The sequence below is a fragment of the Ruegeria sp. BE3 genome (assembly GCF_056538865.1).
On the sequence record NZ_JBQFTW010000001.1, the window covers coordinates 1,352,120 to 1,408,391 of the forward strand.

Below are 56,272 nucleotides of genomic sequence, written 5' to 3' on the forward strand. Positions count from 1 at the left end.
CGCGGCCAATTTGCGTTTGCCACCATAGACCGGATCGCCAACCAACCCATGGCCGGCATGGGCCATGTGAACACGGATTTGGTGCGTCCGCCCTGTCTCAAGCCAGCATTCAATCAGTGACAAGCCACCGGGTTTGCCAAAAACCTCAACAATCCGCGCCCGGGTCACAGCGTGGCGGCCACCGTGAAACAGCACGGCTTGCCGTTGCCGGTCGGTCTTGTGCCGCGCCAGTTGCGTCGTCAGTCGCATGATGTTGCCCGGCTCAAAGCTCACGCCCTTTATCCCACGCAAGCGCGGATCGTTCGCATCGGGAACACCATAGCAAACCGCGCGATAGTAACGTTCAACGCTGTGCGCCTCGAACTGAGCTGCCAGCCCGTGATGTGCCGCGTCCGACTTAGCCACGACCAGCAGGCCGCTGGTTTCCTTGTCGATCCGATGCACGATGCCCGGGCGCTTCACGCCTCCTACACCCGATAAATCATCGCCGCAGTGATGCAGCAAAGCATTGACCAGAGTCCCGTTCGGAGAGCCCGGCGCCGGATGCACTACTATCCCCGCAGGTTTATTGATGACGATCAGGTCGTCATCCTCATAGACAACTTCCAGCGGGATATCTTCGGGGCCAATATGGCTGCCTTCAGCCTCGGCCACGGTGATCCCGACCTGCGCGCCTTCGGCAATTCGGGCTTTTGGATCATCGACAACCGCTCCATCGACCGTCACCGCCCCGTCACCGATCAGGCGGGTCAGGCGGGTGCGCGACAGGTTCTCTTCCGCTGGCACATCCCGCGCAAGCGCCTTATCAAGGCGGGGCGGCGGCGCGGCCGCGATGTGAAACTCTATCAGGCGGGTGCCCATGACTGTCCCTTCCGAACCTCAGGAACCGCAGGAAACACCGCAGCTTCGGTTGCTACGGCGCATGGTCATGCTGTTGACCGCGGTAATGATTGGCGGGGTTCTAGTGACATTCGCCCTGATTGTCATCCGCCTATCGGATCGCACCCCGACGCTGCCGGATCAGATCGAATTGCCCGATGGCGCGCGCGCGCAGGCGCTGACCATTGGCAGCAACTGGTATGCTGTTGTCACCGACGACAATCGCATCCTGATCTTCGACAAGACGACAGGGAAACAGCGGCAGGAAATCACGCTGGATTAAACCGGGTTCGCTTTGCTCAAGTCTGAGGTAATCCGAATTGTGCCGCTGAGCGTCAATGGTGTCGGACCCGCGTTGATCAGTTGAGCGGGAATGCGTGTGGCCGCAGCCAATGCATCGGCCAATGAGATACCCACCTCACCCGTCAGGACCCGAATTGCGGTCGTCAGATCGAGATCGGCCCCCGCCAGAGTACCGTCCTCTAAAGTCAGCCTACCCTGCTCTCTCCGGATGAGCCGACCTTCCAATTGGAACTCGGGAAGGTCAGTGCCCGCGACGGCCATCGCGTCACTCACCAGAAAGATCTTCCCTGGACCGCGTTTAGCGGCAAAAGCGGCGCGCATCGTTTCAGGATGCACGTGCACGGTATCCGCGATCAATCCAGCTGACAGATCCCCGTTGGACAGCGCCGCACCCACTAAGCCGGGTTCCCGGCTGCCAAACTGGCTCATCGCGTTGAACAGATGTGTCACGCAGCGCGCGCCAGCTTTCACATATTCCGTGCAGGTGTCGAACGGCGCATCGGTGTGGCCTAGCGAAACGATGACGCCTGCGCGGCTCAGAGCATCAACCTGATCAGTCGTCACGTTTTCCGGTGCCAAAGTGACCATCAACGCAGGCAATGCACGCGCCGCTGCCAGATATTGGCTTAGGTCGTTGTTGTCCATCGGACGTATCAGAGCACCGTCATGCGCCCCTTTACGTTTAACTGACAAATGCGGCCCTTCAAGGTGCAGACCCGCAATGCCCGAAACCCCACGCTGAACAGCCTGTATCGCGGCCTCAATAGCAGCTGAAGTCTTCTCAGGCGTGTCCGTAATCAGCGTCGGCAAGATCGATACCGCCCCAAGCCCACGATGCGCCTCAGCGATTCTCTGCAGGGTGTCGACCGAGGGATCGTCGTTGAACATCACCCCGCCCCCGCCGTTCACCTGCAGATCGACGTAGCCGGGGCTGAGGATATCTCCGGAAAGTTCCTGGATCTCGGTATCAGACGGCAGGTCGGCTCTTGGCACAATCGCATCGAGCGTCCCATCGACGAACCCGGCGGCGTGGTCGGTGAACAAAGTCTCTCCGTCAAAGATCGGGCCGCCTGCAAAGGTGATGGTCGACGTGTTCATACCGTTTCCGTCACTTTCCGCAGATGGCGCGGGGTATCGGGGTTGATGCCGCGTCCGGTCGCGACGGTTTCCACCATGCCATAAAACGACGCAATCGCTGCGACGGGGTCCGTCATCCAATGCGCCGTCCGAACATGTGGCAGCGAGACCGCATCCTTTACCCGGTCGGTCGTGGCGAAAACCTGAGCGCCTTTTGCGGCCAAGGCATCGGCAACCTCAGCAATGTTGGCCTCAGCAGCATCGCCGGATGAGAACGCAAGCACTGGGAAACCCTGATCCACGATGGATACGGGCCCATGCAGCACCTCGGCTGAAGAGTAGCTTTCCGCGTGGATCTGGCAGGTCTCTTTGAATTTCAACGCGGCTTCGTTCGAGATCGCCCAGGAGGTCCCGCGCCCCAAAGTGAACAGGGATTGGCCATTGATCGCCTCTATCACACTACCCCAATCACAGGTGATGGCCCGCGCCAGATCCTCGGGCAGTTTGCGGATCGCCGACAGCAACGCGGCGTCGCCCTTGACCTCGGCCAGCAGCCATAGCCCGGTGACCAGCGAGGTCACGAAGGTCTTGGTCGCCGCCACGCTCAGTTCCGGCCCCGCATGGATAGGTAGTGCCGCCGAGGCCGCATCCGCGAGCGCTGAATTGGTGTTGTTGGTGATGGCGACCGAATAGGCGCCACCTTGCGTAAGTGATCGAGTCAGGCGCACGATATCGGGGCTCTGACCCGACTGCGAGACCGAGATACACAATGCGCCAGGGCAACGCATATCCACGCCATAGATCGATTTGACGCTTGGCCCCACCGAGGCCATCGGCAGCCCCAAAAGCAGCTCGGAGGCGTATTTTAGGTAGCTACAGGCATGATCGGATGACCCCCGCGCGACCGAGATCAGAAAGCTCGGATCATGATCACGAACCGCCTGCGCCGCACCCTCAATGGCCACTGCACCGTCGGTCAAAAGCCGATCAACAGCGCACGGTATCTCATTGATTTCTTGCCTCATTTGCGTGGTTTTGGTGGACATTGTGCCCGGCCTTTCAGTTTGACAGACGCAGCTCTGCCACGAAATCGTAGGCATCGCCGTGATAGATGGATCGGGTGAGTTCCGCGACGCGCCCGCTTTCAAGATAGGATGTGCGCTGGATGCGAAGACCAGCCGTGCCTTCGGCAACGTCCAAAAGGCGCGCCTCGGGGGCTTCGAGATTGATGGCCGAGATTTTCTGGATCGCGCGCACAGGGCGATAGCCTGATTGCTCCAGAAACGCATAAAGCGACCCGGTGACCTCGGTCGGGTTGGGCAGGATATCCAGCGGCAGCGCCGCGCGTTCCAGAGCCATTGGTCGCCCTCCGGCGGCGCGCAAGCGGTGGATGCGGGCGACCTGATCATTGGCCGACAGGCCCAACGCCAGCATCTCATCCGGCGACGGCAGGAATATCCCCCGCTCCAGCCAGGTCGAGGTGGTTTCAAACCCGCGACGTTCCATATCCTCGGTGAACGAGGTGAGATGCGATAGCGATTGTTCAACCCGCGCAACCGGCTCGCGCACGAATGAGCCCGACCCCTGACGCTGCTCGATTGTTCCCTTACGCACCAGTTCCTGAATGGCCTTGCGCACAGTGACACGCGACAGATCAGTGAGTTCCGCGATCTCGCGTTCTGGCGGGAGGGAACTGTTCGGCGGCAGGATGCCTTCCGCAATCCCTTGCTCAAGCCTTTGACGTAACTGCACATAACGTGGACCGGCAGTATGGCCCAGCCAGCCCTCTGGCCTCAGGAAATCAGCAACGCTCATGTTCGATCTCCTTCCTGAAAGCGTGGGCCAGCGCGATTGCGCCCGATAGCGGATCACCCAACGGCTTCATTAAATCCTGCTGCATGGGTTCTGGAAGATAGGCAGCGTATTGCGGCCCAATGCCCCCGGTCAGACAGATTGGAAGGCCCGCGGCCCAGCCCATTTTCTCCAACCGTTCCCGCAGATACTCAGCGCCTGCCTGCATGATCGACTGCGCGAACGGATCCCCCTGCCCGGCATATTGAGTGACGACAGGAGCCAGAGCGCCAAACTCGGTGGGCGACATGTCAGATGCGGCTTTGACGATACCTGCCGTCCCTTTGAATCGTGACAAGAGCTGCGCAGACAGCTCGGACGGCTCACACACCGCATCAACACAATCCAGCACCTGGGACAACGCCCGCCGCCCAACCCATTGGGCCGAGGCCTGATCCCCCAGAACCGGCCCCCATCCTCCGGCGAAGCGCGGCTTGCCTTCAAGTTGCGCAGCCAGGAAAGACCCTGTGCCACAATGGGCTACAAAGCCATCACCCGGCCCGAGCGCCCCACGCAGGGCCGACGGTCGGTCATCCTCTATGCGTACATCTGAAAAAGGCAGCGCCCCGGCCAAGCGATCCGCGATAGATTGACCGGTAATCCCTGCCAACCCCAGATAAGCCGGCGCATCTGCGACCTCGGTCAGGTCAATGCCCGCCTGCTGACTCACCGCAGTTAAACCCCGCTTAAGCTCAGCACAGGATGCGTCAAAATCAGTAGATACATTCGCCGCCCCAACCTCGACCTGCCAGATCCGATCACCATCGGACAAGGCAACACGGCACCGCGTGCCACCGCCATCGGCGGCCAGAACAATGGTATCAGAGGCGCGAGTCATGTTGAGACCTTTATAATACCTTTAAAGGAATTTGAAGGCCAAAAAGCGACCTAATAGGCAAAATAACGCGATTTCAGTCACCTCAAACAAAATGGTAGACTAATGGTATCTAAAAGGTATGATATCGAAGAACTGGGGGGAGAATCACTTGCGCACACCTGTGACGGAACAGTTGCATCAGAAGGCCATTGGGCTCGACACACGTCCGCTGATGGATGTCGCTGCCCTATTGGCTCAGTCGCAGGCCACTGCAGCCTCTGCCCCGCTGGCAGCGACTGACCCGATCTGCGCAGGTGCGCGCGCCATGGCAACCACGATCCGAGCGGGTGGCAGCCTGTGTTACCTTGCTGCTGGATCCTCGGGCCTGATGGCCGCCGCCGACGCGTTGGAGCTTGGGGGCACGTTCTCGATCCCGACAGATCAGATCCGAATACACATGGCAGGCGGTCTGCCTTCCGGCGCGGAAATGCCCGGAGATGTCGAGGATATCTCTGCCACTCTCACAGATGAACTTGCCGATCTATCCCCTCAGGACACCCTGATCGCCGTCTCGGCCAGTGGAACAACCCCTTACACTGTCGCAGCGGCCCAAATCGCACGCGGCATAGGTACGACGGTCATCGGCATCGCCAACAACGCGGATACCGAGCTTCTGCGGTTGTCGGATCACGCGATCCATTTGCCGACACCGCCCGAACTGGTTTCCGGCTCGACCCGGATGGGTGCAGGTACGGCGCAGAAGATTGCTCTGAACATGCTGTCAACGCTGATGGCGATGGAGTTGGGGCATATTCAGGACGGCATGATGATCAACCTGCGCGCAGATAACGACAAGCTACGCGCCCGCGCCAACGTAATCGTGTGCCAATTGACGGGCGCCGACCCCGAACAGGCAGCGTCTGCGCTCACGACGGCGCAAGGCAATCTCAAATGCGCAGCCTTGCTGGCGGCGGGCGCTGCGTCGCTGGATGTGGCGCAGGCGATGTTGCGTGAGACCAACGATCACCTCCGCCCCGCTTTGAAGCGGCTGAAACAAAACCAAGAAACCACCAACCTGGGAGACACGAAATGAAACGCAAAGTTCTAAGCCTTGCCTTGATGAGCACGGCGCTGGTCACAAGCGCTTATGCGCAAGACGCCACGCTGACGATTGAAAGCTGGCGCAATGACGATCTGGCCTTGTGGCAGGAAAAAATCATACCGGCGTTCGAAGCTGAGCATCCCGGTATCAAGGTGATTTTCTCACCTTCTGCCCCAGCGGAATATAACGCTGTGCTGAATTCCAAGCTTGAGGCCGGATCAGCTGGCGACCTGATCACCTGCCGCCCGTTCGATGCCTCGCTGGCACTCTATGAGGCAGGCCACCTGACAGACCTTTCCGATCTGGAGGCGATGGGCAATTTCTCGGACGTCGCCAAATCCGCCTGGCAGACCGATGACGCATCAGCCAGCTTCTGCGTACCGATGGCATCGGTGATCCACGGCTTCATCTACAACAAAGACGCGTTCAATGAGTTGGGCATCGAGGTTCCAACCACTGAGGCCGAGTTCTTTGCCGCTCTCGACAAGATCAAGGAAGACGGCACTTATATCCCGATGGCGATGGGCACCAACGACCAGTGGGAAGCCGCCACAATGGGCTATAACAACATCGGCCCGAACTACTGGAAAGGTGAAGAAGGCCGTCAAGCGCTGATCAAGGGCGAGCAGAAGCTGACCGATCCACAGTGGGTTGCCCCTTATGCGACGCTGGCCAAATGGGCGGACTATCTGGGTGACGGATATGAAGCGCAAACCTATCCCGACAGCCAGAACCTGTTCACGCTGGGTCGTGCGGCGGTCTATCCAGCAGGAAGCTGGGAGATTTCGGGCTTCAACACGCAGGCCGATTTCGAGATGGGCGCCTTTAAGCCACCGGTCCAGAACGCGGGCGATACCTGCTATATTTCGGACCACACCGATATCGGCATCGGCATGAACGCGGCGAGCGAAAACCAAGAAGCCGCGCGCACCTTCCTGGCTTGGGTCGCAAGCCCCGAGTTTGCCAGCATATTCGGTAACGCCCTACCTGGTTTCTTCCCGCTATCCAGCACTCCGGTCGAGCTGGAAGATCCACTGGCCAAAGAAATCGTCGGCTGGCGTGAAGAGTGCGAAAGCACGATCCGCTCGACCTACCAGATCCTGTCGCGCGGCACGCCGAACCTGGAAAACGAGACCTGGGGTGCATCCGTTGCAGCCATCAAGGGTGCCGAGACACCCGAAGCGCTGGGTCAGCAACTGCAAGACGGTCTGGCCAGCTGGTACGCACCGCATCAGTAACACCTAGGCCACTCACACCGGACGCGGCCACCGCGTCGCGTCCGGACCTTTTCCCCGGAGATTCCCATGCAGACCCGCCGCACACGCTGGCACATCGCCGTTTTCCTCGCCCCTGCGGTGCTGGTTTACACGGCGGTGATGATCTTCCCCTTGTTCAATACACTGCGCCTCGCACTGTTCACCGAGGTCGATCAGACACGCATCTACGTAGGCCTGCAGAATTTCCGCACCCTGTTCTTCGATCCGATCTGGTCCGAGCAGTTCTGGAATGCTTTGGGTAACAACTTCTGGTTCTTCCTGATCCACATGCTGGTTCAGAACCCCATCGGTATCGCTTTGGCTGCGCTTCTCTCACATCCACGCCTACGCTTTGCCGCGCTCTATCGGTCCGCGATCTTCATTCCCACCATTCTGAGCTTTGTTATCGTCGGTTTCGCGTGGAAACTGATATTGTCCCCGCTTTGGGGCATCGCACCTTCGATGCTTGACGCCGTCGGCCTCAAGTCGCTGTTTGCACCATGGCTAGGCAAAGAAGAGTACGCGCTGACGACACTGGCACTTGTCTCGGTCTGGCAGTTCGTCGGCATCCCAATGATGTTGATCTATGCCGCCCTGCTGTCAATCCCCGAAGAAATCCTTGAGGCCGGAGAAATAGACGGCATCACCGGAGCCTCGGCTTTCTGGAAGATCAAACTGCCGTTGATCATTCCTTCAATCGGGATCATCTCAATCCTGACTTTTGTAGGCAATTTCAACGCCTTCGACCTGATCTACGTCTCGCAAGGCGCGCTGGCAGGGCCGGATTTCTCAACCGATATCCTAGGCACCTTCATGTACCGCACCTTCTTTGGCTTCCAGCTGCAACTGGGCGACCCGCATATGGGCTCCGCCATCGCTGGCGCCATGTTTGCCATCATCCTTGTCGGCGTCTGCATCTATCTCTTCGGCATCCAGACCCGGATGCGCCGGTATCAACTGTGAGGGTGAACGCATGAACAAAGCACGCCAGAACCCGCTGAACACGGCCGCCATGCATGGGGCGCTGATCCTCTACACATTGATCGCCCTCTTCCCGGTCTTCGTGATCATCATCAACAGCTTCAAAACCCGACGCTCGATTTTCCGCGAGCCACTCGCCCTGCCCGATGCCGAAAGCTTCTCGCTGATCGGTTATCAGACGGTGATGAAACAAGGGGATTTCTTCCTTTATTTTCAGAACTCGCTGATCGTGACCGTGGTATCGCTGGCTTTTGTTCTGTTGTTCGGCGCAATGGCTGCTTTTGCGCTGAGCGAGTACAAGTTCAAGGGCAACACCCTGATGGGCCTCTATCTGGCGCTTGGGATTATGATCCCGATCCGCATCGGCACCGTGGCGATACTTGAGATGATGGTGGCAACCGGGTTGGTGAACACCTTGTGGGCACTAATCCTTGTCTATACCGCACAAGGCCTGCCGCTAGCCGTGTTCATCCTGTCAGAATTCATGCGGCAGGTCTCGGATGATCTGAAGAACGCTGGCCGCGTCGATGGGCTGTCCGAGTACACCATCTTCTTCCGGTTGGTCCTGCCGCTGGTCCGCCCCGCCATGGCGACCGTGGCCGTATTCAACATGATCCCCATCTGGAACGACCTCTGGTTCCCGCTGATCCTCGCACCCGCTGAGGAGACTAAAACCCTGACACTAGGCAGCCAAGTTTTCATCGGCCAGTTCGTCACCGACTGGAACGCGGTTCTGTCGGCGCTCAGCATGGCGATCCTGCCGGTGCTGGTGCTCTACGTTATCTTCTCACGCCAGTTGATCCGCGGCATCACTTCAGGAGCTGTCAAATGACCAAAGTTCTGATCGCCGGCCTTGGCAATATGGGGCTGAGCCACGCTTTGGTCCACCATCACCACCCGGACGCGCAGATCGTAGGGCTGGTGAACCGATCCGGTCGCGTCGACCATCCTGACCTGTCAGGCTATCCGGCTTATTCAGATTTTCAGGCAGCTCTGACTGAAACCAACCCGGATCTGGTGGTCGTGGCGACCTACTCCGACAGCCACGCCGATTTCGCCTGCGCGGCGATGGAAGCTGGCGCGCATGTATTTGTCGAAAAGCCACTGGCGACCACTGTGGCGGACGCCAAGTGTGTTGTCGCAAAGGCCGTTGAGACCAACCGCAAACTGGTCATCGGCTATATCCTGCGCCACCACCCTTCTTGGATGCGCCTGATTTCCGAGGCGCGCGATCTCGGCGGACCCTATGTCTTCCGCCTGAACCTCAACCAGCAAAGCAGCGGGGCCGAGTGGGAGACGCACAAGGCCCTGATGCAGACCACCTCGCCCATCGTCGATTGTGGTGTGCATTATGTCGATGTGATGTGTCAGATCACTGATTCTGACCCCGTGCGCGTCCACGGCATGGGCCTGCGCTTAAGCGATGAGATCGCCGAAGACATGTACAATTACGGCCAGTTTCAGGTGGTCTTCGAGGACGGCTCGATCGGCTGGTACGAGGCCGGTTGGGGCCCGATGATGTCCGAGACTGCGTTCTTCGTGAAAGACATCGTGTCACCCAACGGCTCGGTCTCGATCACCGATGGCAACAAAGGTGCGTCAGCCGATATCGACGGCCACACGAAGGTCGGTGGCCTTCTGGTTCATCGCCCTGACGGCGACCAGACAATCGACATGCCCGATGAACCCGGCCATCAGGAGCTCTGCGACGCCGAACAAGCCTATATGTTGCGTGCCATCGCCGAGGATATCGACCTGACCCGCCACATGAACGATGCCGTGCAATCGCTCGCCATCTGCCTAGCTGCCGATGAAAGCATCCGCACCGGCCAACCCATTTCGCTGAAAGAGGCACGCACATGACCGCCCTGACGCTTACAAACGTGAACAAGTCCTTCGGCACCGTCGAAGTCCTTAAGGATATCAACATCGAAGTCGAAGACGGAGAATTCGTCGTCTTCGTCGGCCCCTCGGGTTGTGGCAAATCCACCCTGTTGCGTGTGATCGCAGGGCTTGAGGATGTGACTTCGGGCGAAGTGCGCATCGGTGGAGATCTGATGAACCTCACACCGCCCTCTAAGCGCGGCATTGCGATGGTGTTCCAGAGCTATGCGCTCTATCCGCATCTGAATGTGCGCAAGAACATGTCACTGGCGCTGAAACAGGAAGGTCAGAGCAAGCAGGTCATCGAAGAGCGCGTCACCAAGGCCAGCAAGATGCTGAATCTTGAGCCATACATCGACCGCTACCCTTCTGAATTGTCCGGTGGCCAACGCCAACGTGTCGCCATCGGTCGCGCCATCGTGCGTGAACCCAAACTGTTCCTGTTCGACGAGCCTTTGTCCAATTTGGACGCCGCCCTGCGCATGAACACGCGGCTGGAAATCGCAAACCTGCATCAGCAGCTTGATGCTTCGATGATTTACGTCACCCACGACCAGACCGAAGCGATGACACTGGCCGACAAGATCGTCGTGCTACGCGACGGTCGGGTCGAACAGGTCGGCAGCCCGATGGAGTTATATAACAACCCCGCCAACCAGTTCGTTGCAGGCTTCCTCGGCGCGCCCTCGATGAATTTCTTCCCCGCCAGCGTAATCGGCGACAGCGCGGACACAACGTTGGGCATCCGCCCAGAGGACTTGTACTTATCCGACGAAGGCCCTCTGACCGCGAACGTGACCCATGTCGAGCATCTGGGCGGAGACACCAACGTGATCGCGATGATGCAAGACCACCAGATCACTGCGCGTCTGTTCGGTCAGCATCAGGTCAACGCTGGTGAATCCGTCCATTTCGGCTATGCCCAGGATCGAACCTATCGCTTCGACCAACAGGGCGCACGTCTAAACTGACGAAAATCTCTGTTGTTTTTGGGATGTTGGCGTGTCGAGGAACATCCGGCACATCGAATAAAAGCTGATAAACCATTGCTTTATAAATATAATCACCTTGCGTAGCGCTATCGCTTCTCCAGATGCGTGCTGTTTCGGTGAGTATTGTGTCTCGTTGTTGTTGTTAAACAGCCATGGCTTCATGGGCTTTTCAGCTACTAGGGCATTTGGCAGAGATGCTCTTGGTTCCGGCGCAAGTCCGTGAGGATGCGTCAATCGTTCCCACTGAAAACTACTTTCGGGCATTCGCGCGTGATATGACCATTCCGTGCTTCATTGATGCGGTTAATCCAGGTTCAGGACGCATTGATATTCAGAGCGCGAATGGCATCATTTGTTCAGCGACTATTCGCCTGCTGTCGCCAACCAAGGCCGATCTGACCACTTGATGCCATAACCGATCAACAATACAACCCCGATGAGAAATTTTTAGATGGGGATTAACTTATGGGCTTGAGAAGACAGTGGCGAAAATTCAAAGCGAGAAGGCTAAATAAACAGTTTCAACATGCCCTCAGCGCCAAAAGATCATTTGCCGATATGTTGGAGCCCGCCATACGCATGCATGAAGTCGCCAGGATTCAGCCGTCGACCGAAATCGTTTTCCAATTCGGCGTCGACAAGTCGATCGCAGACCTTCCCCATCTGAAGTCCCCAGTCCAACGAGCGTATGCAGCAGACTGTATTTTTCGAGCTATCCACTCGGTAGATCCGGCCCTGAGCTTGAGCGTACAGAGGCCATATTTTTTTGATAAAAGTGATCTTGTAAAGCTTCGCATGGCAAGAACTCTTAGGCGAGCGCAGAAGTATCAGTCTGCCCGTTATTGGTTGGACCGAATCAAATCGGATTCCCCGCAGAAACCCGCCGCAGATTTATTAATGATCGAAATCCTAGCTGAGTCGAACGAGTTCGATCACCTCATCAAATTTCTTGAGGTGAGCGAAAGCTTATCTGAAGCTATGCGTGCAAGCTCACTTATTGAAATTGGTGTAAGGTTTGAAGATAAAGAGTTGATCTCACGAGGGATCAGAATACTGAGAAATCCTCCACAAGGGTCAAAGCATCGCCAGAACCAAAAGTTGTTCGACTGGTTACGAGCGTTAGTCAATCGCAGTGGGCGTATACCGGAAATTCTTGATAAAGAAACTATATCGCAAATACTCGAAGTTTCGAGATCTATTGAGAAACGGTTGGAAAACGCAAAGCTAGAAGCCGTTTTGAAACAGCAACCGGTAAGCAGCCGGCGCAATCAATTCGATCAACTTAAGCGATTGGAGACGGTTATTTTTTCCGGCGACTGGGCGCAAGCCGCCCGCATTGCAGATGAAAAGATGCCATCAGCCGGTATTTTGCAGCGCGCAGAGATTCTTCACTACCATGATAGATGCCTCCTTGCAAAGGCAGCAGTCGGGGAAGATATATCTGGTCTAATTGAAGATGCCGTGGACGCCGCTATTGAAGCGCGTGACAACGACATGGTGGCATCTCTGTTCAGGAACTCCCTTTCCCGACTGCCGCATTCAACAAGGCTTCTGACGAGCTTCCAATCCTGGGCCGCGATGATCGGTTGGGCTGAATTAGAAGAATTGTGCCGAAACTGGAATGAAGCTTATTGTGGTGAAAAACCTTGGCCCTGCCCTCGCAGCAACCGTTGTTTTGTCGTCGCAAATGGTCCCTCTCTTAAAAAGATGCCACTTCACCTTCTTAATGGCGAGGACATAATTGTTGTAAATCGCGGCTTCAAAGCAATGTCTTTGGGGCTACCGAAGCCTCGCTTTCTAATAGTCAGCGATGCTGCCGTTTATCGGGATTATAAGAGTGAAATAGATGCGTTTCCTGCAGAAGCGACTTTTTTAAGCGGTACTGCAATAGCCTCTGCGCCTAGGCCGCTGCCAACAAACACATATGTCTTTGGCGATGGGCCGTTTAACTTGACGCACGGTCCCATCACCCCTGGTAAAAATATGTTCTTTCGGGGGGGATCCGTTGTACTGCAAGCCTGTCAGTTAGGCCATTTCATGGGTTACAAAGAGATCAATCTTCTCGGAGTCGACTTGGATTATTCCGGCCCGGTTACACACTTCTATGGCGGTGGGAAAAAAGAAGCACGCAGGCTGAACGCGTTCCGCTCAGGAGATAGCGGAGCCAAAGGAATAAATACCGCGATAAAGAACCTAGCGTCCGTTTTGAACAAGCAAGGCTGCGAAATCAATAACGTTGGCTATGGTGGCCAGTTGCATGTCCTCCCACGGAAGGGTTTTGAAGAAATTCTTCGATAGCTTTCTTATTGTGACGTTTGAAAACGCCTTAGAACATCCGGATCGCTACGATTCACTGATGTAGGCTCCTGCCTCTTCATCATAGGAAAGCTTCACGAGAATCCAGACATACCCACGCAGATCCATACTCTCAAGCTTAGCCTCGATGGACTCTTTGATATCGTCGGCCTCTCTCAACCACTGATTGGATGTATCTCCGACCGTGGTTCCCTCTTGAGAGTTATGTCGCGCAACCTGTTTTACTATCGGTTCGGGCGTTGAGCCCTCGCCAACTGACGCAAGTATTTCTGGTAATACTTCCTCTTGTCGAACCAAAGCCTCAGCCAAGTCCTGCGTTCCGAGACCCCGCACGATCTCTTTCCTACCGATGATAGCTTGGTATTCGTTGAGTACTGCGACTCTGACCGCGTGCCCCTTGCCTCTCATAAAGAGACCCTTTGGCACCCGTACATCCATCTCAAAAGGCTCCATTTGCCATTATATTCAGCGAAGAAACCTGTTGAAAATCAAGTACTTGGTGCGGTCGAGAAGACTCGAACTTCCACGGGTGTTACCCCACAGCGACCTCAACGCTGCGCGTCTACCAATTCCGCCACGACCGCACTGCCAATGACTTGGTAGGGGGCGTATAGACGCTGGACCGCGCGATGTGAAGAGGCAAAAACACACGTGATTGAATTCACTCGCTTTGGCCATATCTAAACGCAAAAGGAAGCATTCTGGAGCAGCAAATGGCCTCGCCCGATCCCCGCCCCACCGTACAGATTGATGTTGTATCTGATGTGGTCTGTCCTTGGTGTATTGTTGGCTTTCGCCAGCTCGATGCAGCCCTGAAGCAAGAGAATGTGTTGGCCCGGCTGCGCTGGCATCCGTTCGAACTGAACCCTGCCATGGGTTCCGAAGGACAGAACTTGCGGGAGCATATTGCCGAGAAATATGGCTCTACACCTGAGCAGAGCCAGCAAGCGCGCGAGCAGCTGACCGCTTTGGGGGCCGAACTCGGCTTTACTTTCAATTTCACCGATGAAAGCCGGATCGTGAATACCTTCGCCGCGCATCAGTTGCTGGATTGGGCGGAAATGCAGGGGTGTCAGCATCCGTTGAAACTTGCCCTGTTCGAGGCCTATTTCACCAATCAACAGGATGTTTCCAAAACAGAGGTGTTGCTGGACGCGGTCGTGACAGCCGGGCTCGACCCGAATGCGGCACGCGCGGCGCTTGAGTCGGGTGCACATGTCCAGCCAGTGCGTGAGAAACAACAATTCTGGACCAGCCGGGGTATTTCTGGTGTGCCCTCGATGGTATTCGGCGGGAAATACCTGCTGACCGGCGCGCGAGGCTCCGACACCTATGCGCAGGTTCTGCAACGCTGTCTGGCCGAGGCTGCCTGACCCCTTCACCCTACCCCGCGGACGGTTTAAGAGACGGCTATGGAATGGAAGACTACTGACGGCCTCGTTGATTACGAAGATGCCACCGCCTTCATGGAGGCGCGTGCCGCTGCGATTGCAGCGGGAGAGGCGGATGAATGCATCTGGCTGCTCGAGCACCCGCCGCTTTACACAGCCGGGACATCTGCGAAGCGTGAAGATCTGACCGACCCGGATCGTTTTCCGGTCTATGAGAGCAAACGTGGCGGTCAATATACCTATCACGGCCCTGGACAGCGGGTGGTCTATGTCATGCTTGATGTAGGCAATCGCGGACATGACGTGCGCCGCTTTGTGCAGCAGCTTGAGGAATGGGTGATCGCGGCCCTTGCCGAATTCAATGTTACTGGCGAGATACGCGAAGGTCGCGTGGGTGTCTGGGTACAGCGGCAAGACAAACCTCTGACGGTGACGGGACAGCTGGCCGAGGACAAGATCGCTGCCATAGGAATCCGCCTACGGAAGTGGATCAGCTTCCACGGCATTTCGATCAATGTCGAACCAGACCTGTCTCATTTCGCAGGTATCGTACCTTGTGGGATTCAAGAGCACGGGGTTACGTCTTTGGTAGATTTGGGGTTGCCGGTGACGATGGATGACGTCGACGTGGCGCTCAAAAAGACCTTCCATGAAGTGTTCGCGACTGAAGCTGTCTGACATATACGTGATTCCACGTACTGGGAATGATCAGGGTCAAAATCCCGGACAACAATGTCGATTTTCCGGGCATTCTGTTTCGCAAACCATGCGGGTGTTTCCTTTGAATCGCCCCAATTCGCCTTAAATTCAGGGATTCTTCACATCCCCTCCTTACAAACGCCATCTAACCACATAGTATGTAATGGCCGTTCATGAGTGAGTGGTGTGTTAACCGGTGATCGCAGGGCTGCCCAGCGAAATCCGAGAAGTGTTTGGTTACGAGTCTGCCGTTCCGACCCCATATCGGAACGGCAATTCTCGTTTTAGGGGCTTGTTTTCCAGAACATCCGAAACGAGGCAGGCTCGCACGCCACTACCGTTGCTTAGAACTCAATCGCTAAGGGTAGCGGTTAGCTCAGGCCAATGCAGCACGGATCTTATCGGCATGTTCAGCGATCAGGTCGAAATCACCCATCTTGCCCGGCGGACGCATCGACACACCTTCGTGTCGCGGCAAAACATGGACATGCAGATGAAACACTTCCTGCCCGCCCGCGGCCTCGTTGAACTGCTGAATGGTAACACCATCCGCATCAAAGGCGTCTTTCACGGCATGCGCCATTTTCTGCACCGTTGTCATCACCGCCATCAGTTGCTCGGGTGTAGCGTCAAGCATGTTACGGCACGCGGTTTTGGGGATGACCAGCAGGTGCCCATCCGCTCGAGGCATGATATCCATCAGAGCCACCGTTTGATCATCTTCGTAGACGCGGTTCGACGGGATTTCCCCGCGCAGGATCTTGGCAAAGACGTTTTCGGGATCATATGCGGTCATCTCGGGCCTCCGATATTGCACTTCTGTGCTGTTCTGAGCCGCTGTCCGATGCGGGTCAAGCAGGTTTCCCCGATCACCACTTGAAATGACGGGCGGAATTCCCAAATCCTTCGCATCTGAGGCCGGATCGTCGCGCAGCACAGCCTGCCCGCGACAATTAATCTTGATCCAGATCAAACTCGACCATTGAAGGTCGCCCCTTCGCATTCTAAAACCAGCAGGAATCCCGCGCGTTGGAGAGGTCCGACTGCGCGGTGTAGTTGCAACAGGAGGCACCTAATGGCAGACGCAGCCATTCATGGTCACGACCATGAAGACCAGCGCAGCTTTTTCACGCGCTGGTTCATGTCGACCAACCACAAGGATATCGGGATTCTCTACCTGATTTTCTCGGCGATTGCCGGGTTCATCTCGGTGGCGATGACCGTCTATATGCGGCTCGAACTGATGCACCCCGGTGTGCAGTACATGTGCCTTGAAGGCTTCATGGCCGATCCTTGTACACCCAATGGACACCTGTGGAACGTGATGATCACCTATCACGGTGTTCTGATGATGTTCTTCGTGGTCATTCCCGCCCTGTTCGGCGGATTTGGCAACTATTTCATGCCGTTGCAGATCGGCGCGCCTGATATGGCGTTCCCGCGGATGAACAACCTGTCCTTCTGGCTGTATGTCGCTGGTACCTCGCTGGGCGTGGCCTCTCTGCTGAGCCCCGGTGGTAACGACCAGCTTGGTTCGGGCGTCGGATGGGTCCTCTACCCACCGCTGTCGACGACCGAGGGCGGCATGTCCATGGACCTTGCGATCTTCGCCGTACACGTATCGGGCGCCTCCTCGATCCTCGGCGCGATCAACATGATCACCACCTTCCTGAACATGCGTGCGCCGGGCATGACCCTGTTCAAGGTGCCGCTGTTCAGCTGGTCGATCTTCGTCACCTCGTGGCTGATTCTGCTGTCACTGCCGGTTCTGGCGGGCGCTATCACCATGCTGCTGATGGACCGCAACTTCGGTTTCACCTTCTTTGATCCGGCCGGCGGTGGCGATCCGATCCTGTATCAGCACATCCTGTGGTTCTTCGGACACCCGGAAGTGTATATCGTGATCCTGCCCGGGTTCGGCATCATCAGCCACGTGATCGCGACCTTCTCGCGCAAGCCGATCTTCGGTTACCTGCCGATGGTCTGGGCGATTATCGCAATCGGTGTTCTGGGCTTCGTCGTTTGGGCGCACCACATGTACACCGTCGGCATGTCGCTGCGTCAGCAGGCCTACTTCATGCTGGCCACGATGGTCATCGCGGTTCCAACAGGGGTTAAGGTCTTCTCGTGGATCGCGACCATGTGGGGCGGTTCCATCGAGTTCAAGACGCCGATGCTGTTCGCCTTCGGTTTCCTGTTCCTGTTCACCGTTGGCGGTGTGACCGGCGTTGTGCTGTCGCAGGCTGGTGTGGACCGTGCCTACCACGACACATACTACGTCGTCGCGCACTTCCACTATGTGATGAGCTTGGGTGCGGTCTTTGCGATCTTTGCCGGTGTGTACTTCTACTTCGGCAAGATGACTGGCCGTCAGTACTCGGAGTTCTGGGGCAAAGTTCACTTCTGGCTGTTCTTCATCGGCGCCAACTTGACCTTCTTCCCTCAGCACTTCCTGGGCCGTCAGGGCATGCCGCGCCGTTATATCGACTATCCCGAAGCGTTCGCGCAGTGGAACTTTGTTTCATCGATTGGTGCCTTCGTGTCTTTCGCCTCGTTCCTGCTGTTCTTCGGCATCGTGTTCTACGCCCTGTTCCGTGGCGCACGTGTGACTCAGAACAACTATTGGAATGAATACGCGGATACGCTGGAATGGACCCTGCCCTCGCCGCCGCCCGAACACACGTTCGAGCAGCTGCCAAAGCAGGAAGACTGGGACAAAGGCCACGCGCACTGATCCCGATCTGAATGACAGGAAAACCCCGCCCTTTGAGGCGGGGTTTTTCGTTCAGGCCCGGCTCTGATTGGCTGAGCAGTCGCCAGAACAGCAAAAATAGGCTATTCTGGTTCGGGCGTTATATCCGGCCAACCGGAGGATTCATGATGCCCGAGATCGACTTCTGGTATTCTATCGGCAGCACCTACAGCTTCCTGACGATCAAACGTCTGGACGATTGGTGCACTGACCATGATGCCACGGTGAACTGGCGCCCGTTCAACGTGCGCACCATCATGTCCGAACAACAGAACATCCCCTTCGCCGGTAAACCAATCAAGACCGCCTATATGTGGCGCGATATCGAACGTCGTGCGGCCAAGTACCATATCCACGCCAACCTGCCTGCACCCTACCCGATCTCGGATCTTGCGCTGACCAATCAGGTCGCCCTGCTAGGGATGGTCGAGGGCTGGGGCGTGACCTACACCCAAGCGCTCTATGGTATCTGGTTCGAAGAGGGCATCGAGGCGGGATCTGAGTCTGCCATCACCGAAGCTCTGCACCGCGCCCAGCAAGACCCGCGACTAACCCTCGCGCGGGCACGCAGCCCGGACATTGTCTCAGCACTGGAGACCGAGACCAAAACCGCGATCCGGCTGGGAGTCTTCGGCGCGCCCAGCTTCGTCGTGCGCGATGAGGTGTTCTGGGGAGATGACCGACTGGATGACGCGTTGTCATGGGCACGTGTTGGACACGTGATCTGACAGTTTAGGCTTCGACTTTGTTATAGGCTGCGCTAGGTTCCGGCCATGCCCTATCGATGGACAGAAAATTCGGACACCGAACATGAGTTACGCCTTTGGCCGCATAACTCTCTTCCTCCGCGTGGCGCCATGATTGTCATCCTATCGGTGTTCCTGTTCGGGTTGATCCCGCTTCTGGCGATGTTAGGCTCGGTCGTCCTGTGGGGGCTGCTGCCTTTCCTGCTGTTGACGGTGTTGGGCCTCTGGCTGGCGATCCATACAAACTATCACGCGCGCAGCGTGTTCGAGGTGTTGACGCTAGACAAGACGCAAGCGCGCCTTGTGCACCACCACCCGCGCAAGGGTGATCAGGAATGGATCTGCAACCGCTATTGGGCCCGCCCCGAGATGCACGCAAGCGGCGGGCCGGTGCCCCATTACGTGACACTGATTGGTGATGGGCGCGAAGTTGAGATCGGTGCGTTCTTGTCCGAGGACGAACGGATCGCGCTCTACGATGATCTGAACCGGAAACTAAGTGATCCGGCGTGATTAACCGCCATTCGACGCGGCACACAGGTGGTCTTTGACCATCGGTCCGACCTTGCCGAAATCCATCTGACCGGTATAGCGCGTTTTCAACTCGCCCATCACCTTGCCCATATCGCGGATTGAACCCGCACCCGTCGCAGTGATGGCGGTCTGAATGGCCTTGCTGACCTCATCGTCATCCAGCTGTTTGGGCAGGAATTCCTCAATCACCTCAACTTCGCGCAATTCGCGCTCAGCCAGATCCAGGCGGCCACCCTCCTCGTAAGCACGTGCGCTTTCCTTGCGCTGCTTGGTCATTTTCCCAAGAATTTCAAGTACCTCGGCATCGCCGCAGCCCTTGGCCTCTTCATTATCAGACGCGCGCGAAGCGATGTCACGATCCTTAATCGCGGCATTGATCAGGCGCAGCGTCGACAGACGCTCGGCGGCTTTGTCTTTCATAGCTTGCTTCAGGGCGGCATTCACCCGTGATCGCATATCCATATGATCTGTCCATCCCCATGGAAAAGGAACCCCGACCATATCGAAACAAAAAGGCAGGCACAATGGGCGATGGATATGGTTAAGTTATTGATTTTCAACAATAGCCCAAAATTTGAACAGGCTTGACCCGGCGCTCTATCCCCCTTAGGTATGCGCCCGTTTACCTTGCAGGAGAGTCGCGCCATGGCACAGAACGCCCCGTCCAAGCCCACCGCATGTCTGGCATTGGCCGATGGAACGCTGTTCTACGGAGTTGGCTTTGGCGCAATCGGCCAAACCGAGGCTGAGCTGTGCTTCAACACCGCCATGACCGGCTATCAGGAGATCATGACCGATCCCTCATATGCGGGCCAGATCGTGACCTTTACGTTCCCGCATATCGGCAATGTCGGCGTGAATCCCGAAGATGATGAGACCGGCGATCCGGTGGCTGCTGGAATGGTCGTCAAATGGGACCCAACCGAGCCGTCGAACTGGCGCTCAGCCGAAGAACTGAAAGCCTGGCTAGCCCGCCGTGGTCGCATCGCTATTGGTGGCGTCGATACCCGCCGCCTGACCCGCGCCATCCGTCAACAGGGCGCGCCACATGTGGCGCTGGCACATGACCCGGAGGGAAACTTCGATATCGAAGCCCTGATCGCCGCAGCGCGTGGTTTTGCAGGTCTCGAAGGAATGGATCTGGCCAAGGAAGTCACCTGCGCCCAAAGCTATCGCTGGGATGAGATGCGTTGGGCGTGGCCCGATGGCTATCAGCGACAGGAAGCTCCGGTGCACAAGGTGGTCGCGATCGACTATGGTGCCAAGCGCAACATCTTGCGTTGCCTAGCCTCGGCTGGCTGCGACGTAACCGTATTGCCCGCGACTGCAACGGCTGCCGAGGTGCTGGCGCACAAGCCCGATGGAGTGTTCCTGTCAAACGGACCTGGCGACCCGGCAGCCACCGGTGAATACGCGGTTCCGATGATCAAGGAAGTGCTGGACACAACCGATCTTCCCGTTTTTGGCATCTGCCTTGGCCATCAGATGTTGGCGCTGGCGCTTGGTGGGCAGACGATCAAGATGAACCACGGGCACCATGGCGCTAACCATCCGGTCAAGGATATGGAAACCGGCAAGGTCGAGATCACTTCAATGAACCACGGCTTCGCGGTCGATGCCGAAACGCTGCCCGATGGCGTAGTCGAGACACATCGCTCGCTGTTTGACGGCTCGAACTGCGGCATCCGCATGACAGGTCGCCCGGTTTATTCGGTACAGCATCACCCCGAAGCCTCGCCGGGCCCGCAAGACAGTTTTTACCTGTTCGAACGCTTTGCCGCAGCCATGGCAGACCAAAAAACACAGGCTTAATGCCGAATTCAACAGCGTTAACCGCACGTTAACCCTGATCAAGCGACCCTGCCCAGCGTGACTTGCGGCAGGGTTTTCTTATGGTCGAATTGAATCTTCAGCGTCAGACACTGGCGCAACCGGTGCCCGGACCACATTCGCGCAAACCACTTGGCACCTGTCTGCTTGATCAAGGCATCATTACGTCCGACCAGCTGTCGCGTGCTTTGCGGATGCAAGCACAGCAGAACGCCCCACTGGGGGAAATACTGGTCGGGGAAGGTTGGGCCACGCGTGCACAGGTTCTCTCAGCGCTATCTGATCAAACTGGCCTGCAGATCGCCGATCTTGAGCAGGTCCCACCTCCTGCAGACATCTGTGCGCTGAAACCGGTCGAGTTCTGGTTGGATCACAATGTGCTGCCCTGGGTGCGCGTTGGGCCAATCCTTTTGATCGCTACAGCGCGCCCCGACGCATTCCCAGCGGTCGAGGAAACTTTGAAGGACGACGGTTATACCATCGTTCCGGTTCTGGCCGGACCTGAGCAGATCGACGCCGCAATCGCCCGTCATTACGCCATGCCGCTGGCACAGGCCGCAGAAACCCGCGTTATGGCCAGACAGAGCTGCCGCAATTGGTCGGCCAAAGCGCGGAGCGGCCCCATCATCGGATTTCTGCTGCTGGCCATCCTCTTCGTCCTCATTCCAATGGCCGGCCTCAGCCTTCTTTTGGGCGTTACCTTGCTGACGCTGGGCCTGTTCCTGATCCTCAGGCTGTCGGGGCTCGCCGCCTATCTGTGGCCCGGAAAGACACCGCCAGAGCCTGACACCGATGATCCTCTCCGCCTGCCCTGCGTCTCAATCCTGGTCCCGCTCTATAAAGAACGAGAGATTGCAGATGTCCTGATCGCGCGGCTAAGCCGCCTCACCTACCCTAAAGCACTGCTGGACGTCATTCTGGTGCTGGAAGAACAGGACGATGTGACCAAAGCAGCTTTGGAACAGATCAACCTACCAAGCTGGATGCGCGCCATCACCGTGCCTCAGCGCGGTGAACTGACCACGAAACCCCGCGCTATGAACTATGCGCTGGATTTCTGTCGCGGCGACATTCTGGGCGTCTGGGATGCGGAGGACGCTCCGGTTCCGGATCAGATCGAAACCGTCGTTCGCCATTTCGCGACAGCTCCTGAAGACGTCGTCTGCCTGCAAGGCGTGCTGGACTATTACAACCCGCGTACCAACTGGCGGTCGCGCTGCTTCACAATTGAATACAGCGGCTGGTTCCGCGTGATCCTGAAGGGCATCGCCCGTTTGGGCCTGGTCGTTCCTCTGGGTGGCACAACTTTCTTCTTCCGCCGCGACAAGCTGCTGGAACTGGGCGGTTGGGATGCCCACAATGTCACCGAAGATGCCGATCTGGGCGTCCGCCTCAGCCGCGCTGGATACCGGACCGAGATTGTGGATACCGCCACTTATGAAGAGGCCAACTTTCGCGCCTGGCCTTGGGTTAAGCAACGCTCACGCTGGCTAAAAGGATTCATGGTCACCTACCTGGTACACATGCGCGAACCACGAAAACTACTGCATGATCTTGGGGTTCTGCGGTTTATGGGCCTGCAGGCGTTTTTTCTGGGAACACTGGGTCAGTTTCTTCTGGCCCCGGTTCTGTGGGTGTTTTGGCTGATCTTCCTTGACCTGCCCAACCCGTTCCAACCGATCATGACGCCGGGCTTCCTGACCGCCTGCGTCTATGTTTTCCTTGTTGCCGAGGCCGCCAACCTTCTGGTCGGAATGCTGGGCGTCATAGCAGGAAACCGGAGGTTCCTGCTGCCATGGGTGCCAACAATGGCGCTCTACTACCCGCTGGGCGTTCTGGCCGCTTACAAAGGTCTGTGGGAACTGGCGGTTAACCCGTTCTTTTGGGACAAGACCCAGCACGGTCACGCAATCGAGGAATGCGAAACCGCTATTTCTCGCGCCGGATCGCATCCTGCTTCAGCCGGGTCATGAACGCGACCGAGATATGGTCCTGCAGCGCCTTGGCTGCCGCCTCCTCATCCCGCGCGGCAATGGCCTGAACGATGCCTTCATGCTCGCTCTGCGCAATCTCGCCACGCCCTTCCGCTGCCAGCGATGTTGTCGCCATCAGCGCCATGGTTCGGTGAACAAGATCAAGCTGCTGCACCAGATAGCGGTTGTGTGAGGCGAGGTGGATCTGCTCATGAAAGCGACGATTGGCCCGCGACAGCGCCGAAGGATCCCCGATCAATTCATTGTCGGCAATCACCATCTCCTGCAACACGCGGATCTCCTCTTCGGTAGCGTGTTTGGCCGCCAGCCTCGCAGCCAGACCTTCCAGTTCACGCCGCACGATATAGAGTTCGGCCATCTGGTTGTGATTGAGCGACGCCACAATAAGTGACCGTCCGTCCCGTTCTAGCAGGGATTGTGTTTCCAGCCGCTGCAGGGCTTCCCGGATCGGGGTGCGTGAGACGCCGAAACGCTCGGCCAGCTCGCTTTCCACCAGACGGTCGCCGGGCTTGTAGATGCCCACATCGATCGCTTCGAGAATAAGGCTGTAGGCGTCCGTGTTGGACTGTTTGGATTGGGGCATCGGCTGTAGTGTCTCCTCGTTCGGACCTGTCTATCCGCCACACGCCCTGGCAATCAAGAGCGGCATTGAAAACCTCAGCCTACCGCCCTAAACCCAAAGCATGGTCAAACCTGCTTTTGCTCACGTCACCCAATGGGTGTTCGACCTCGACAATACGCTCTATCCGCCACATATGCGCCTGTTCGATCAGATCGAGGTGCTGATGACGGATTACGTGGTGCAAGCCATCGGTGTCGACCGGCCCGAAGCCGACCGGCTCCGCTCTCACTATTGGCGGGAATATGGTACCACGCTCGCTGGTCTGATGGCCGAGCATGATCTGGACCCCGATCCCTATCTGCACGCGGTCCATCAGGTGGATATGAGCCATATGGAGGCCGACATCGCGCTGGCGGACCACATCCGCGCCCTGCCCGGGCGGCGCATTGTCTACACAAATGGCAGCGCGCCTTATGCCGAACGGGTACTGACCGCGCGCGGTTTGGATGGGCTGTTCGATGCAATCTACGGCATTGAACATGCAGGCTATCGTCCCAAACCGCAAAAGGCCGCGTTCGAGGCGATCTTTGCACAGGATGGTATCGACGCCGCAAAAGCCGCAATGTTCGAAGATGATCCACGCAATCTGGCTGCCCCGCATGAAATGGGAATGCGCACTGTTCATGTTGCACCCGACCCGCATGAAGCCGACCACATTCACCATCACACAGATGATCTGACCGGGTTTCTGGGCCGCCTGCGATAGGCTGTCACACTGCGACGATCTGTGCGTTTCGCAGTCGCAGCATAGCGCCCATATGCACCTCAGCGACGAACAGAATCGGAGACCCCAATGACCGCGCTTGAGATGCCGCAGCGTCTGCCCCTGTGGCAGCGCCTTTTGTTTGCAGTTCCCCTGTTTGGCTGGATGGCCCGCGACGCGGTCAACGCCGAGGCTGAAGACCTGTACTACACCGCCGCAGCCCTCATTAGCATGTGGGGCTGTTCTATCCTGCTGTTTGGCCTGCCCGGCCTTTACATCCCGGCCCTGATGATGGTTCCGATGATGTTCCTTGTTCTTCTGCTGATCTCTCGGGGTTAGGAAGATACGAGACAGGATGTCACTTGGCACCTGCCGGTCAACGGCACTAGTGTCTGCGGCAACGGAGACTTGCCCCCATGACAAACCAATGACCGACAGCTGTGACATCCTGATTTCCGGTGGTGGAATTGCCGGATTGACTGCCGCCGCCGCCTTCGGCGCAGCCGGGTTCGATGTAATCTGCGTCGACCCAACCCCCCCGATCACTGAGCGGGACGTAGACGGTTCAGACTTACGGACCACGGCATTCCTGCAGCCCGCCCGTGGGTTGCTGGAGCAATGCGGACTTTGGGCCAAACTGGATGCCCATGCCGCCCCGTTGCAGGTCATGCGCATCGTGGATGCGGGCGGCGATGTGCCCAAACCGCGCGTGGTGCGAGATTTCAACGCCGCCGATATCTCGGATCAACCATTCGGATGGAACCTGCCCAACTGGCTGCTGCGGCGCGAAATGGTGGCACGGTTGGGCGAGCTGCCAAATGTCGATTTTCGGCCCGGCACCGGTACCGTTAGCCTGTTTACACGCACCAATGAGGCACGTGTGGACCTGAGCGACGGAACCCGTATCCGCTGCAAACTGGTAATCGCTGCTGATGGGCGCAATTCTCCGATGCGCGAGGCCGCCGGTATCCATGTGCACACCACACGCTATGGCCAGAAAGCGCTGGCTTTTGCGGTTACGCACCCCATCCCGCACGAAAACGTCTCAACCGAAATTCACCGCTCGGGTGGTCCGTTCACGTTGGTCCCCCTACCCGATTGGCAAGGTCAGCCATCGTCGGCGATTGTCTGGATGGAACGCGGGCCGCGCGCCGTCGAACTGCTGAACCTAGAAGCCGAGGCGTTTGAAGCTGCGATGACGGAACGCTCATGCGGATTGTTCGGGCCTCTGAAACTGGCTTCGCGCCGGACGATCTGGCCAATCATCAGCCAATCGGCGGAGCGGCTCTCGGGAGAACGCCTCGCGCTGATGGCCGAGGCCGCGCATGTGGTACCCCCCATCGGCGCGCAAGGGCTGAACATGTCACTAGGCGATCTGCGCAGCCTGCTGGAACTGGCGCAGGCCCGCCCCGAAGATCTGGGCGATGCGCAGATGCTGGAGGCTTATCACAAGGCGCGCCATACCGAAATCGAACTGCGCGTCAAAGGCATCGACCTGCTGAATCGCGCCTCGATGATCGAGGCGCGCCCTCTGCGCGATGCTCGGGCGATGGGTTTAAATGCACTCTATTCCTTGCCGCCCGTGCGCAAGACGCTGATGCAGATGGGCCTCGGCGTGCGCTGAGGCCCTGCGCTTACAGAACCTGATCCAGAACCCGTTTCAGGCGTGCGATCGTGCCATCGACATCATAAAGTTTGTCTAAGCCGAACAAGCCCAATCGGAAGGTGCTGAACCCTTCAGGCTCGTCACATTGCAGCGGTACTCCTGCTGCGATCTGCATGCCCAAAGCGGCAAATTTCTTGCCGTTCTGTACGTCTGGATCGGCGGTATAGCTGACGACCACGCCAGGTGCTCCGAACCCGTCAGCGGCGACAGAGATGACGCCTTTGCCCTTCAGATAAGCCCGTACGCCATCACCCAGCGCCCATTGCGCCGCCCGCAGTTTCTCGAACCCATAATCCCGCGTCTCTGCCATGGTATCCCGGAATGCACGCAGCGAATCCGTGGGCATCGTCGCGTGATAAGCGTGACCGCCATTCTCATAAGCCTGCATGATCTGACGCCATTTCTTCAGATCAATGGCAAAACTGTCCGAGCTGGTCTGCTCCAGCCGCGCCTCGGCCCGTTCGGACAACATGACCAGACCGGCGCAGGGCGTCGCGCTCCAGCCCTTTTGCGGAGCAGAGATCAGGACATCCACGCCAGTCACCTTCATATCGATCCACGCGCAACCCGAAGCGATGCAATCAAGCACCATCAAGGCGCCGACCTCATGGGCCGCGGCAGCCATTGCAGTCACATAGTCATCGGGCAGAATCACTCCGGCCGATGTTTCGACATGCGGGGCAAAGACGATATCCGGCCGATTATCCCGGATTGTTGCCACAACCTCATCAATCGGAGCCGGGGCAAAGGGCGACGGGCTGGCATTGCCGGTTTCGCGTGCTTTCAGAACTGTCGTCTGAGCGGTCAGCGCGCCAGATTCGATAATCTGGCTCCAACGATATGAGAACCACCCGTTCCGAACCACCAATACATTGGCATCGCGCGCAAACTGCCGTGCGACAGCTTCCATACCGTAGGTGCCACCTCCGGGAATGACGGCCACACCGTCAGCATTATAAACCTCACGCAGCATACCCGAGATATCGCGCATCACTTGCTGGAAGCTGGCGGACATATGGTTAAGGGAACGATCCGTGAAGACCACCGAGAATTCTTCGAGGCCATCGGGGTCAACAGTATCCAGCAATGCAGGCATCTGGCATCCTTTTCTTTTGCGCTATCTGTTTCTGCCCTGTCTCGCGCCTTGCGTAAAGCGTCATGCGTCGGGCATCAGTTGACCCAAAGTAATCTACAACCATAAGTTTTACTTTGAAACTTTACGTGCAACAATTAGAGGAAATGACGCCAATTAGAGTCAGCCTCTCTTTACACCCTGACGTGTTTCTGAACAGATACACTCACTTTGAACAAGAACGGATAAGTTAACTCGTGACTGCGCAAAAGCGGATTAGTTTTCAAGTCGTCCGGGACGAAGTTAAACGGCGGATTGAATCCCGCATCTGGCCTCAGGGCTCACTTCTGCCCACAGAAACCCAACTCGCGGAAGAGTTCAATTGTGCCCGTGCCACGGTAAATCGAGCACTCAGGGAACTGGCCGAACAAGGTTTCGTCGAGCGTAAGCGCAAAAGTGGGACCCGGGTCAAGAAAGAGCCGCGCAAGCAGGCCAAGCTGGAAATCTCCCTGGCCCGTCAGGCGGTTGAGAATCAAAACTCAGCCTATCGCTATTCACTGGTCGAGCGAAATGTGGTTTACAGCCCCGGTTGGCTTACCTCGCAACTGAATGTCGAGCCGGATGCGCGCGTGCTGCATGTGATCTGCATGCACTACGCCGATAACCGCCCCTTCCAGCTCGAAGAACGCTGGATCAATATCGAAGCTGTGCCCGATGTCGAGCATGCCGACCTCAACAAAAGCGGCCCGCATGAATGGCTGCTGAACGCTGCACCATTTACCGAGGCCGAGATCGCCTTTTGTGCAATTTCAGCCGACAGCCGCCTGGCGGATTTCATGGGCACCACTACCGGCACCTCGATGATCCAGTTGGAGCGGACGACGTGGAAAGACGGGCAGCCGATGACATTTGCCCGCATGACGCATCATCCAGGCTTTCGCATCCGCACGAAATACTAACCAATCGGTCCCGGCAGACGCTCCTCGCTCAGCAGCACGTTGGCCTCGACCTCGCCGGCCCCTGGTAACGTCATCACCCTCCGCCGCAGTACCCGCTCGAAATCAGCGAGGTCCCGCGCCACAACACGCAGACGGTAATCATAGAGCCCAAGCACGTGCTCAACCGTCTGCACCTCGGGGATGGCGCTGACGGCACGCTCGAAATCTTCAAGGCTGACCTGCCCTTTACGTGCGAGCTTCACCCCCAGAAACACGGTCACGCCAAAGCCCAAAGCCTCGGCATTCAGGCGCAGTCGCCGCCCCTTGATCACGCCCGCCTCTTCCAGCCGCCGTATCCGTCTCCAGGTCGCTGGCTGCGACAGGCCAAGGCGACGCCCCAGCGCACCGGCGCTTTGCGTGGCATCCTGAACCAGCGCGCGCAGGATTTTGCGGTCGATCTCGTCCAATTCGATCATACCGGCAATACCTCATCCCGCTTAACCCGGGCGATATGCATTAATGCCTCGATATCGGCGATATGCGGCAGGGTCAGAATGCGGTCACGATAGACTTGCTGATAATGGCTCATGTCGCGCGCAAGCACCGACAGTCGCACGTCGACACGGCCCAGAAAGGTCTGGATCTCGATCACTTCGGCCACATCGCGCGCCGCTGCGGTGAATTCATCAAACGCCCGCGCCTGCGTTTTGTCCAGAGTGATCCGCAACGAGACCTCGACCGCATAGCCCAAGGCGGCCCAGTCGATCACCGCTTCCTGACCCTCGATCACCCCTGTGGCCTGCATCTTTTCAATCCGCCGCCAGCAGACGCCCGAACTGATGCGGCAGCGCTCAGCCAACTCTGCCGTGGTCAGGCTTGGTTCGGCCTGAAAGTGGCGCAGTATACGTCGATCAACATCGTCAAGCATGATTTTTTCATGTTTCTCTAAATTGAAGAATTATTCTTCACCTTTTTATCAAATACTCAATCCCAACCCTATCGCCAATAGCAAACCCGCAGGATAGAAGCACAGCAATCGAAACTGAAAGGACCGGCGAAATGCGCGTCTATTACGATCGCGATTGCGATATCAACCTGATCAAAGACAAGAAAGTGGCCATCCTGGGCTATGGTAGCCAAGGCCACGCCCACGCGCTGAACCTGCGCGACTCAGGTGCCAAGAACCTGGTTATCGCTCTGCGCGAAGGTTCGCCCTCGGCCAAGAAAGCCGAAGGTGAAGGTCTGCAGGTGATGGGAATCGCCGAAGCGGCAGCCTGGTGCGACGTCATCATGTTCACCATGCCCGACGAATTGCAGGCCGAGACCTACAAGAAATACGTCCACGACAACATCAAGCCGGGTGCGGCCATCGCGTTCGCCCACGGCCTGAACGTGCATTTCGGCCTGATCGAGCCGAAAGAAGGCGTCGACGTCATCATGATGGCCCCCAAAGGCCCCGGCCACACTGTTCGCGGCGAATACACCAAAGGCGGCGGTGTGCCCTGCCTTGTTGCTGTAGACAACGACGCAACCGGAAAAGCGCTGGAAATCGGCCTGTCCTACTGCTCGGCAATTGGTGGCGGCCGCTCGGGCATCATCGAAACCAACTTCCGCGAAGAATGTGAAACCGATCTGTTCGGTGAGCAAGCCGTTCTGTGCGGTGGTCTGGTTGAGCTGATCCGCTGCGGCTTTGAAACTCTGGTCGAAGCAGGCTACGCGCCCGAAATGGCCTACTTCGAATGCCTGCACGAAGTGAAGCTGATCGTTGACCTGATCTACGAAGGCGGTATCGCCAACATGGATTACTCGATCTCGAACACTGCCGAGTACGGCCAATACGTCACCGGCCCGCGTATCCTGAAATACGACGAGACCAAAGCGCGTATGAAAGCCGTTCTGGACGACATCCAGCAGGGTAAATTCGTTCGCGACTTCATGCTGGAAAACGCCGTTGGCCAGCCGACCATCAAAGCGTCGCGCCGTGCCAATGATGAGCACATGATCGAGGAAACCGGCGCCAAACTGCGCGCCATGATGCCCTGGATCTCGGCCGGTAAGATGGTTGACAAAGAAAAGAACTAAGTCTGGCGTCAGCTAGAAACAGGGCGGCCCCGGTGGCCGCCCTTTTTTATTTGGCAACCGCGTTCGCATAGCATTCGCCAAGAACAAAGTCCCAGCCTTTGTCATAATTCGTACGCTTGTATTTCGCCTCAGCCGCCCAGACTTCCCAACCGGAATGGGTCAAAGTCACTTTGGTTTGACCGTCCCCATGTGCATCAAACTGTACCTCTACCCGGGTGGAGAAATCTGCGTTCGTACCGGGATGCCATGTGAAGGCCAGCCGCTTACCCTCTTCGAAAACCAAGACTTCACCCCAGTCCGCACGTGCGCCGTCAAACATAGTCTCATAAATCGCGCCGCCGGCACGAGGTTCGATGACGACCGCAAGGGCCGGATTACCTTGGGAGGCAGATACCGCTTGCCCATCCAGCGGCCACCATTTGGCAATTCTGTTGACGAAGATGTCAAAGGCACGCGCAGCTTCTGCATTAACCACAACGGTTTTCACAATTGGATCTGTCACGAACCTTCCCTCCCTGAATTCACCTCATCTGCAAAACTGCTCATGACATCTGTCCAGTATTTGTCGAGCCACGACCGAAGCGCATCCAGCCCATCCGGGCACACCGCATAGATCCGCCGCGTGCCTTCCGCTCGACACATCACCAGCCCTGCGTCAGACAGCACTTTAAGATGTTGCGAAACAGCGGGGCGGCTCACCGGCAATTCGGCGGCGATGTCCCCCACTGATCTGGGCGTGCACGCAACCGCTTCAAACACTTGCCTACGGGTGGTGTCCCCTAATGCTGATAACGCCTTTTCGTAAGTCATTGCTTACGGTAAGTTATAACTAACGGTATGTCAATTTCATCTCGTGACATGTTCAACATAGAGGGATAAGGGGATGGAATGGTTGAACAACCCTCAAAACGTGATTGGAGCGGCGTCTTCATTCTGGGCCTCATCTGGGGTGCCACATTCATGGTCGTCGCCATGGCGCTTGAGGGGTACGGCCCCATCACGGTCGCCACCTCGCGCACCACGCTGGGCGCGGTGACACTGTTGATTCTGATGCGGATCACGGGCCGCCGCATTCCAACCCTGACAGCTGAACTGATCATGTCGATCACGCTGATCGGTCTGCTGTCAACAGCGATACCCTTCATGCTGCTGAGCTGGGGGCAGCAATTCGTCCCTTCCGCATTTGCCGGGCTATCCATGGCAGCGATCCCGCTGATGGTTTTACCTCTGGCCCATTTCTTCTCGGACGAGCCGCTGAACCTGCGCCGTCTGGTCGGGGTTTGCCTCGGCTTCACCGGCGCTTTGGTGTTGATCGGGCCCGGCCTTGCGCAGTTGGGCCAAGGGGCCGAGCCTCTTGCGCAGCTGGCCTGCATCCTTGCTGCGCTGTGCTATGCCAGTTCGTCGATCATGACGCGTCGCTGCCCCCCAATTGATCCGCTGGTCCTTGCGGCCCTGACGTTGGTTGTAGGGGCCATCGTATTGGTACCTACCATGCTGCTGACCGAAGGACTACCGGCCTGGCAAGGCACCCGCCCGACCCTGGCGCTTATCGTGCTGGGCTTATTGCCCACGGCTTTTGCCACCCTGCTGCGGGTTTCGATCACGCGCAGTGCTGGTTCGGTCTTTCTGACGCTGGTAAACTATCAGGTGCCTGTCTGGTCGATGATCTTCGGCGCCTGGATCTTGTCCGAGGCGCTGCCGCTGCGCTTCTTCGTTGCACTTCTGCTGATCCTGACCGGCATGGCCATCAGCCAATGGTTCAGCCTGCGCAAAATGCTGATCGGGCGCTAACCCGCGACCGCTTCAACCTCGGCCACGATACCGTCAACCACCTGAGTTAGCAGAGCAGCGTCCTCGCATTCGGCCATCACCCGGATCAAAGGTTCCGTGCCCGATTTGCGGATCAGCAGACGACCCTGCCCGTTCAGTCGCGCCTCAGCTTCAGAAATGGCGGTTTTGACATTGGCCGCCTCCAACGGAGCTTGCCCAGCGGTGAACCGTACATTCTTGAGCAATTGCGGAACCGTTTCGAACTGGCGCGACAGCTCTGAAGCTTTCCTTTCGGACAGCACCATCTCGGCCAGGAAATGCAGGCCCGCCATCAAACCGTCTCCGGTGGTGGCATAATCACTCATCACGATATGGCCCGATTGCTCACCCCCCAGGTTAAACCCACCTGAACGCATCCGTTCGACCACATAGCGATCCCCGACCGAAGTACGCTCCAACCGCAGTCCCTGCCCGGCCAGATGCCGTTCCAAACCGAGGTTCGACATCACGGTGGCAACCAGCGCATCGCCTTTCAGCCGCTCCGCTTTTGACCAGGCAGAGGCGAGCAGTGCCATCAGTTGATCGCCATCGGCAACTGCACCGGTTTCGTCAATCACCACAACCCGGTCAGCATCACCATCAAGGCAGATACCCACGTCGGCCCCATGCGCCACAACGGTTTCGGCAGCGGTCTGCGGTTGCGTCGAGCCACATCCCAAATTGATGTTCTTGCCATCCGGCGCGATACCGACAGGGATCACATCGGCGCCAAGCTCCCAAAGCACCTCGGGCGCGGTGCGATGCGCAGCGCCGTTCGCGCAATCGATCACGACTTTCAATCCGTCCAACTTCACGTCTCGGGGCAACGAGGATTTCACGCGCTCGCCATAACGGAAGCGCGCATCATCCACGCGGCGTGCACGACCAATATTCTGCGCCTGAGCCGGCTTCACGCCTTCTTCGATCAGCCGCTCAATCTCAAGTTCGGCCTGATCGGACAACTTGAACCCGTCCGGTCCAAAGAACTTGATCCCGTTATCCTCGGCCGGGTTGTGGCTGGCCGAAATCATAACGCCAAGGTCCGCCCGCATCGAGCGTGTCATCAGACCAACCGCAGGCGTCGGCACCGGTCCCAGCAGCAACACATTCATCCCGGTCGAGGTCAGACCCGCCGTCAACGCGTTTTCCAGCATATAGCCCGACAGTCGTGTGTCCTTACCGATGACAACCCGGTGTACACCCGAAGCGTCACGGCGGAAATATCGGCCCACTGCGGCCCCTATGCGCAAGGCCATATCAGCCGTCATCGGATAGGTGTTGGCGGTCCCCCGCACCCCGTCGGTTCCGAACAGCTTGCGCATAAGTCTTAACTCCTGAAATTCCTTTGTGCCCGGATTACCGGACGGCGGACCAAAGACGCAAGGCTTGAGCAGTTTCAGCCACGTCATGGACACGTATAATCTGCACGCCCTGTGACAATCCCGCCAGAGCAACGGCAATTGACCCCGGTGCACGGGCATCCTTGCGCGGCTCCTTGCCGATCTGGCCGATAATCCCCTTGCGGGACACACCCAACAGGATCGGGCAGCCAAGGCCGTGGAACAGGCTGAGATTGCGCAACAGGATCAGGTTGTGCTCCGTGGTCTTGCCAAATCCAATGCCTGGGTCGACGATGATCAGATCGCGACTTAGGCCAAGGCTCTCAAGATGCGCAATCTGCGCCGCGAGAAAGTCATATACATCCAGCAAAACGTCATCATATTGCGGATCATCCTGCATCGTCGTCGGATCGCCCTGCATGTGCATCACACAGACAGGCGCTCCAATCCGGGCACAAAACGGAGCAAGCTGCGGGTCGAAGGTAAAACCCGACACATCATTGATCAGCCCTGCCCCAGCCGCATGCGCCGCCTCAGCGACGCGGGCCTTACGCGTATCGATCGAAATCAGCGCATCGGTCTCGGCCCGGATTGCTGCGATCAATGGTTCCGTGCGGGCGATCTCTTCCTCGGCGGGTACGAAATCGGCGCCAGGGCGGGTGGATTCTCCGCCGATGTCCAGAATGCTGGCCCCGTGACCGACCATCCCGACAGCGGCTGCGCGGGCCGCGTCGACCGAATTATGCACGCCCCCATCCGAGAAACTGTCGGGCGTTGCATTCAGAATACCCATGATCTGCGGCTGCGCCATATCCAGTCCGGCTATGGCCGCGCGTGGATGGGTGAGATACTCCATGTACGTATCTGGAATATCGCCAATTTCTACAATCTCAGAGGTTTTGCCTCGTTGCAGCTTTTCAGCTTGCGTGAACCACAATTGCTGACCCGCCAGCGGCACAGCGCCCGACGGGCGCAGAGGCCCGTGCTGAACAAGCGGTCGGTAATAGACAGTCACAACCGCGCCTGATCCACGGAAATTGCACGCAGCGGCGTCTTTGGTGCATCTGGCAGTTCACCACCGATCACCATCATCTCGCTGGCCTCAAAGGTCGCGGCAAACCATGCTGCCAGCGCAACCGCATCTGACGGCGCCGCTGAGGGGCCATCCACGGCGTCCAATACAATTTTTGACGGTGCCCAAACACAGATCTGGTCGTTTTTCATCGCCCAATCCAGCTCGGTCCGGGTCGAAACGACCACGCATCGATGGTCGCGGGCAGCCAAAACCCAGGCGTTCTGCTCGATCGCCAACAGGTCGATCCTGCGCTGTGTCATCGCATGCCCGGTCTGCGGGACCGCAAGATCGGATGCGCCGACACAGAGGATCAAAGGGCGTTGCCGGTTCTGCAGCTGGTCGATCCAACCAGCCAGATTGCTCGACGCAATCGCCTCGTTCGACAGAAAGACCAGCCGGGGATGCGGTCGTTCTTCTTCGGCCACATCATGATGTACCGCATCTTTGCCGCGCACGATCTCGACCCCCAGAGCACCGGGCCCGCGATCCAGTTTTTCGATGCGTACGAAAGCTCTTACAGCCTGAGGCTCAAGCAAGATACGTTCAGCCACGCGGTCGGCCAAAGTTTCCAGAAGATTCAGGCGCTCAGCGGCAAGTTCAAACGCAATTGCTTCGGTTACGCGATCATAGGACAGGATACGATCCACATCATCGTCGATCGGATCAGCCAGCGGGCGTACTTCGACCACGATGTTGAAACAGATGCGCTGTGTGGTGCCGCGCTCGGCCTGAAAGGCCCCGATTTCAACTTCCACGATATGATCCCGCAGAGAGATTCGATCCAGCGGACCGCGCGTGGCGGTTGCTTCGGACCGTTCAGACGGATGCGCGAAGGCAAGGCGGATTTCAGAGCTCATCTGATGGACCTTTTCAGACGTGGAGGGCTAATCAGCCCACATTAAGCGATGTGCGGGCATATAACACTGCAGCAAACGCCTTTCCAGCCATCGAATCCGGCGTCAGACGACCCGGTACCAACTCATCATACCCGAGGCGGCATGACCCAGCATGTGGCAATGCAGAAGCCAATTGCCGGGATTATCGGCCAGCAACGCGATCTGCCGGGTCTGTCCCCGCTCGACCAACACTGTGTCACGCCACGGGCCCAGACTGCCATCCGGCAGGATCAGCCTGAAATGGTGGCCGTGCAGATGCATCGCATGCGGAAATGCCGTCTCATTGACAAACTCTATACGGTGGACGTTGCCCAGCTTCGTATCCAGAAACGGATCGGAGGGCCGCTCAGCATAGCCGTTGAGCGCCCAGAACCGTCCCAGTTGCGCTAGTTCCTGGCCCGAAAGTTCAGTATCCCCCAATATAGCGCGATCCAACCAGCGCATCGCGCCACCTTGTATCGCCATGCGATGCAGCGGCGCACCCTCCAGTGCTACCTCAGGTAACGGATTTGCGGGTAACGGCTTCACCCCGGAACGAACGGAACGTGCCGTAGCGCCTGTCACATCGAACCTAACCAACCCAAACGCGCCGTCACGCTCTATACTAACGACACTTGCGGTCTGCCCTGCCTCTGCCGAGACATCGACAATCAGGTCGGCCCGCTGTGCCGGTGCAAGCGGAAAGCTTTCTTCAATGGCGAGAGGTGTCTCAAGCGGCATCCCATCAAGCGCCACGATCCAACCTGTCAAACCGTCGAGCGAAACATCGAAAATCCTGGCATTTGCGGCGTTAATCAACCTCAGACGCAAACGTTCGGCGGATTTCACCGGGTAGGATGGGTCAAACCGTCCGTTAACAGACATAAGATTGCCTAACCGCCCAGCGTGGCTCAGGTCATGGCCATTGTCGAAGTCATCGGTGATCTGACCGGTCTCGGGATCCAACCGCCAATCGTCCAGCATCAGGGTAAGATCCTGATCGACATCCGGAGCGACGGCCTCTTCCACGATCAACGGACCATAGAGCCCGCGCGCCACCTGTTCGACCGAGCGATTATGTGCGTGATACCAAAAGGTTCCCGCATCCGGCACAACGAAATCATAGTTAAAGCGGGCCCCCGTGGGCACCGCATCCTGCGTCAAGCCGGGCACACCGTCCATCGCATTGTCGATCCGGATGCCATGCCAATGCACCGCGGTTGCCTGAGGCAGATCGTTCACCAGCGTACGCTGAACCCGTTTGCCTTGACCGATCCGAATTTCGGCCCCCGGAACGCCCGCACCATAACTCCATACCGACGTCTGCGGATAACCGTCGGGCGCAATCTGTTGCGTAGATTGTTGGGCGATCAATTCGATATCTGACGCCAATGCTGCACGCGGCAACATCGACATTGCCAGAGCCGATTGCATGAACTGTCTGCGCGTAGTGATCATCGCGAGCCTCCCGGCTCGCAACATAGAGGCAAAATCGGACTGCGCCAGCACCCTTCCAGCGCTGGTGCGTCAATCAGTTGCTCGCTGTCCGATAATTGTGGCGATAGAAAATATGCACACCGATCCGCGCGGTTTCCTTGTAAACCCGCGACCATGACGGGCGAACCGCCTTGGTATGGTAATGCGTCGCCCCGGCGGTCATCTCTTCTGCCACACCGTCAATCGCGGCACGCGCCACCTTGGATACACGCTCATACGCCCGCTTTTCGTGGATGACTTCTTTTTGACCATCGCAAGTGTAGGTGAACTGGCACTGATAGCGTTTGCCGGTGCCCTGCTTAATCACACCACACAGCGAATCCGGGAAGCGGGCGCTGTCGACACGGTTCAGGATCACTTCGGCAACTGCGAACTGGCCGCGCACGCTTTCGCCGCGCGCTTCGAAATACAGCGCCTCAGCCAGACAACGGAAACCCTCGTCCCCGGTCGCTTTGGGCTGCTGATCCAGCCAATCCTTGGTGTAAGAAATCTCGATCTTTTCCGGCGTCTGACGCGGCTTGAACAGCTTCAGATAGTCACGGAAATTCTGTGCTGGCAACTCGTTACGGGCAACCAACTCAACAGATTTACCTTCGTTCTGCCTTTCGGCAAACGACAAACTTGGCAGCAAGGCTGCAGCCCCCACGGCAACAGCCAATATGTAGCGTCTCATCAGATAACCTCGCACAGGCACTTCCGCGCCAAACCCTCCCCCGGCGGGCGCGACGAGGCTGATACCCTACTTGAGGGCAGACGTCCAGTTTTCTGAAAAAGCCAAGAGAAAAACCGCTCACGCCGCCGATTTTTGTCGACAGCGGAACGTTTCCTGAGCCACTATTTCTAGGTAGGAGACAGTTAGTCAACCCCCAAGTTTGGACGAAATTGCCAGTTGAGCGGCTGACAGCCGAGCGACGGGAACCCGGAACGGAGAACAGGACACATAGTCGAACCCGAGCGCCCGGCAGATAGCGATTGATTCGGGGTTGCCACCATGTTCGCCACAGACAGAAAGTGTAACGTCTGGTTGAGCTTGACGCCCGCGCTCCGCCCCTAGCTTGAGTAACTCACCCACCCCGTCTGCATCCAGAACGTGAAACGGATCTTCGCCAAACACGCCTAGGCGGACATATGCCGACATGAACCGACCAGCGTCATCCCGGGACAAACCATAGGTCATTTGGGTCAGGTCATTGGTCCCGAAACTCAGGAAAGATGTATTCGGCGCGATTTCATCCGCTCGCAGACAGGCACGTGGCGTTTCCACCATGACACCCAGCCTATAGTCGAGCTCTTGTCCACGCTCCGAGGCCACCTCGGCAGCCACCGCATCGATGCGCGCTTTCACCAGTTCAACCTCGCGCTTGGCCGAGACCAATGGGATCATCACCTCGGGAACCACGGGCGCCCCCTCTTTACTGGCCTCAAGCGTCGCTTCGAATATAGCGCGCGCTTGCATGTCATAGATCTCGGGCACGGTCACCCCCAGACGCACGCCGCGCAAACCCAGCATAGGATTGTATTCGCGCATCGCCTCGACCCTGCGTTCGACATCCGAAACCGGAAGATCAAGCGCCTCGGCCAGTTCTCTCTGACCCGTGCGCGTGGTGGGTAGAAACTCGTGCAAAGGCGGGTCGAATAGCCGGATGCACACCGGCTGCCCCTCCATGATTCTGAACAGCTGCACGAAATCCTGCCGCTGCATCGGCAGCAGACGTTCCAGCACCGCAGATCGTCCCGAAGGCGTCTGGGCAAAGATCATTTCACGCATCACGGTCAGGCGGCCCGGATCAAAGAACATGTGCTCGGTCCTGCACAGGCCAATGCCCTGCGCCTGAAAGTTACGCGCTGTTTGCGCGTCGGCAGGCGTATCCGCATTGGCGCGAATTTCGATGTCACGCTCGGCGTCCGCCCAACCCATCAGCGTTTGAAAGCAATCGTCCAGTGCCGCCTCAAGCATCTCGGGTTGTCCGGCCAGAACTTGACCTGAGGTGCCATCGATGGTCAGGACATCGCCAGTTTTGAACACGCGCCCGTCCGGCGCAGTCAGCATCTTTTTCTTGGTCTGGAACCGCATCTCGGACGCGCCTACGATACAGGGCAGACCCAGCCCCCGGCCAATCACGGCAGCGTGGCTGGTGATCCCGCCCTTTTCGGTCAGCACCGCCACGGCTGCATGCATCCCCCGCACATCCTCGGGCGAAGTTTCACGACGCACCAGAACACAAGGCTCGCCACGCGCGGCGCTGGCCTGTGCCTCTGCAGCCGTGAAAACGATGCGGCCAGTCGCGGCACCGGGGCTGGCGGCAATACCGGTGGTCAGCACGTCACGCGCTGCCTCGGGGTGGACCTGACGGTGTAGCAATTCATTCAGCGAATGCGGGTCGATCCGCATCACCGCCTCTTGCGGCGGGATAATACCGTCTTCGGCCAGACGGACGGCAATCCGCATTGCCGCGCGCGAGCCACGCTGAACCCGGACCCCATCCAGAATATGCACGTCGCCATTCTGCACGACGAACTCAACCTGCATCTCTTCACGCAGTTTTTCACGCATTAGCGCCGCGTGGGTCTTGAGATCGGCAAAAGCCTCGGGCGCGACGTCTTCCAGCGATTGTCCGCGCTCATCCCTTTCCAGATACAACGCCGAGACGCCTTCGCCCAACGCATCGCGCCCCTGGCTCTGGCTCAGATAACGACCGGTGATCTGCGGCATGCCCGTCGTCGGGTCGATCAACTGCAACACGCCCGAGCCGCACTCGCCCTGCCCGACACCCGGGATCATCTCTTGAACGACCAGCCCCAGCCCGGCATCCGCTGGCGCGCCCTTGGCCTGCCGTAGCAAACGGGCCGAAGTTCCGTCCCACGCCCGCGCCATCGACCGCAGCACGCCGATCAGTTGCTCGCCCCGGTCCTGCGGGAACGCTTCGTCGGTTTCATCTTCGTAGGCGCGCAAAGACAAGCTCAACCCTTCACGTCCATCCGCCTCGATGTCATCAAATACATCCGGGTCCAGCCGGGCCACGTGGATCGCATAGCTCTGCACAAACCGCAAATAGAGTGCAGCCGCCGCATCCCGTCCCATACCCGCCGACAAGTCCAGATAGCGGGCATCGTTCATGCCGATATTCAGGACCGCGCCCGGACCGCCCCAATCGGGGTCTTCGGAACTGGGGCGCACACACAACAGCGCTTCGGCGTCGAACTGTTCCATGATGGCCGCGATGTCAGGTACATGCCCTTCGGCAATTCGCTGCACCGCGTCAAAAGAGAGCGCTACGGTGCGCGGCACCGGCATCTTAAGCCGAACCAGGCGTTGCAAGCATTTCGCCCGCCCGCCATGGGTATTGGCGGCAACGGGCGCTTTCGAGGTAATAAGCGTGGTCTGCGGATTATTCTGCACTGCGGCACCTTTTGGTTTCACCGCAGCATAAGCCCCTGCGCCCTTGGCGCAAGGGCGTTATCCCTCGATCAGGGTCAGATCGGCAACGCTGGAGCAGACCTTGCGGATCTGGCTCAGCAGGTTCAGACGGTTGCGGCGCAGGATGTCATTGTCGGTGTTGACCTGCACATCCTCAAAGAAAGCATCCACGGGTGCCCGCAGCACAGCCATCGCCGCCATAGCGGTCGGGAAATCCTCGGCCTTCAGAGCGGGATCGATTTTGGCCTCTGCCGTATCAAGCGCGGCGAACAGCGCCTTCTCGCTGTCAGTCTCGGCAAATTTCACATCCGCACCATAGGAGTATTCCACCCCATCCTTCTCTTCCGCCTGAGACAGGATGTTATTGGCCCGCCTGAACCCCTGCACGAGGTTCTCTCCATCCTCGGTCGCAATCACCGCGTTCAGCGCACGGGCGCGTTTGACCAGCAGGTTGAGGTCGTCATTGCCGTCCATCGCGATGCAGGCGTCGATGATATCGGGACGGATGCCCTCTTCACGCAGGAAGACCTTGAGGCGGTCGTGGAAGAAAGACAACAAGTCCGACGGGGCCGCAGCAACGATTGCGTTCGCAGCCTCGACCTGATGCGCCAGATCATGCACGCGCTTGGCGGCGGCCTCTGCCTCGTCGTCAGACGCCTGCGTTTGGCGCGCTTTGGCCTCTAGCAGAGCTGCCTGCCATTCCGGCAGTTTCAACAGATTACCTAGTGCAACTGCAAAAGTCTGGTCCAGCGGCAGGCGCAGATCGTTGGTCAGGATCAGGCGGATTACCCCAAGCGCAGCACGGCGCAGGGCAAACGGGTCTTTCGACCCGGTGGGTTTCTCGTCAATCGCCCAGAACCCGGTCAGCGTGTCCAGCTTATCGGCCAGTGCCACTGTCACCGACAGCGGCGCAGTCGGCACGTCATCAGACGGTCCCAACGGCGAATAGTGTTCCTGTGCTACGGAGGCCAATTCGGGGCGCATACCCGCAGCCGCGATATAATAGCGGCCCATCAAGCCCTGCAGTTCTGGGAATTCATAGACCATCTGCGAGCTCAAGTCGGCCTTGGCCAGATGCGCTGCATCTTTGGCCTGACGCGCATCAACACCCATGACGTCGGCCAATTCACCGGCCAAGGCAGCGATACGCTCAATCCGCTCGGCCTGCGTACCCAGCTTGTTGTGGAAGGTCACGTTCTGCAGATCGTTGCTCCAGACGGTCATGTCCAACTTGGCGATGCGCAGGTCATTCTCCCAGAAGAACTTGGCATCCGCCAAACGCGCCGACAGCACCTTTTGGTTCCCCGCCAGAATGGTCGCGCCATTATCGGCGGTCTCACGGTTGGCAACCGTTATGAAGCGCTCGATCCGCCCCGTCTTGGGATTCTTCACGGAAAAGAACTTCTGATGCTCTTTCATCGAGGTCTGCAGCACCTCGGGCGGCAGCTCCAGAAACTCCTCGTCGATCTGCCCCATCAGCACGACAGGCCATTCAACCAGACCGGCCACTTCGGCCAGAAGACCCTTGTCATCAACAACTTCCAGACCCACGGCGAAAGCCATGTTCTGGGCATCGTTCCAGATATGCTCGGCGCGCTCCTCGGGCGAAAGCACCACAAAGGCGCGTTTCAGCTTGGCCGCATAGTCCTCGAACGAAAAAACGGAAAACCGGTTCGGGGCCATGAAGCGATGGCCTTCGGTGGTATCACCAGAGGTGATCCCTTCGATCTCAAGCGGTACAACCTGCGCGCCCGCTTCATCGCTGAGGACACACAGGATCGAGTGCAGCGGTCGCACCCAGCGCATCGAACCCGCGCCCCAGCGCATCGATTTTGGCCAGGGGAAGTTGCGGATCGTCGTTTCCAGCACTTCAGCCACAATCTCAGCCGCCGGACGACCGGCTTTCTCGATGTTCGCGAAATAGACCGCACCTTTGGGCGTATCACGCTCTTCGAGTTGGTCGCGGGTCAGTCCCGCCCCCCGCAGGAACCCTTCGATGGCTTTGTCGGGCGCTCCGACCTTAGGGCCCTTACGCTCTTCCCGGATGGTGGGGCTTTCGGCCAACACCCCCTCAACCGCCAGTGTCAGGCGGCGCGGCGTGGTCAAGGCCGCAGCCGAGGCATAGGTCAGTCCACCCTCGACCAAGCCGTCCGTGATCCGCTTTTTCAGGTCTTCACCAGCACGGGTTTGCATCCGCGCGGGGATCTCTTCGGAAAACAATTCGATCAGCAGGTCGGGCATAGTCGGTCCTTAGAAACTCACAATCGTCTGGATGACGATTGCATTGGCGATATCCACGAAGAAGGCGGATACAAGGGGCAGCACGATAAAGGCAATAGGCGATGGGCCATATCGCTTGGTTACAGCCGTCATATTTGCAATCGCGGTGGGGGTTGCGCCCAAAGCGAAGCCGCCAAAACCGGCGGCTAGTACGGCGGCGCGATAATTCGAGCCCATCAGCGGGAATAGGACCCAGATCACGAACACCACTGCAAAGAGCGTCTGGGCGGTCATGATCACCGCAATCGCAAGGCCAAGCTCAGCTATAGTCCACAGTTGCAGGCTCATCAGGGACATCGCCAGGAACGCCCCCAATGCGAATTCCGAGATCAGCGCCAGCGATGGCGTCCGCGCCACGGGTGGGGCGTTGGGCGCAAGCAGCGCGCGCAGATTGGCAATGATAATCCCCATGATCAGGCAGGGCACGAACAAAGGCAGTTTCAGCCCCGCAGCGCTGATGGCTTCACTCAGGATCACGCCTGAAATGATGGCAAGGTTGAGATATAACAGTACCCGCATAACCGTCTGATGGTCGATTGCGGATTTCTGGTCGACCTCATTGGGCAAACCAACTGTGTGCTCTTCCTCAGGGCGACTGGGGTTGAGTTTGCGCCCTTCGACCAACAGCCGCGCAATTGGACCCCCGACCAGAGCGGCTAATACAAGGCCCAAAGTGGCAACGGCAACACCCAACTCGGTCGCGCCTTGGAGCCCGGTGGCTTGTGCGACCTCTGGCGCCCAGGCGATCGCGGTGCCATGGCCGCCGATCAATGCCGCCGAGCCAAACAAAACGCCCGCCTGCGCCGGATAGCCGAACAGAACCGCCCCGGCCGCCCCGATCACGTTCTGTGCAACGATAGTCAGTAGCGTCAAAATCAGAAGCAAGAGCAATGGCTTGCCGCCTGCGATTAAATCCGAAAGCCGTGCATTCAATCCGATACCGGCGAAGAACAACACCAACAGGAAATCCCGTGTGGTCAGGCCAAAGGACAGCTCAACGCCAAATAACAGATACAGAGTCAGTACCACGAGCGAGGCCAACAGACCCCCGGTCACCGGCTCGGGGATGTTGAAGCTGCGGAGCGTTGCGATGCGAGCATTGATCTCAGCCCCAAGCAAGTAGACCGCGAAACCCAGCGTCGCGGTCAAGAAATCCGGGATCTCAACGACCAACTCCACGTTTCACTCCTGCGGTCTGGGCGGGCAGTCTTCACCCACCACGGTGCCGTCATAGGCTTTCTCACCGCAATTGTTCAGCGCGTGCCAGACATAGCCCTTGCCGTCCCGCGAGATAGCAACGATGCGGTCGACCCCGTAATGGATGTTCTTCGCGCCCAAGAAAGCCTGCGCCTGCCCCGATTTCAGCGCATCGGCCAAAGCGACTGCATCGTAACATTCAAACCATCCCGGCGCGGTCAAAGGTTCGGCGTCTTCTACGGCAACAAACCCGACCAGTTGATCGGGCGTCAGATCGGTTTCGAAACAGGCCCGATACCGGATCGGAGAGCTGTCGGCATCTATCGCCTGAAACGCACTGTAGCTGATCGGTTCCGGCACCTCGGATCCTGCGACCATCAGAGTAACATCCTGGCCTGGCTTCGGCGTGACATCATAATAGAAGCCGTAAACCTGCAGGTAATACATGCTCCCACCCGCCAGAGCGGCCGAAAACAGAAGGATCAGCGCCAGAAGCTTCCCGGTCATCGTTTATGCGGCCTCTTTCATATTCTGGGGAAATAGGTCAGGTTTCAAACCATTACAGGCAGATGTAAGGCGACAGAGATGGAAACCACCCTTGCCGTTGGATTCTTCGGTGCATTGTTCGCGATCATGAACCCGATCACGAATTTGCCAGTTTTTCTGAGCGTCACACAAGATCTGCCTGCTGCCGATCAGCGCAAGGTGGCGCTGAAAACGGCGCTGTACTGCCTGATACTGGGGGGCGCCTTTGCCTCGGCCGGAAGTCAGGCCCTCGGCCTTTTTGGCATCAGCGTCGACCATTTGCGGGTTGCGGGTGGCCTGGTTGTTCTGATGATCGGCCTGAACATGCTGAACGGCAACGAAAGCAGCTCGCATCACGGCACCGACGGAGAGAAGCAATCCTATCCCGCGCCCGAGACGGTCGCGTTCTACCCGCTGGCCTTTCCCATTCTGGTTGGCCCCGGCACGATCACCACACTGATCCTGTACGCACACCACATCAAAACTCCGATCGAAGCTATTGCTTATGCAGGTGTTTTTCTGATCGTAGTCGCCCTGCTTTTGGTGACATTCTGGAATGCCGCCTGGCTGGCTGAACGGTTGTCTGACAATGCCCGCGTGATCATGAGCCGGTTCATGGGCATGATCCTGTCGGCCATCGCCATCAGCATGATCGCGGACGGCCTGAAGGCGTTGCTGCCCGGTCTGGCCTAAGCCCGCCATCAAGCTTCGAACCCTGCAGCCTCGGTCTGCACAAACGCATCTGCGCATTGCTTGGCCAGCGCCCGGACCCGGCCGATATAGGCCTGCCGTTCGGTCACCGAGATCACGCCTCGCGCATCCAGCAAGTTGAAGATATGGCTGGCCTTGATGCACTGGTCATAGGCCGGATGCGCCATGATGATACGCTTGCCGGTTTTTGGGTCGTCATGCTCCTGCGCCAGAATGGTCGCACATTCGGCCTCAGCCTCTTCAAAATGGCGCAGCAGGACCTCGGTGTTGGCGACATCGAAGTTCCAGCGCGCGTATTCCTCTTCGGTCTGCTTGAAGATATCGCCATAGGTCAGCGGGCTGGGCGACTGAGGATCGTTGAACGGCATGTCCATCACGTGATCGATGCCCAGCACATACATGGCCAGACGCTCAAGCCCATAGGTCAACTCGCCCGAGACAGGTGCACAGTCGTGGCCGCCAACCTGTTGGAAATAGGTGAATTGGCTGACTTCCATGCCATCACACCAAACCTCCCAACCTAGCCCCCAAGCACCGAGCGTCGGGCTTTCCCAGTCATCCTCAACAAAGCGGATGTCGTGCAGGTCCATATCGATGCCGATGGCTTCGAGCGAGCCGAGATACAGGTCCTGTAGATCCGGCGGGCTGGGTTTGATCAGCACTTGGTACTGGTAGTAATGCTGCAACCGGTTGGGGTTCTCGCCATACCGCCCGTCCGTCGGTCGACGCGAAGGCTGCACATAAGCCGCAGCCCACGCCTTGGACCCCAACGCACGCAAAGTGGTCGCCGGGTGGAACGTGCCCGCGCCGACTTCCATGTCATAAGGTTGCAGGATCGCGCAGCCTTTCGTCGCCCAATAGGTCTGAAGCCGCAGGATGATCTCCTGAAATGAACGTGGTGCGCTTTTGGGTTCGGTCATGACATATCCCTTGGACGCCCAGGCGCCCGGTTCCGGTGGGTTCGGCCCTTCCTATGCAAGCCACCAAAGGGCGTCAACGGGCCAATGAGCCACTCTGTCACTGCGCGGCCACACACAGAATTCCCCGTAATCCGGGCATGGTCATCAGGCTGCGATTCCGCGTAATCTGCGCCAAAGTGAAAACACTGCATAAAACGGGCAGACAATGACACGCGTATTTACGGTTATTACATTCTTTTTCCTCTTCGGCCTGCGCGCCGCTTTTGCCCAACAGGACGCGGGCGTCTGGGTTCAGATCGAAGCGCAGCCGTCGCTGCGTGAGGCGCAGGAACGGGCGCAGGCCTATGCCAACGCCCTGCCTGACGTAAACGGGTTCCAACTGAACTCTGGCTGGTATGCCATTGTTATCGGGCCCTATTTGCGCGATGATGCCGAGCAGGTTCTGCGTGTCTATCGCGCTGAACGCCAGATCCCGTCTGACAGCTTCATCGCCTTCTCCAGCGCACTGAGGCAGCAGTTCTGGCCTATCGGTGCCAACATCCTAAACCGCGGGGTGATTACAGCCCCGGTCCAGCCCGAGCCGCAGGAACAACCACAAGCCGGTCTGACCCCGCAAGACGCAGACGAAACGCGCGCTGAGGCATTGCAGGGCGAACGCCTGTTGACCGCGCAGGAACGCAAGGTCCTGCAAACTGCATTGCAAGCCGCCGGTTTCTACAACTCGACCATCGACGGCGCCTTTGGTCAGGGCACCCGCCGCTCGATGGCGGATTGGCAGCGGTTCAACGGCTTCGAGGCGACCGGTGTTCTGACCACCCTGCAGCGCAAGTCGCTGATAGATGACTACAACGCACCGCTGATCAGCGTCGGGATGGATCGGTATTCCGACCCGCAAGCCGGGATTGATTTGGATATGCCGCTGGGTGTGCTGGGTTTTGATCGTTATGAGGCCCCATTTGCCCATTTCAAACCCAACTCCGACCTGAGCGCCAAGGCGCTGTTGATCTCTCAGGAAGGCTCCCCGGCCACGCTACGCGCGCTGTATGAAGTGATGCAATCGCTTGAGATCATCCCGTTGGAAGGTGAACGCGCCTTGCGCGGCAACAGCTTTACTATCGAAGGGCGCGGCAACGGCAGTGTCTCATTCACTCAAGCGGCGTTGAAAGACGGCAAGATCAAAGGGTTTACCCTGGTCTGGCCTGAAGGGGATGAGGCGCGTCGTGCGCGCGTTTTGGCTGCGATGCGCGCCAGCTTTGCTACCAATGACGCTGTGCTGGATGCTGGCGCAGGCGCGGACGCCGAACAACGTATCGATCTGCTCTCAGGCCTGCAAATCCGCAAACCGAGGTTGTCCCGGTCGGGCTTCTTTGCCGACGCCGACGGAACTGTACTGACTGTCACCGAGGCCGCAGACAACTGCACGCGCATCACGTTGGATGGCGATCAAGAAGTTCAGGTGGCATGGCAAGATACCACTCTGGGCGTTGCTGTTCTGCGCCCAAACCGGACACTCGCCCCGATCAGCGTCGCCGAGTTCCGCGCCGAACAACCACGAATCCAGTCTCAGGTTACTGTGTCTGGCTTTTCTTACGAAGGCGCGTTGGGGGCTCCGACCCTGACCTTTGGTGAAATCGCTGATATTCGCGGCCTCAACGGCGAAAACGGTGTCAAACGTCTTGCACTGGCCGCACAGCCCGGAGACGCAGGTGGGCCGGTCTTCGATGACAGCGGCAGTGTGGTTGGCATGCTGCTGCCTACACCATCCGACGGGCGCGCCCTGCCGGATTCGGTGAGCCTTGCAGCAAATGTCGAACGTCTGACCGAGGTTCTGACCAAGGCGGGTATCTCGGGTCAACCGGCGCAGGGCTCGACCCAGATTTCCCCAAATGAGCTGAGCCGTAGGGCCAACGGGATGACCGTTCTGGTGCACTGCTGGGATTAATTCATTAAGATCAGGGAAAAGGCGCAGCACTTAGGTGCGGCGCCTTTTTTAGCTCACAAGATGTCCGGCGTAACCCGGATCAGCGTCGGCTTCCCTGCATCAAAAGCGTCGCGCACGGCAGTTTGCATCTCGTCCAGAGTTTGCGGCGCGGCAGACCGCGCCCCGAAGGCTTCGGCCAGCTTACAGAAATCGGGGTTGCGTGCGACGACCGCATTAGGCGCGATCTGCCCGCGTATCATGCTGTCTTCAATCTCTTTCAGCTTGCCATTGTCCCATAGGATAATGGGCAACGACAGGCCAAGTTCCACGGCAACCCCAATCTCTTGCATCGTATAGTGAAAGCCATAATCACCTACGATCACCGCAGTGGGCTTTCCCCGCCGCGCCACTGCGCCACCAATCCCTGCAGGCACGGCGTAACCCAGCGTGCCAAACCCGGTCGGGTGGTGCCAGTGATGGGGGACAGCCATGTCCCAGACCTCTTTCGAGGCGTAGGCAAACTGAGTCATATCCGAATAGATCATCGTATCCGCTGGCATCGCCGCCCTGAGCGCATCGGCCACCGGGACAATCCCCGGACGTTCTGCATCTACTTCGGTCCGCCAGCGGGCGCGGGCTTCGCGCACCTCTTCCTCGGACCATCCGGTAGCTGGCTTAGTCTGCTGGATAGCTTCCCAGAGCGCTTGTGCAAAACTCTCGCCATCTGCCTGAAACTTTACAGCAGCGCGGTGTCGATCCGATAAAACCTCGGGGTCCAGATCGACACGCACCATGGTCGCGGAGTGACCCAGATCTTGCCGCCAAAGGTCAACCTCGCCTAATTCGGCACCGACAACCACGATCAAATCCGCCGAGCTGATCACTTCGACGCTGCCCGGACGGGGCAGCATTGATCCAAAATCCAACGGATAATCGGCCCCAACCAAGCCGCGCCCGGCATAGGTCGTGAAACAAGCCGCCCCCAGCTGTGTTAATATCTGCCGCCATAGGTTCGACCGGCAGCCACCGCCCAGAATAAACAATGGCCGCTGCGCGTCATTGAGCAAGGTTAGAACCGACGACACATCTGGAGGCAGGGCGTTTTTATCTAGCGCAGCGGGATTCGGGATCGGCGCGGCGTTGGCCTCGTCCTGCAGTTGCGCAATTGGCACCTGAATATGCTTGGGGCGCTGGCGTGAGAGTTCAAACTCTTCAAATGCACGTTCGATCAATCCATATGCCGCCTGCGCATCGTTTGCCTGACAAGACCAGTCCGCCACCGTCTCGGCGGCGGCGCGCTGGTCTTTCATCTGATGCAATTGACCGCGCTGCGCCTCAATCTCGTCCAGGCATGAAGACAGCACCAGCATCGGCACCGAATCTGAGTATGCCTGCCCCATCGGCGTCATGATATTGCACAGCCCCGGTCCAGTGATGACATAGGCCACACCCGGCTTGCCGGTTGCGCGGGCATAGCCATCGGCCATGAATCCGGCCCCTTGCTCATGCCGAGCCAAAACATGGGTGATCCCGGCCTCTTCGATGCCGCGATACATCTCTTGATTATGCACGCCAGGAATGCCGAAAATCACATCGACGCCGCGATCCTTCAACATATGCGAGATTTGCGCGCCCAGCGGTCGCTTCATTATCCCCTCCAGAACTGAACCGTGAAGATTGCGTAGACGGCCAGCAATTCCAGGCGGCCGACCAACATGCCGATGGTCAGCAGCCATTTCGCACTATCATTCAAACCCGCAAAGTTGCCCGCAGGCCCGATCTGGTCCCCCAGCCCCGGCCCGACATTAGCCAGCGCCGTCGCCGCCCCCGAGACAGACGTGATAAAATCCAGCCCTGTCAACGCGAGCGCCCAGGACAGAACCCCCATCGAGAGCACGAAGAACATGAAGAAGCTCATGACCGATGTCAGAACATCCCTGCCAATTGCCCGCCCGTCATAGCGCGGCACAAACACTCCGTGAGGTGAACGGATGCGGCGAATTTGCGTTTTGATCGAAGCAAAGAGCAACTGATAACGGAACACCTTGATCGAACAGGCGGTCGATCCTGCGCAGCCTCCGATCAGGCCGATCAGAAAGAACAACATGACAGGGAAACTGCCCCAGCCCATATAATCGACACTCGCATAGCCGGTACCCGAAATGATCGACGTGATGTTGAACAGCGACTCGCGGAACGCCTGCTCCCAGTGGTGCGGGAAGACCGAAGTCAGGAACACAGACATGATCACGACCAGCACCGCGATTGTCCCCAGAAACGCCCTGATCTGACTGTCTTTCCACAATGAGCTTGTGTAACCATTGGCCAACTGCACATAGCGCACGAAGGGTAGCGCCGCGAGGATCATGAAGACGGCAGCGGCATATTCCATCGGCCCGGAGAAGCGTGCAAATGAGCTGTCATAATTCGAAAAACCACCCGTTGCTATGGTGGTCATGGAATGCACAACAGCGTCGAAGAAGCTCATGCCGAAGCCCGCATAAACCAGAGCGCAAACGACGGTGAGGAAAACATAGATCAGCGAAATCTGCCCCGCGATCTCCTGCGCGCGCGGCAGGATTTTCCCCATTGTTTCAAACCCTTCCGAGCGGAAGATCTGCATGCCACCCACTCGCAGCTCGGGCAGGAATACCATGGCGACGACGATAATGCCGATACCGCCCAACCATTGCAGCACGCCGCGCCACAGCAGCAGACCCTGTGGTAAATCATCGAGCCCGGATATCACGGTCGAGCCGGTGGTTGTCAGACCCGACATCGCCTCAAAATACGCATCGACGAAACGCAGTTCCGTCTCGCCGAACAGAAACGGGATGGCGCCAAAAATCGGCAGCGCCACCCAGACCCCCGAGGTCAGCAAAAAGGTCTGACGGATGGTGAGACCCTCGCCAACCCCATTCGAGCAACTCATCGCAAGAACACTGCCAGTCAAGAGCGTGATGACCGCGCTTTCAAAGAAAACGTGCCACTCATCCCGCCCTTCGATCAGGTCGGCAAGCATCGGCAACAGCATGGTCACCCCTAGAATGGCGACCAACAGGCCAATCACGTATCCGACCGGGCGAAGATCCATCATGACGGGCAGCGTTGGCGCGCTAGCCCGACGGTGTCAAGCAGATGATCCGCGTTAAGTGTCGGATTTCGCAGATGCGGTCGGCATTGCGGGCGGTTTCGATGGTGCCCGCGTGCGACGAACGGCGGATTTGGCCTGCTCTGCATGCACCGCGGCGATGGGCTTTTCAGGCGCTGGCTTGGCCGGGGCAGTCTTCGCAGCTGTAGCTTTGACCGGAGCGGGCTTCACTGCAGCGGTTTTCGCAGGTGCTGGCTTTGTCGCTGCGGGTTTGGCCGGGGCGGGTTTCGCAGCCGTGGCTTTGCTCGGAACAGGCTTCGCTGCTGTGATTTTCGCAGGTGCCGCCTTGGTCACCGCTGGCTTGGCCGGGGCGGGCTGTGCAGCCTTAGCGGCTGGCTTTGGGGTCACCGCAGGTTTAGGAGCGTTTGTGGCTTCCCTCGCCTTTGCCGCGGCTGCTGATTTAAACGCCGCAACAGCTTTCGCTTCGGTCGACACGGGTTTCGCAGCAGCTTTGGCAGGGGCCGCTTTCGGTGCGGGCTTGGCCACAGGAGCCGACTTGGCCGCAAGTGCGGGCTTGGCCGCAGGAGCGGGCTTAACCGCCGCAGGTTTCGTCTTGGGTGCGGCCATTGCTTTAGGGGCGACCTTGGGTTTCGCTGCCGCTTTGGGCGTTGCTGCCACTACTTTCGGTTTAGCTGCGGGTTTCGCTTTCGGCGTCGCCGGTTTTGCCGGTGCCACCTTGCGCGCCGCAGGTGCCGGTGTTTCGATCGTTTTCAGCCCTTGCAAGGGCGCCATAGGCAGTTCAAAGGCTGCACGGGTCATGATCTGCATGATCTCCATCTGGCTGACCATCGCATAGCCGGCCACACGAATGGCCGCTGCTTGAAACTCAAGCGGTTGAGAAATCGGATTCATTGCATGTCTCTCCTGATAAAACCGAGGCAGCCGGAAGAAGAGTAAAGGACCTCGTCCGCCCCAATCGTCCGGGCGGATTTGCAGGTTCGCGGTCCAAGGCGTCGCACGTCCCGGCTTCCTTTCGGGCTGCACGACCCAGCTTGCGCGGGCGTGCAGCAGCTGCACTCGGGCCCAGTTTAACGCAAGTCAGGGCGCAGATGCAGCATTTCCTGCTGCATTGCGGCAAAAAGGCGCCCATGCGGGAATTTTGATCGTTTTTCCAGCAGCTTCCGTCGGGTCAATCAACCAACATGGAACAACGTGGTGAACAAACGCGGGTCCAGGCTGGCAGATTCGAAGGTTGGACCCTCGGTCAGAATCGATACGGCATCGTGGCTGTGCAGGCTTTCCTGATGACTCGCGATCACCCGAAAATCGCCGACATGATGATCGGCCTGCAGCTCGGCGCAGAACAGACGCGCGGCATCCTCGACGAAGATCGGATTCGCGGCGTTCAGCTCGGCAAAGGCCTGTTCATCCTCGCGCTTGACCATCACTTGCGTTTCGGTCGGAACCGCACGACGGCAGAGCGCGATCAGATCCTCGAACCACAGGCAGTCGGCGTTGCAATCGACAACAACGGAAATCCGGGCCACCGAGCGCTGCGAATGCGGTGTTGCCAACTGTCCACGCGTGGCGCGCGCGTGTTCGCTTAGCTCAAGTGAACACGGGCATGTCGACGAATAGACATAGTCCAGATGCATGATCTTCAGACGCTCACCACCCCGCTCGACCAGTTCCAGCGCGATGTCGTAGTATTGGTAACCGGACAAGCCCGAGCGCAGGCTCTTGATCTGATCCGGATAGGAAAAGCGCATCTGAATGCGCGCATCCAGGCTGTCCAGATCAGATAGATAATCGCTCAAGGCCGCTTCCATCACCTCAAAACTGAAGGTGCGTTCGGCGTGCTTGTAGAAAGACCGCATGATCCGGGACATGTTGATGCCCTTCTTCTCAGCCTCAAGACTGACCGAGCCGGTCACTGAAGTCTCAAGCGTCAGTTCTGCACCATTCTTGCGGTGAAATCGGATGGGCAGTCGAAAATTCGAAATGCCAACGTGCTGGATTTGCTGTTTCGACCCCCGGATCAGGCTGGAGGGACCATTTTGCAGGTCGGGCAAGGTGACCTTGTAAGCCGCGTTCGACTCGAAATCCTCGGGATACTCGCGCGATAGGGCCGGGTAATTCGTCGACACAAGACCCGGAACAAGTTGCGCAACCGCTGGATCAAGCTGACTGATCTCGGCAGCCGAGGCAGATTTCGCCCAGTCGCGCAACAGCTTAAGCGCTGCTGCGGCCTGATCGTGATCAGGCGTCTCGTTGATATCGCGCGGATGAATGTTCATTTGCACGGGTCCCTTGCTAGGCCGTCGGTTATATACGACCGAGGTTTAATTACCAGTCCGGAACGATACGCGCGGGATAGCATCCCGGATCGAAATTAAATGAGAAAAACCGTCACTTTTCAACCAAAAGCGGCCAATCAGGCGGGTTAAACCCGCCTGACCAAGAATTACCAGCAGGCGCTAACCCTGAGATGCAGCCAAAGCCCGCTCAATATCCGCCAGCAGATCGCCCGTATCCTCAAGCCCCACTGACAGGCGGATCAGGCCCGGCGTAATACCCAATTCATCCCGCTGCTCTTCACTCAGACGCTGGTGCGTAGTGGTGGCTGGATGGGTTGCAATCGACTTGGCATCGCCAAGGTTGTTCGAGATTACTGGGATCGTCAGCGCATTCAGGAACGCAAAAGCACCTGCTTTGCCACCCTTGATGTCCAACGACAGAACCGTACCGCCTTTGCCGCCCAACTGTTCCTGCACCAATGCGTTCTGTGCATGCGTCTTCAGACCGGGATACAGCGTCCGCTCCAACGCTGGATGCCCCTCAAGAGCTTCGGCAATCTTCTGCGCGCTGTCGGCCTGCGCATTCACGCGCAATGCCATGGTTTCAATACCTTTGACCATGATCCACGCGCTAAAAGGGCTGAGCGCACCGCCAGTGTGTTTCATGTAAGGCTCGACCGTACCGCGGATAAACTCTTTTGTACCGATGATCACACCGCCCAACGCACGCCCCTGCCCGTCAATATGCTTGGTCGCCGAATAGACGACCACATCTGCGCCCTGTTCGATCGCGCGCGAGAAGACCGGGGTCGAGAACACGTTGTCGACGATCACAGTTGCACCAACTGCATGAGCCAGTTTCGACACCGCAGCAATATCGATCACTTCAAGCGTCGGGTTTGACATGGATTCGAAGAACACCGCCTTGGTCTCAGGCCGGATTGCAGCCGCCCAAGCATCCAGATCGGTGCCATCCACAAATGTCACCTCGACACCGTAGCGGGTCAGGATGTTTTCGAGGATGTACAGGCAGGACCCGAACAGCGCCTTGGCCGAAACCACGTGATCGCCCGACTTCAGCATCGAAGTCAGCGCACCATTCACAGCAGCCATGCCTGAGGCGGCAGCAAACGCGTCCTCGCCCCCTTCCAGCGCGGCAATGCGTTGTTCGAACATCGAAATGGTCGGGTTTCCGTAGCGGGCATAGATGAACTCATCCGGGCCGGTCTCAATGAACCGGGCCTCGGCCTGCTCGGCATTCTCATAGACAAACCCTTGCGTCAGAAAGATCGCCTCGGAGACTTCGTTATACTGACTACGACGAATGCCGCCATGGACGGCTTGGGTGCGTTTGTTCCAGCTCTCGCTCATGTCATTCCTTTCAGCCCTCGAGGGGGCAAACAAAAAACCCCAGACGCGGCCAAGCGAAAGGGGTCTTTCATCCTGACCTTTTAGCGGTGTTGTTTAGCGTGGCCCGCAATCCGGTAACAAATCGCCACGTATTGGGCATGCGTTTACGCCGCGTCCCGCCGATGGTCAAGACCGGTCGGATACCGGTCACGCTTTCGTAACACAGCAACGCTGCCCCTTGCCGCGCGCGCCTAAACCCTCATGATCGCGATAAGCTGAGGAGTTATCATGATCGATCTGTATTTCTGGCCCACGCCGAACGGCTGGAAGGTTTCCATCGCTCTGGAAGAGATGGAGTTGCCCTATTCGACCCATCTGATCAATATCGGTAAGGGCGACCAGTTCGACCCCGGATTTCTGAAGATCTCTCCCAACAACCGCATGCCCGCCATCGTCGACCCGGATGGCCCTGACGGCGCACCCGTTTCGGTTTTTGAAAGCGGTGCGATCCTGATGTATCTGGCGCGTAAAACAGGACGATTCTACGGCAAAACCGAGCGTGAACGGATCGCGGTCGAGGAATGGCTCATGTGGCAGATGGGCGGCGTTGGCCCAATGGCTGGCCAGGCGCATCACTTCCTGAAATACGCCCCGCAGCTGGACCCACCGCAAGACCTTCCCTATCCCAAGGACCGCTACCGTTCCGAAGTCGCCCGCCTATATGGTGTTCTCGACCGCAGACTGGCCGAAAACGAGTATGTCGCAGGCGATTTCTACTCCATCGCCGACATGTCGATCTGGGGTTGGGCAAGCCTTTGGGAAGGGCAGCAGCAGGTACTGGAGGACAAACCGCACTTCACCCGCTGGCTCAACATGATGAGCGCCCGCCCCGCAGTGCAAGCAGGCCGCGCGCTACATGCGGAATTGCGCGGGGATCATAGGGACAAACAGGCTCAGGGGGTCTTGTTCAGGCGCTGATCACGGTCAAAACCGCTAATGGAATACGGCGAATAAATCTCTCAGGTTCTGATCAAATCCTGATTGCCGCGGCATAACCTTATGATATGCTTCAGCAAAAATCCGCGAGTAGCCATGAGAATTGTATTCGTCTTATTTGTAGTTTGGGCCAGCGCTGCGCTTGGGCAAACCTATCCCGATTATCAAAGTACAACCGTCAATGACTTTGCCAATTTGCTCAGCCCGTAGGAGGAGAAGGCACTTTCCAAACAACTAGGTAAGCTCAGACGCGAGACAGGGGTTGAATTGACCGTCCTGACGCTGCGCACTCAAAGCGACTATGCCCACAATCTGACGCTCGAACAATTTGCAACCGGACTGTTCAACCACTGGGGGATCGGCGACGCTTCGCGAAACGATGGTGTGCTTGTGATGGTCTTGCGAGACGACAGGGCCATGCGAATCGAGCTTGGCGCCGCTTATGGGCGAAATTGGGATCAGGCCACGCAACGCATTATTGAC

Annotated in this window: 54 protein-coding genes, 1 tRNA gene, 1 pseudogene and 1 riboswitch (2 of these 57 cut by a window edge); of the genes and pseudogenes, 26 read left to right on the forward strand and 30 right to left on the reverse strand. The window is 58.1% G+C overall.

Features of this window, described 5'->3' with window-relative positions; translation table 11 throughout:
• A protein-coding gene (locus tag ACR0AZ_RS06705; RefSeq protein ID WP_480667074.1) for an RluA family pseudouridine synthase crosses the window boundary here: on the reverse strand, nt 1-861 show its 5' portion. 174 nt of this gene lie to the left of the window's left edge; only the first 861 of its 1,035 coding nucleotides appear in the window; its start codon is at nt 859-861; the stop codon falls past the left edge of the window.
• On the opposite strand from ACR0AZ_RS06705, the gene ACR0AZ_RS06710 reads away from it, so the two are divergent.
• On the forward strand, nt 860-1,162 hold the full coding sequence (locus ACR0AZ_RS06710) for a DUF6476 family protein (protein WP_480470108.1): 303 nt from the start codon (nt 860-862) through the stop codon (nt 1,160-1,162). The two genes, ACR0AZ_RS06705 and ACR0AZ_RS06710, sit on opposite strands and share 2 nt — an antisense overlap.
• On the opposite strand, the gene nagA is transcribed toward ACR0AZ_RS06710, so the two are convergent.
• From nagA to ACR0AZ_RS06730, 4 genes are read right to left on the reverse strand one after another with little or no spacing between them, the layout of a single operon-like run.
• Nucleotides 1,159-2,280 (reverse strand): N-acetylglucosamine-6-phosphate deacetylase, encoded by a 1,122-nt coding sequence (gene nagA / locus ACR0AZ_RS06715; protein ID WP_480667076.1) that lies wholly within the window; start codon nt 2,278-2,280, stop codon nt 1,159-1,161. The two genes, ACR0AZ_RS06710 and nagA, sit on opposite strands and share 4 nt — an antisense overlap.
• The gene (locus ACR0AZ_RS06720; RefSeq protein WP_480470110.1) at nt 2,277-3,305 is read right to left on the reverse strand and encodes an SIS domain-containing protein; all 1,029 of its coding nucleotides are present in this window, start codon (nt 3,303-3,305) and stop codon (nt 2,277-2,279) included. Before ACR0AZ_RS06720 ends, nagA begins: the two co-directional genes overlap by 4 nt.
• A 13-nt stretch (nt 3,306-3,318) precedes the next feature.
• A complete protein-coding gene (locus ACR0AZ_RS06725) occupies nt 3,319-4,074 on the reverse strand; it encodes a GntR family transcriptional regulator (RefSeq protein WP_480470111.1) in 756 nt (251 codons plus the stop codon).
• Nucleotides 4,061-4,948, reverse strand: a complete 888-nt coding sequence (locus ACR0AZ_RS06730; protein ID WP_480470112.1) for a glucosamine kinase nucleotide-binding domain-containing protein — start codon at nt 4,946-4,948, stop codon at nt 4,061-4,063. Before ACR0AZ_RS06730 ends, ACR0AZ_RS06725 begins: the two co-directional genes overlap by 14 nt.
• Nucleotides 4,949-5,096: 148 nt before the next feature.
• On the opposite strand from ACR0AZ_RS06730, the gene ACR0AZ_RS06735 reads away from it, so the two are divergent.
• The 8 genes from ACR0AZ_RS06735 to ACR0AZ_RS06770 all read left to right on the forward strand — a co-directional run bounded on the left by ACR0AZ_RS06735 (nt 5,097) and on the right by ACR0AZ_RS06770 (nt 13,440).
• Entirely contained in the window at nt 5,097-6,020 is a 924-nt protein-coding gene (locus ACR0AZ_RS06735; RefSeq protein WP_480667078.1) for an N-acetylmuramic acid 6-phosphate etherase, read from the forward strand.
• Entirely contained in the window at nt 6,017-7,267 is a 1,251-nt protein-coding gene (locus ACR0AZ_RS06740) for an ABC transporter substrate-binding protein (RefSeq protein ID WP_480470114.1), read from the forward strand. Before ACR0AZ_RS06735 ends, ACR0AZ_RS06740 begins: the two co-directional genes overlap by 4 nt.
• A gap of 66 nt (nt 7,268-7,333) precedes the next feature.
• The gene (locus tag ACR0AZ_RS06745) at nt 7,334-8,248 is read left to right on the forward strand and encodes a carbohydrate ABC transporter permease (protein ID WP_480470115.1); all 915 of its coding nucleotides are present in this window, start codon (nt 7,334-7,336) and stop codon (nt 8,246-8,248) included.
• A 10-nt stretch (nt 8,249-8,258) separates the two neighbouring features.
• Nucleotides 8,259-9,098 (forward strand): carbohydrate ABC transporter permease, encoded by an 840-nt coding sequence (locus tag ACR0AZ_RS06750; RefSeq protein ID WP_010439354.1) that lies wholly within the window; start codon nt 8,259-8,261, stop codon nt 9,096-9,098.
• Entirely contained in the window at nt 9,095-10,129 is a 1,035-nt protein-coding gene (locus tag ACR0AZ_RS06755; RefSeq protein WP_480667079.1) for a Gfo/Idh/MocA family protein, read from the forward strand. The genes ACR0AZ_RS06750 and ACR0AZ_RS06755 overlap by 4 nt, the downstream gene beginning before the upstream one ends.
• Complete coding sequence (locus ACR0AZ_RS06760) at nt 10,126-11,121, forward strand: ABC transporter ATP-binding protein (protein WP_480470117.1); 996 nt, start codon at nt 10,126-10,128, stop codon at nt 11,119-11,121. Before ACR0AZ_RS06755 ends, ACR0AZ_RS06760 begins: the two co-directional genes overlap by 4 nt.
• 206 nt (nt 11,122-11,327) lie before the next feature.
• On the forward strand, nt 11,328-11,549 hold the full coding sequence (locus tag ACR0AZ_RS06765; RefSeq protein ID WP_480470118.1) for a hypothetical protein: 222 nt from the start codon (nt 11,328-11,330) through the stop codon (nt 11,547-11,549).
• Nucleotides 11,550-11,721: 172 nt separating this feature from the next.
• On the forward strand, nt 11,722-13,440 hold the full coding sequence (locus tag ACR0AZ_RS06770; protein WP_480470119.1) for a motility associated factor glycosyltransferase family protein: 1,719 nt from the start codon (nt 11,722-11,724) through the stop codon (nt 13,438-13,440).
• Between the two features lie 45 nt (nt 13,441-13,485).
• Here ACR0AZ_RS06770 and ACR0AZ_RS06775 read toward each other — a convergent pair whose 3' ends face one another.
• Both ACR0AZ_RS06775 and ACR0AZ_RS06780 read right to left on the reverse strand, forming a co-directional pair.
• Nucleotides 13,486-13,911, reverse strand: coding sequence for a hypothetical protein (locus ACR0AZ_RS06775; protein ID WP_480470120.1), 426 nt, complete (start codon nt 13,909-13,911; stop codon nt 13,486-13,488).
• Nucleotides 13,912-13,955: 44 nt separating this feature from the next.
• Nucleotides 13,956-14,042: transfer RNA gene (locus tag ACR0AZ_RS06780), tRNA-Leu, on the reverse strand.
• A gap of 129 nt (nt 14,043-14,171) precedes the next feature.
• Here ACR0AZ_RS06780 and ACR0AZ_RS06785 point away from each other — a divergent pair.
• Nucleotides 14,172-14,831, forward strand: coding sequence for a DsbA family oxidoreductase (locus ACR0AZ_RS06785; protein WP_480470121.1), 660 nt, complete (start codon nt 14,172-14,174; stop codon nt 14,829-14,831).
• A gap of 39 nt (nt 14,832-14,870) precedes the next feature.
• The gene (gene lipB / locus ACR0AZ_RS06790) at nt 14,871-15,527 is read left to right on the forward strand and encodes a lipoyl(octanoyl) transferase LipB (RefSeq protein ID WP_480658019.1); all 657 of its coding nucleotides are present in this window, start codon (nt 14,871-14,873) and stop codon (nt 15,525-15,527) included.
• Between the two features lie 397 nt (nt 15,528-15,924).
• On the opposite strand, the gene ACR0AZ_RS06795 is transcribed toward lipB, so the two are convergent.
• On the reverse strand, nt 15,925-16,344 hold the full coding sequence (locus ACR0AZ_RS06795) for an HIT family protein (protein WP_480667080.1): 420 nt from the start codon (nt 16,342-16,344) through the stop codon (nt 15,925-15,927).
• A 279-nt stretch (nt 16,345-16,623) separates the two neighbouring features.
• Between ACR0AZ_RS06795 and ctaD the strand changes: the two genes are divergently transcribed.
• The 3 genes from ctaD (at nt 16,624) to ACR0AZ_RS06810 (ending at nt 19,559) form a co-directional block, all read left to right on the forward strand.
• Nucleotides 16,624-18,282 (forward strand): cytochrome c oxidase subunit I, encoded by a 1,659-nt coding sequence (gene ctaD, locus ACR0AZ_RS06800; protein WP_480470124.1) that lies wholly within the window; start codon nt 16,624-16,626, stop codon nt 18,280-18,282.
• Nucleotides 18,283-18,428: 146 nt separating this feature from the next.
• Nucleotides 18,429-19,028 carry a DsbA family protein gene (locus tag ACR0AZ_RS06805; RefSeq protein ID WP_480667081.1) on the forward strand — a complete coding sequence of 200 codons (600 nt, stop codon included), beginning with the start codon at nt 18,429-18,431 and terminating at the stop codon, nt 19,026-19,028.
• Between the two features lie 45 nt (nt 19,029-19,073).
• The gene (locus ACR0AZ_RS06810; protein ID WP_480470126.1) at nt 19,074-19,559 is read left to right on the forward strand and encodes a DUF2244 domain-containing protein; all 486 of its coding nucleotides are present in this window, start codon (nt 19,074-19,076) and stop codon (nt 19,557-19,559) included.
• Here the strand turns inward: ACR0AZ_RS06810 and ACR0AZ_RS06815 are convergent, their stop codons facing one another.
• Complete coding sequence (locus ACR0AZ_RS06815) at nt 19,560-20,042, reverse strand: GatB/YqeY domain-containing protein (RefSeq protein WP_480470127.1); 483 nt, start codon at nt 20,040-20,042, stop codon at nt 19,560-19,562.
• 183 nt (nt 20,043-20,225) lie between these two features.
• Here ACR0AZ_RS06815 and carA point away from each other — a divergent pair, with 183 nt between their 5' ends.
• Entirely contained in the window at nt 20,226-21,392 is a 1,167-nt protein-coding gene (carA, locus tag ACR0AZ_RS06820; protein WP_480667083.1) for a glutamine-hydrolyzing carbamoyl-phosphate synthase small subunit, read from the forward strand.
• 80 nt (nt 21,393-21,472) lie between these two features.
• Nucleotides 21,473-23,383, forward strand: a complete 1,911-nt coding sequence (locus tag ACR0AZ_RS06825; RefSeq protein ID WP_480470129.1) for a glycosyltransferase — start codon at nt 21,473-21,475, stop codon at nt 23,381-23,383.
• Here ACR0AZ_RS06825 and ACR0AZ_RS06830 read toward each other — a convergent pair.
• Nucleotides 23,340-23,987 (reverse strand): GntR family transcriptional regulator, encoded by a 648-nt coding sequence (locus ACR0AZ_RS06830; RefSeq protein WP_480470130.1) that lies wholly within the window; start codon nt 23,985-23,987, stop codon nt 23,340-23,342. The genes ACR0AZ_RS06825 and ACR0AZ_RS06830 overlap by 44 nt on opposite strands.
• 100 nt (nt 23,988-24,087) lie before the next feature.
• Between ACR0AZ_RS06830 and ACR0AZ_RS06835 the strand changes: the two genes are divergently transcribed.
• The 3 genes from ACR0AZ_RS06835 (at nt 24,088) to ACR0AZ_RS06845 (ending at nt 26,353) form a co-directional block, all read left to right on the forward strand.
• Nucleotides 24,088-24,732 (forward strand): pyrimidine 5'-nucleotidase, encoded by a 645-nt coding sequence (locus ACR0AZ_RS06835; protein ID WP_480470131.1) that lies wholly within the window; start codon nt 24,088-24,090, stop codon nt 24,730-24,732.
• A gap of 87 nt (nt 24,733-24,819) precedes the next feature.
• Nucleotides 24,820-25,068, forward strand: a complete 249-nt coding sequence (locus ACR0AZ_RS06840; protein ID WP_480470132.1) for a hypothetical protein — start codon at nt 24,820-24,822, stop codon at nt 25,066-25,068.
• An 88-nt stretch (nt 25,069-25,156) separates the two neighbouring features.
• Nucleotides 25,157-26,353, forward strand: a complete 1,197-nt coding sequence (locus ACR0AZ_RS06845) for a UbiH/UbiF family hydroxylase (protein ID WP_480667084.1) — start codon at nt 25,157-25,159, stop codon at nt 26,351-26,353.
• Nucleotides 26,354-26,363: 10 nt separating this feature from the next.
• On the opposite strand, the gene ACR0AZ_RS06850 is transcribed toward ACR0AZ_RS06845, so the two are convergent.
• A complete protein-coding gene (locus ACR0AZ_RS06850) occupies nt 26,364-27,491 on the reverse strand; it encodes an aminotransferase class V-fold PLP-dependent enzyme (RefSeq protein WP_480470134.1) in 1,128 nt (375 codons plus the stop codon).
• A gap of 233 nt (nt 27,492-27,724) precedes the next feature.
• Between ACR0AZ_RS06850 and ACR0AZ_RS06855 the strand changes: the two genes are divergently transcribed.
• Complete coding sequence (locus ACR0AZ_RS06855) at nt 27,725-28,426, forward strand: GntR family transcriptional regulator (RefSeq protein ID WP_480658029.1); 702 nt, start codon at nt 27,725-27,727, stop codon at nt 28,424-28,426.
• On the opposite strand, the gene ACR0AZ_RS06860 is transcribed toward ACR0AZ_RS06855, so the two are convergent.
• Complete coding sequence (locus ACR0AZ_RS06860; RefSeq protein WP_480470136.1) at nt 28,423-28,881, reverse strand: Lrp/AsnC family transcriptional regulator; 459 nt, start codon at nt 28,879-28,881, stop codon at nt 28,423-28,425. The genes ACR0AZ_RS06855 and ACR0AZ_RS06860 overlap by 4 nt on opposite strands.
• A complete protein-coding gene (locus ACR0AZ_RS06865; RefSeq protein WP_480470137.1) occupies nt 28,878-29,333 on the reverse strand; it encodes an Lrp/AsnC family transcriptional regulator in 456 nt (151 codons plus the stop codon). The genes ACR0AZ_RS06860 and ACR0AZ_RS06865 overlap by 4 nt, the downstream gene beginning before the upstream one ends.
• A gap of 131 nt (nt 29,334-29,464) precedes the next feature.
• On the opposite strand from ACR0AZ_RS06865, the gene ilvC reads away from it, so the two are divergent.
• Entirely contained in the window at nt 29,465-30,487 is a 1,023-nt protein-coding gene (ilvC, locus tag ACR0AZ_RS06870; RefSeq protein WP_170689671.1) for a ketol-acid reductoisomerase, read from the forward strand.
• 46 nt (nt 30,488-30,533) lie between these two features.
• Here ilvC and ACR0AZ_RS06875 read toward each other — a convergent pair whose 3' ends face one another.
• Both ACR0AZ_RS06875 and ACR0AZ_RS06880 read right to left on the reverse strand, forming a co-directional pair.
• The gene (locus ACR0AZ_RS06875; protein ID WP_480667086.1) at nt 30,534-30,989 is read right to left on the reverse strand and encodes an SRPBCC domain-containing protein; all 456 of its coding nucleotides are present in this window, start codon (nt 30,987-30,989) and stop codon (nt 30,534-30,536) included.
• Nucleotides 30,986-31,297 (reverse strand): ArsR/SmtB family transcription factor, encoded by a 312-nt coding sequence (locus ACR0AZ_RS06880; RefSeq protein ID WP_480470139.1) that lies wholly within the window; start codon nt 31,295-31,297, stop codon nt 30,986-30,988. Before ACR0AZ_RS06880 ends, ACR0AZ_RS06875 begins: the two co-directional genes overlap by 4 nt.
• Before the next feature lie 78 nt (nt 31,298-31,375).
• Here ACR0AZ_RS06880 and ACR0AZ_RS06885 point away from each other — a divergent pair, with 78 nt between their 5' ends.
• Entirely contained in the window at nt 31,376-32,278 is a 903-nt protein-coding gene (locus tag ACR0AZ_RS06885) for a DMT family transporter (protein WP_480470140.1), read from the forward strand.
• Here ACR0AZ_RS06885 and glmM read toward each other — a convergent pair.
• From glmM to ACR0AZ_RS06930, 9 genes are all read right to left on the reverse strand, one after another.
• A complete protein-coding gene (gene glmM / locus ACR0AZ_RS06890) occupies nt 32,275-33,618 on the reverse strand; it encodes a phosphoglucosamine mutase (protein ID WP_480470141.1) in 1,344 nt (447 codons plus the stop codon). The two genes, ACR0AZ_RS06885 and glmM, sit on opposite strands and share 4 nt — an antisense overlap.
• A 34-nt stretch (nt 33,619-33,652) precedes the next feature.
• The gene (gene folP / locus ACR0AZ_RS06895) at nt 33,653-34,651 is read right to left on the reverse strand and encodes a dihydropteroate synthase (RefSeq protein WP_480667089.1); all 999 of its coding nucleotides are present in this window, start codon (nt 34,649-34,651) and stop codon (nt 33,653-33,655) included.
• Nucleotides 34,648-35,568: a dihydroneopterin aldolase gene (locus ACR0AZ_RS06900; protein ID WP_480667090.1), complete on the reverse strand. Its 921-nt coding sequence runs from the start codon at nt 35,566-35,568 to the stop codon at nt 34,648-34,650. Before ACR0AZ_RS06900 ends, folP begins: the two co-directional genes overlap by 4 nt.
• Nucleotides 35,569-35,670: 102 nt before the next feature.
• Complete coding sequence (locus tag ACR0AZ_RS06905) at nt 35,671-37,044, reverse strand: multicopper oxidase family protein (protein WP_480470144.1); 1,374 nt, start codon at nt 37,042-37,044, stop codon at nt 35,671-35,673.
• A 73-nt stretch (nt 37,045-37,117) separates the two neighbouring features.
• Nucleotides 37,118-37,756: a cell wall hydrolase gene (locus ACR0AZ_RS06910; protein WP_480470145.1), complete on the reverse strand. Its 639-nt coding sequence runs from the start codon at nt 37,754-37,756 to the stop codon at nt 37,118-37,120.
• A gap of 186 nt (nt 37,757-37,942) precedes the next feature.
• Nucleotides 37,943-40,504: a putative PEP-binding protein gene (locus ACR0AZ_RS06915; RefSeq protein WP_480470146.1), complete on the reverse strand. Its 2,562-nt coding sequence runs from the start codon at nt 40,502-40,504 to the stop codon at nt 37,943-37,945.
• 36 nt (nt 40,505-40,540) lie between these two features.
• Nucleotides 40,541-42,742, reverse strand: coding sequence for a glycine--tRNA ligase subunit beta (glyS, locus tag ACR0AZ_RS06920; RefSeq protein ID WP_480667091.1), 2,202 nt, complete (start codon nt 42,740-42,742; stop codon nt 40,541-40,543).
• A gap of 9 nt (nt 42,743-42,751) precedes the next feature.
• Nucleotides 42,752-43,960 carry a sodium/glutamate symporter gene (gltS, locus tag ACR0AZ_RS06925; RefSeq protein WP_480667092.1) on the reverse strand — a complete coding sequence of 403 codons (1,209 nt, stop codon included), beginning with the start codon at nt 43,958-43,960 and terminating at the stop codon, nt 42,752-42,754.
• 3 nt (nt 43,961-43,963) lie between these two features.
• Nucleotides 43,964-44,485: a DUF6446 family protein gene (locus ACR0AZ_RS06930; RefSeq protein WP_480667094.1), complete on the reverse strand. Its 522-nt coding sequence runs from the start codon at nt 44,483-44,485 to the stop codon at nt 43,964-43,966.
• Between the two features lie 78 nt (nt 44,486-44,563).
• On the opposite strand from ACR0AZ_RS06930, the gene ACR0AZ_RS06935 reads away from it, so the two are divergent.
• Nucleotides 44,564-45,196: a MarC family protein gene (locus ACR0AZ_RS06935; protein WP_480667095.1), complete on the forward strand. Its 633-nt coding sequence runs from the start codon at nt 44,564-44,566 to the stop codon at nt 45,194-45,196.
• Between the two features lie 8 nt (nt 45,197-45,204).
• On the opposite strand, the gene ACR0AZ_RS06940 is transcribed toward ACR0AZ_RS06935, so the two are convergent.
• Nucleotides 45,205-46,134 (reverse strand): glycine--tRNA ligase subunit alpha, encoded by a 930-nt coding sequence (locus ACR0AZ_RS06940; protein WP_480470151.1) that lies wholly within the window; start codon nt 46,132-46,134, stop codon nt 45,205-45,207.
• Between the two features lie 205 nt (nt 46,135-46,339).
• On the opposite strand from ACR0AZ_RS06940, the gene ACR0AZ_RS06945 reads away from it, so the two are divergent.
• On the forward strand, nt 46,340-48,076 hold the full coding sequence (locus tag ACR0AZ_RS06945; protein WP_480470152.1) for a serine protease: 1,737 nt from the start codon (nt 46,340-46,342) through the stop codon (nt 48,074-48,076).
• A 53-nt stretch (nt 48,077-48,129) separates the two neighbouring features.
• On the opposite strand, the gene ACR0AZ_RS06950 is transcribed toward ACR0AZ_RS06945, so the two are convergent.
• The 5 genes from ACR0AZ_RS06950 to metZ all read right to left on the reverse strand — a co-directional run bounded on the left by ACR0AZ_RS06950 (nt 48,130) and on the right by metZ (nt 54,814).
• Nucleotides 48,130-49,704: a thiamine pyrophosphate-binding protein gene (locus ACR0AZ_RS06950; protein ID WP_480667097.1), complete on the reverse strand. Its 1,575-nt coding sequence runs from the start codon at nt 49,702-49,704 to the stop codon at nt 48,130-48,132.
• Nucleotides 49,704-51,152, reverse strand: coding sequence for a TrkH family potassium uptake protein (locus tag ACR0AZ_RS06955; RefSeq protein WP_480470154.1), 1,449 nt, complete (start codon nt 51,150-51,152; stop codon nt 49,704-49,706). The genes ACR0AZ_RS06950 and ACR0AZ_RS06955 overlap by 1 nt, the downstream gene beginning before the upstream one ends.
• 51 nt (nt 51,153-51,203) lie before the next feature.
• Complete coding sequence (locus ACR0AZ_RS06960) at nt 51,204-52,058, reverse strand: hypothetical protein (RefSeq protein WP_480667099.1); 855 nt, start codon at nt 52,056-52,058, stop codon at nt 51,204-51,206.
• 281 nt (nt 52,059-52,339) lie between these two features.
• Complete coding sequence (gene folE2, locus ACR0AZ_RS06965; RefSeq protein ID WP_480667100.1) at nt 52,340-53,443, reverse strand: GTP cyclohydrolase FolE2; 1,104 nt, start codon at nt 53,441-53,443, stop codon at nt 52,340-52,342.
• A gap of 180 nt (nt 53,444-53,623) precedes the next feature.
• The gene (gene metZ, locus ACR0AZ_RS06970; RefSeq protein WP_480667102.1) at nt 53,624-54,814 is read right to left on the reverse strand and encodes an O-succinylhomoserine sulfhydrylase; all 1,191 of its coding nucleotides are present in this window, start codon (nt 54,812-54,814) and stop codon (nt 53,624-53,626) included.
• A 60-nt stretch (nt 54,815-54,874) separates the two neighbouring features.
• Nucleotides 54,875-54,952, reverse strand: a riboswitch (SAM riboswitch).
• A gap of 129 nt (nt 54,953-55,081) precedes the next feature.
• On the opposite strand from metZ, the gene ACR0AZ_RS06975 reads away from it, so the two are divergent.
• Together ACR0AZ_RS06975 and ACR0AZ_RS06980 are read left to right on the forward strand one after the other, a co-directional pair.
• Entirely contained in the window at nt 55,082-55,771 is a 690-nt protein-coding gene (locus ACR0AZ_RS06975) for a glutathione S-transferase N-terminal domain-containing protein (RefSeq protein ID WP_480470158.1), read from the forward strand.
• A gap of 240 nt (nt 55,772-56,011) precedes the next feature.
• Nucleotides 56,012-56,272: pseudogene (locus ACR0AZ_RS06980) on the forward strand (TPM domain-containing protein); its annotated part runs 318 nt beyond the window's last position; the annotation flags it as partial.

What these genes read in the sequence shown, in the direction of transcription:
- glmM (WP_480470141.1), bottom strand. Translation starts at nt 33,618, where the DNA reads ATGCGCAAGCTGTTCGGAACCGACGGGGTGCGGGGGACCGCCAACACC.
- ACR0AZ_RS06720 (WP_480470110.1), bottom strand. Translation starts at nt 3,305, where the DNA reads ATGTCCACCAAAACCACGCAAATGAGGCAAGAAATCAATGAGATACCG.
- folE2 (WP_480667100.1), bottom strand. Translation starts at nt 53,443, where the DNA reads ATGAACATTCATCCGCGCGATATCAACGAGACGCCTGATCACGATCAG.
- ACR0AZ_RS06910 (WP_480470145.1), bottom strand. Translation starts at nt 37,756, where the DNA reads ATGAGACGCTACATATTGGCTGTTGCCGTGGGGGCTGCAGCCTTGCTG.
- ACR0AZ_RS06840 (WP_480470132.1), top strand. Translation starts at nt 24,820, where the DNA reads ATGACCGCGCTTGAGATGCCGCAGCGTCTGCCCCTGTGGCAGCGCCTT.
- ACR0AZ_RS06950 (WP_480667097.1), bottom strand. Translation starts at nt 49,704, where the DNA reads ATGAAGCGACCGCTGGGCGCGCAAATCTCGCATATGTTGAAGGATCGC.
- ACR0AZ_RS06795 (WP_480667080.1), bottom strand. Translation starts at nt 16,344, where the DNA reads ATGACCGCATATGATCCCGAAAACGTCTTTGCCAAGATCCTGCGCGGG.
- metZ (WP_480667102.1), bottom strand. Translation starts at nt 54,814, where the DNA reads ATGAGCGAGAGCTGGAACAAACGCACCCAAGCCGTCCATGGCGGCATT.
- ACR0AZ_RS06730 (WP_480470112.1), bottom strand. Translation starts at nt 4,948, where the DNA reads ATGACTCGCGCCTCTGATACCATTGTTCTGGCCGCCGATGGCGGTGGC.
- ACR0AZ_RS06845 (WP_480667084.1), top strand. Translation starts at nt 25,157, where the DNA reads ATGACCGACAGCTGTGACATCCTGATTTCCGGTGGTGGAATTGCCGGA.
- ACR0AZ_RS06940 (WP_480470151.1), bottom strand. Translation starts at nt 46,134, where the DNA reads ATGACCGAACCCAAAAGCGCACCACGTTCATTTCAGGAGATCATCCTG.
- ACR0AZ_RS06710 (WP_480470108.1), top strand. Translation starts at nt 860, where the DNA reads ATGACTGTCCCTTCCGAACCTCAGGAACCGCAGGAAACACCGCAGCTT.
- glyS (WP_480667091.1), bottom strand. Translation starts at nt 42,742, where the DNA reads ATGCCCGACCTGCTGATCGAATTGTTTTCCGAAGAGATCCCCGCGCGG.
- ACR0AZ_RS06975 (WP_480470158.1), top strand. Translation starts at nt 55,082, where the DNA reads ATGATCGATCTGTATTTCTGGCCCACGCCGAACGGCTGGAAGGTTTCC.
- ACR0AZ_RS06725 (WP_480470111.1), bottom strand. Translation starts at nt 4,074, where the DNA reads ATGAGCGTTGCTGATTTCCTGAGGCCAGAGGGCTGGCTGGGCCATACT.
- ACR0AZ_RS06960 (WP_480667099.1), bottom strand. Translation starts at nt 52,058, where the DNA reads ATGAATCCGATTTCTCAACCGCTTGAGTTTCAAGCAGCGGCCATTCGT.
- ACR0AZ_RS06935 (WP_480667095.1), top strand. Translation starts at nt 44,564, where the DNA reads ATGGAAACCACCCTTGCCGTTGGATTCTTCGGTGCATTGTTCGCGATC.
- ACR0AZ_RS06850 (WP_480470134.1), bottom strand. Translation starts at nt 27,491, where the DNA reads ATGCCTGCATTGCTGGATACTGTTGACCCCGATGGCCTCGAAGAATTC.
- ACR0AZ_RS06955 (WP_480470154.1), bottom strand. Translation starts at nt 51,152, where the DNA reads ATGATGGATCTTCGCCCGGTCGGATACGTGATTGGCCTGTTGGTCGCC.
- ACR0AZ_RS06740 (WP_480470114.1), top strand. Translation starts at nt 6,017, where the DNA reads ATGAAACGCAAAGTTCTAAGCCTTGCCTTGATGAGCACGGCGCTGGTC.
- lipB (WP_480658019.1), top strand. Translation starts at nt 14,871, where the DNA reads ATGGAATGGAAGACTACTGACGGCCTCGTTGATTACGAAGATGCCACC.
- ACR0AZ_RS06880 (WP_480470139.1), bottom strand. Translation starts at nt 31,297, where the DNA reads ATGACTTACGAAAAGGCGTTATCAGCATTAGGGGACACCACCCGTAGG.
- ACR0AZ_RS06865 (WP_480470137.1), bottom strand. Translation starts at nt 29,333, where the DNA reads ATGCTTGACGATGTTGATCGACGTATACTGCGCCACTTTCAGGCCGAA.
- ACR0AZ_RS06815 (WP_480470127.1), bottom strand. Translation starts at nt 20,042, where the DNA reads ATGGATATGCGATCACGGGTGAATGCCGCCCTGAAGCAAGCTATGAAA.
- ACR0AZ_RS06945 (WP_480470152.1), top strand. Translation starts at nt 46,340, where the DNA reads ATGACACGCGTATTTACGGTTATTACATTCTTTTTCCTCTTCGGCCTG.
- ACR0AZ_RS06930 (WP_480667094.1), bottom strand. Translation starts at nt 44,485, where the DNA reads ATGACCGGGAAGCTTCTGGCGCTGATCCTTCTGTTTTCGGCCGCTCTG.
- ilvC (WP_170689671.1), top strand. Translation starts at nt 29,465, where the DNA reads ATGCGCGTCTATTACGATCGCGATTGCGATATCAACCTGATCAAAGAC.
- ACR0AZ_RS06905 (WP_480470144.1), bottom strand. Translation starts at nt 37,044, where the DNA reads ATGATCACTACGCGCAGACAGTTCATGCAATCGGCTCTGGCAATGTCG.
- ACR0AZ_RS06885 (WP_480470140.1), top strand. Translation starts at nt 31,376, where the DNA reads ATGGTTGAACAACCCTCAAAACGTGATTGGAGCGGCGTCTTCATTCTG.
- ACR0AZ_RS06900 (WP_480667090.1), bottom strand. Translation starts at nt 35,568, where the DNA reads ATGAGCTCTGAAATCCGCCTTGCCTTCGCGCATCCGTCTGAACGGTCC.
- ACR0AZ_RS06830 (WP_480470130.1), bottom strand. Translation starts at nt 23,987, where the DNA reads ATGCCCCAATCCAAACAGTCCAACACGGACGCCTACAGCCTTATTCTC.
- ACR0AZ_RS06810 (WP_480470126.1), top strand. Translation starts at nt 19,074, where the DNA reads ATGCCCTATCGATGGACAGAAAATTCGGACACCGAACATGAGTTACGC.
- ctaD (WP_480470124.1), top strand. Translation starts at nt 16,624, where the DNA reads ATGGCAGACGCAGCCATTCATGGTCACGACCATGAAGACCAGCGCAGC.
- ACR0AZ_RS06835 (WP_480470131.1), top strand. Translation starts at nt 24,088, where the DNA reads ATGGTCAAACCTGCTTTTGCTCACGTCACCCAATGGGTGTTCGACCTC.
- ACR0AZ_RS06755 (WP_480667079.1), top strand. Translation starts at nt 9,095, where the DNA reads ATGACCAAAGTTCTGATCGCCGGCCTTGGCAATATGGGGCTGAGCCAC.
- nagA (WP_480667076.1), bottom strand. Translation starts at nt 2,280, where the DNA reads ATGAACACGTCGACCATCACCTTTGCAGGCGGCCCGATCTTTGACGGA.
- ACR0AZ_RS06770 (WP_480470119.1), top strand. Translation starts at nt 11,722, where the DNA reads ATGCATGAAGTCGCCAGGATTCAGCCGTCGACCGAAATCGTTTTCCAA.
- ACR0AZ_RS06860 (WP_480470136.1), bottom strand. Translation starts at nt 28,881, where the DNA reads ATGATCGAATTGGACGAGATCGACCGCAAAATCCTGCGCGCGCTGGTT.
- ACR0AZ_RS06785 (WP_480470121.1), top strand. Translation starts at nt 14,172, where the DNA reads ATGGCCTCGCCCGATCCCCGCCCCACCGTACAGATTGATGTTGTATCT.
- ACR0AZ_RS06760 (WP_480470117.1), top strand. Translation starts at nt 10,126, where the DNA reads ATGACCGCCCTGACGCTTACAAACGTGAACAAGTCCTTCGGCACCGTC.
- ACR0AZ_RS06745 (WP_480470115.1), top strand. Translation starts at nt 7,334, where the DNA reads ATGCAGACCCGCCGCACACGCTGGCACATCGCCGTTTTCCTCGCCCCT.
- ACR0AZ_RS06750 (WP_010439354.1), top strand. Translation starts at nt 8,259, where the DNA reads ATGAACAAAGCACGCCAGAACCCGCTGAACACGGCCGCCATGCATGGG.
- ACR0AZ_RS06775 (WP_480470120.1), bottom strand. Translation starts at nt 13,911, where the DNA reads ATGGAGCCTTTTGAGATGGATGTACGGGTGCCAAAGGGTCTCTTTATG.
- carA (WP_480667083.1), top strand. Translation starts at nt 20,226, where the DNA reads ATGGCACAGAACGCCCCGTCCAAGCCCACCGCATGTCTGGCATTGGCC.
- ACR0AZ_RS06805 (WP_480667081.1), top strand. Translation starts at nt 18,429, where the DNA reads ATGCCCGAGATCGACTTCTGGTATTCTATCGGCAGCACCTACAGCTTC.
- ACR0AZ_RS06825 (WP_480470129.1), top strand. Translation starts at nt 21,473, where the DNA reads ATGGTCGAATTGAATCTTCAGCGTCAGACACTGGCGCAACCGGTGCCC.